This window comes from Synechococcus sp. GEYO (genome assembly GCF_900473955.1).
Classification (GTDB): domain Bacteria; phylum Cyanobacteriota; class Cyanobacteriia; order PCC-6307; family Cyanobiaceae; genus Synechococcus_C.
In genome coordinates, this window is sequence record NZ_UCNL01000004.1 from 55,518 (window position 1) to 110,121 (window position 54,604).

General features: G+C 58.4%; 60 protein-coding genes, 4 tRNA genes and 1 other RNA gene (2 of these 65 only partly in view). 33 read left to right on the forward strand and 32 right to left on the reverse strand.

The features are described 5' to 3' along the window. From DXY37_RS02580 to lepA, 3 genes are all read left to right on the forward strand, one after another. Positions 1-1,856, forward strand: the 3' portion of a protein-coding gene (locus tag DXY37_RS02580; RefSeq protein WP_115125228.1) for a sulfatase-like hydrolase/transferase. Its footprint begins 589 nt before the window's first position; 1,856 of the gene's 2,445 nt are visible here — the last part of the coding sequence; its start codon lies beyond the left edge, outside the window; its stop codon occupies positions 1,854-1,856. Beyond that, on the forward strand, positions 1,853-2,185 hold the full coding sequence (locus tag DXY37_RS02585) for a Nif11-like leader peptide family natural product precursor (RefSeq protein WP_170951752.1): 333 nt from the start codon (positions 1,853-1,855) through the stop codon (positions 2,183-2,185). Before DXY37_RS02580 ends, DXY37_RS02585 begins: the two co-directional genes overlap by 4 nt. A gap of 94 nt (positions 2,186-2,279) precedes the next feature. Continuing rightward, positions 2,280-4,094: a translation elongation factor 4 gene (lepA, locus tag DXY37_RS02590; RefSeq protein ID WP_115125230.1), complete on the forward strand. Its 1,815-nt coding sequence runs from the start codon at positions 2,280-2,282 to the stop codon at positions 4,092-4,094. Positions 4,095-4,412: 318 nt separating this feature from the next. On the opposite strand, the gene DXY37_RS13165 is transcribed toward lepA, so the two are convergent. Both DXY37_RS13165 and DXY37_RS02595 read right to left on the reverse strand, forming a co-directional pair. Then, a complete protein-coding gene (locus DXY37_RS13165) occupies positions 4,413-4,580 on the reverse strand; it encodes a hypothetical protein (protein ID WP_170951753.1) in 168 nt (55 codons plus the stop codon). Positions 4,581-4,607: 27 nt separating this feature from the next. Continuing rightward, on the reverse strand, positions 4,608-5,354 hold the full coding sequence (locus DXY37_RS02595) for a hypothetical protein (RefSeq protein WP_136975532.1): 747 nt from the start codon (positions 5,352-5,354) through the stop codon (positions 4,608-4,610). Positions 5,355-5,473: 119 nt separating this feature from the next. On the opposite strand from DXY37_RS02595, the gene DXY37_RS02600 reads away from it, so the two are divergent. Continuing rightward, a complete protein-coding gene (locus tag DXY37_RS02600) occupies positions 5,474-6,292 on the forward strand; it encodes an ABC transporter permease (protein ID WP_115125372.1) in 819 nt (272 codons plus the stop codon). 21 nt (positions 6,293-6,313) lie between these two features. Next, positions 6,314-6,574: a hypothetical protein gene (locus DXY37_RS02605; protein WP_115125232.1), complete on the forward strand. Its 261-nt coding sequence runs from the start codon at positions 6,314-6,316 to the stop codon at positions 6,572-6,574. Between the two features lie 27 nt (positions 6,575-6,601). Here the strand turns inward: DXY37_RS02605 and trmH are convergent, their stop codons facing one another. Then, positions 6,602-7,291, reverse strand: a complete 690-nt coding sequence (trmH, locus tag DXY37_RS02610) for a tRNA (guanosine(18)-2'-O)-methyltransferase TrmH (RefSeq protein ID WP_115125373.1) — start codon at positions 7,289-7,291, stop codon at positions 6,602-6,604. Positions 7,292-7,472: 181 nt separating this feature from the next. Here trmH and DXY37_RS02615 point away from each other — a divergent pair, with 181 nt between their 5' ends. Further along, positions 7,473-7,796 (forward strand): AIR synthase, encoded by a 324-nt coding sequence (locus DXY37_RS02615; RefSeq protein ID WP_115125233.1) that lies wholly within the window; start codon positions 7,473-7,475, stop codon positions 7,794-7,796. 77 nt (positions 7,797-7,873) lie between these two features. Here the strand turns inward: DXY37_RS02615 and DXY37_RS12995 are convergent, their stop codons facing one another. Both DXY37_RS12995 and DXY37_RS02620 read right to left on the reverse strand, forming a co-directional pair. Then, the gene (locus tag DXY37_RS12995) at positions 7,874-8,068 is read right to left on the reverse strand and encodes a hypothetical protein (protein WP_136975533.1); all 195 of its coding nucleotides are present in this window, start codon (positions 8,066-8,068) and stop codon (positions 7,874-7,876) included. A 68-nt stretch (positions 8,069-8,136) separates the two neighbouring features. Beyond that, positions 8,137-8,661, reverse strand: coding sequence for a hypothetical protein (locus DXY37_RS02620; RefSeq protein ID WP_136975534.1), 525 nt, complete (start codon positions 8,659-8,661; stop codon positions 8,137-8,139). Positions 8,662-8,825: 164 nt separating this feature from the next. Between DXY37_RS02620 and DXY37_RS02625 the strand changes: the two genes are divergently transcribed. Further along, the gene (locus tag DXY37_RS02625) at positions 8,826-9,218 is read left to right on the forward strand and encodes a glycine zipper 2TM domain-containing protein (protein ID WP_371637812.1); all 393 of its coding nucleotides are present in this window, start codon (positions 8,826-8,828) and stop codon (positions 9,216-9,218) included. Then, entirely contained in the window at positions 9,218-9,589 is a 372-nt protein-coding gene (locus DXY37_RS02630) for an MGMT family protein (RefSeq protein WP_115125235.1), read from the forward strand. Before DXY37_RS02625 ends, DXY37_RS02630 begins: the two co-directional genes overlap by 1 nt. Here the strand turns inward: DXY37_RS02630 and DXY37_RS02635 are convergent. Further along, a complete protein-coding gene (locus DXY37_RS02635; protein WP_115125236.1) occupies positions 9,568-10,347 on the reverse strand; it encodes a phycobilisome rod-core linker polypeptide in 780 nt (259 codons plus the stop codon). The two genes, DXY37_RS02630 and DXY37_RS02635, sit on opposite strands and share 22 nt — an antisense overlap. 304 nt (positions 10,348-10,651) lie before the next feature. On the opposite strand from DXY37_RS02635, the gene DXY37_RS02640 reads away from it, so the two are divergent. Then, the gene (locus DXY37_RS02640) at positions 10,652-11,995 is read left to right on the forward strand and encodes a 16S rRNA (cytosine(967)-C(5))-methyltransferase (protein WP_115125237.1); all 1,344 of its coding nucleotides are present in this window, start codon (positions 10,652-10,654) and stop codon (positions 11,993-11,995) included. Here DXY37_RS02640 and DXY37_RS02645 read toward each other — a convergent pair. The 3 genes from DXY37_RS02645 to DXY37_RS02655 are packed head-to-tail and all read right to left on the reverse strand — an operon-like array spanning position 11,973 to position 15,192. After that, positions 11,973-13,982, reverse strand: a complete 2,010-nt coding sequence (locus DXY37_RS02645; RefSeq protein WP_115125238.1) for a transglycosylase domain-containing protein — start codon at positions 13,980-13,982, stop codon at positions 11,973-11,975. The genes DXY37_RS02640 and DXY37_RS02645 overlap by 23 nt on opposite strands. Next, the gene (gene chlG, locus DXY37_RS02650) at positions 13,979-14,932 is read right to left on the reverse strand and encodes a chlorophyll synthase ChlG (RefSeq protein WP_115125239.1); all 954 of its coding nucleotides are present in this window, start codon (positions 14,930-14,932) and stop codon (positions 13,979-13,981) included. The genes DXY37_RS02645 and chlG overlap by 4 nt, the downstream gene beginning before the upstream one ends. A gap of 11 nt (positions 14,933-14,943) precedes the next feature. Next, the gene (locus tag DXY37_RS02655; RefSeq protein ID WP_244276816.1) at positions 14,944-15,192 is read right to left on the reverse strand and encodes a DUF2862 domain-containing protein; all 249 of its coding nucleotides are present in this window, start codon (positions 15,190-15,192) and stop codon (positions 14,944-14,946) included. A gap of 77 nt (positions 15,193-15,269) precedes the next feature. Between DXY37_RS02655 and hisF the strand changes: the two genes are divergently transcribed. The 8 genes from hisF to DXY37_RS02695 all read left to right on the forward strand — a co-directional run bounded on the left by hisF (position 15,270) and on the right by DXY37_RS02695 (position 21,485). After that, entirely contained in the window at positions 15,270-16,049 is a 780-nt protein-coding gene (hisF, locus tag DXY37_RS02660) for an imidazole glycerol phosphate synthase subunit HisF (RefSeq protein WP_115125241.1), read from the forward strand. A gap of 119 nt (positions 16,050-16,168) precedes the next feature. After that, positions 16,169-16,354, forward strand: a complete 186-nt coding sequence (locus tag DXY37_RS02665) for a hypothetical protein (protein WP_244276818.1) — start codon at positions 16,169-16,171, stop codon at positions 16,352-16,354. Next, complete coding sequence (gene ubiE / locus DXY37_RS02670) at positions 16,351-17,052, forward strand: bifunctional demethylmenaquinone methyltransferase/2-methoxy-6-polyprenyl-1,4-benzoquinol methylase UbiE (RefSeq protein WP_115125242.1); 702 nt, start codon at positions 16,351-16,353, stop codon at positions 17,050-17,052. The genes DXY37_RS02665 and ubiE overlap by 4 nt, the downstream gene beginning before the upstream one ends. Positions 17,053-17,137: 85 nt before the next feature. Continuing rightward, the gene (locus DXY37_RS02675; RefSeq protein WP_067094159.1) at positions 17,138-17,485 is read left to right on the forward strand and encodes a hypothetical protein; all 348 of its coding nucleotides are present in this window, start codon (positions 17,138-17,140) and stop codon (positions 17,483-17,485) included. 53 nt (positions 17,486-17,538) lie between these two features. Then, positions 17,539-18,447, forward strand: coding sequence for a glycine--tRNA ligase subunit alpha (gene glyQ, locus DXY37_RS02680; RefSeq protein ID WP_115125243.1), 909 nt, complete (start codon positions 17,539-17,541; stop codon positions 18,445-18,447). Between the two features lie 46 nt (positions 18,448-18,493). Next, positions 18,494-18,778 (forward strand): hypothetical protein, encoded by a 285-nt coding sequence (locus tag DXY37_RS02685; protein ID WP_115125244.1) that lies wholly within the window; start codon positions 18,494-18,496, stop codon positions 18,776-18,778. Positions 18,779-20,556: 1,778 nt separating this feature from the next. Then, on the forward strand, positions 20,557-20,970 hold the full coding sequence (locus DXY37_RS02690) for a ComEC/Rec2 family competence protein (protein ID WP_115125245.1): 414 nt from the start codon (positions 20,557-20,559) through the stop codon (positions 20,968-20,970). Positions 20,971-21,398: 428 nt separating this feature from the next. After that, positions 21,399-21,485: transfer RNA gene (locus tag DXY37_RS02695), tRNA-Ser, on the forward strand. A gap of 192 nt (positions 21,486-21,677) precedes the next feature. On the opposite strand, the gene DXY37_RS02700 is transcribed toward DXY37_RS02695, so the two are convergent. Then, a complete protein-coding gene (locus DXY37_RS02700) occupies positions 21,678-21,935 on the reverse strand; it encodes a hypothetical protein (protein WP_115125246.1) in 258 nt (85 codons plus the stop codon). Between the two features lie 194 nt (positions 21,936-22,129). Here DXY37_RS02700 and DXY37_RS02705 point away from each other — a divergent pair, with 194 nt between their 5' ends. Next, on the forward strand, positions 22,130-22,888 hold the full coding sequence (locus DXY37_RS02705) for a sugar transferase (protein WP_115125247.1): 759 nt from the start codon (positions 22,130-22,132) through the stop codon (positions 22,886-22,888). Here the strand turns inward: DXY37_RS02705 and cbiB are convergent. The 5 genes from cbiB to DXY37_RS02730 are packed head-to-tail and all read right to left on the reverse strand — an operon-like array spanning position 22,882 to position 27,478. Then, positions 22,882-23,886: an adenosylcobinamide-phosphate synthase CbiB gene (gene cbiB / locus DXY37_RS02710; RefSeq protein WP_115125248.1), complete on the reverse strand. Its 1,005-nt coding sequence runs from the start codon at positions 23,884-23,886 to the stop codon at positions 22,882-22,884. The genes DXY37_RS02705 and cbiB overlap by 7 nt on opposite strands. Before the next feature lie 28 nt (positions 23,887-23,914). Next, entirely contained in the window at positions 23,915-24,910 is a 996-nt protein-coding gene (ilvC, locus tag DXY37_RS02715) for a ketol-acid reductoisomerase (RefSeq protein ID WP_115125249.1), read from the reverse strand. Between the two features lie 56 nt (positions 24,911-24,966). Beyond that, positions 24,967-25,569 (reverse strand): ATP-dependent Clp protease proteolytic subunit, encoded by a 603-nt coding sequence (locus DXY37_RS02720; protein ID WP_067094172.1) that lies wholly within the window; start codon positions 25,567-25,569, stop codon positions 24,967-24,969. A gap of 53 nt (positions 25,570-25,622) precedes the next feature. Continuing rightward, on the reverse strand, positions 25,623-26,294 hold the full coding sequence (locus DXY37_RS02725) for an ATP-dependent Clp protease proteolytic subunit (RefSeq protein ID WP_115125250.1): 672 nt from the start codon (positions 26,292-26,294) through the stop codon (positions 25,623-25,625). Positions 26,295-26,323: 29 nt separating this feature from the next. Continuing rightward, positions 26,324-27,478 (reverse strand): PIN/TRAM domain-containing protein, encoded by a 1,155-nt coding sequence (locus tag DXY37_RS02730; protein ID WP_115125251.1) that lies wholly within the window; start codon positions 27,476-27,478, stop codon positions 26,324-26,326. A gap of 71 nt (positions 27,479-27,549) precedes the next feature. Between DXY37_RS02730 and hemW the strand changes: the two genes are divergently transcribed. Then, complete coding sequence (hemW, locus tag DXY37_RS02735) at positions 27,550-28,812, forward strand: radical SAM family heme chaperone HemW (protein ID WP_115125252.1); 1,263 nt, start codon at positions 27,550-27,552, stop codon at positions 28,810-28,812. Here hemW and panB read toward each other — a convergent pair. Then, positions 28,724-29,542: a 3-methyl-2-oxobutanoate hydroxymethyltransferase gene (panB, locus tag DXY37_RS02740; RefSeq protein ID WP_115125253.1), complete on the reverse strand. Its 819-nt coding sequence runs from the start codon at positions 29,540-29,542 to the stop codon at positions 28,724-28,726. The genes hemW and panB overlap by 89 nt on opposite strands. A 44-nt stretch (positions 29,543-29,586) precedes the next feature. On the opposite strand from panB, the gene ffs reads away from it, so the two are divergent. After that, positions 29,587-29,683: signal recognition particle sRNA small type (ffs, locus tag DXY37_RS02745), an RNA gene on the forward strand. 63 nt (positions 29,684-29,746) lie between these two features. On the opposite strand, the gene ftsZ is transcribed toward ffs, so the two are convergent. The 5 genes from ftsZ to miaB form a co-directional block, all read right to left on the reverse strand. Then, on the reverse strand, positions 29,747-30,907 hold the full coding sequence (gene ftsZ, locus DXY37_RS02750) for a cell division protein FtsZ (RefSeq protein WP_115125254.1): 1,161 nt from the start codon (positions 30,905-30,907) through the stop codon (positions 29,747-29,749). A gap of 72 nt (positions 30,908-30,979) precedes the next feature. Beyond that, positions 30,980-31,825, reverse strand: coding sequence for a cell division protein FtsQ/DivIB (locus DXY37_RS02755; RefSeq protein ID WP_115125255.1), 846 nt, complete (start codon positions 31,823-31,825; stop codon positions 30,980-30,982). Next, positions 31,825-32,235 carry a hypothetical protein gene (locus DXY37_RS02760; protein WP_115125256.1) on the reverse strand — a complete coding sequence of 137 codons (411 nt, stop codon included), beginning with the start codon at positions 32,233-32,235 and terminating at the stop codon, positions 31,825-31,827. The genes DXY37_RS02755 and DXY37_RS02760 overlap by 1 nt, the downstream gene beginning before the upstream one ends. 25 nt (positions 32,236-32,260) lie before the next feature. Beyond that, the gene (locus DXY37_RS02765; protein WP_115125257.1) at positions 32,261-33,322 is read right to left on the reverse strand and encodes a D-alanine--D-alanine ligase family protein; all 1,062 of its coding nucleotides are present in this window, start codon (positions 33,320-33,322) and stop codon (positions 32,261-32,263) included. A 40-nt stretch (positions 33,323-33,362) separates the two neighbouring features. Beyond that, positions 33,363-34,775 (reverse strand): tRNA (N6-isopentenyl adenosine(37)-C2)-methylthiotransferase MiaB, encoded by a 1,413-nt coding sequence (gene miaB / locus DXY37_RS02770; protein ID WP_371637815.1) that lies wholly within the window; start codon positions 34,773-34,775, stop codon positions 33,363-33,365. A gap of 79 nt (positions 34,776-34,854) precedes the next feature. On the opposite strand from miaB, the gene DXY37_RS02775 reads away from it, so the two are divergent. The 3 genes from DXY37_RS02775 (at position 34,855) to DXY37_RS02780 (ending at position 38,037) form a co-directional block, all read left to right on the forward strand. Next, positions 34,855-35,943, forward strand: a complete 1,089-nt coding sequence (locus DXY37_RS02775; protein WP_115125259.1) for a dipeptide epimerase — start codon at positions 34,855-34,857, stop codon at positions 35,941-35,943. Between the two features lie 627 nt (positions 35,944-36,570). Continuing rightward, the gene (locus DXY37_RS13000; RefSeq protein ID WP_136975535.1) at positions 36,571-36,771 is read left to right on the forward strand and encodes a hypothetical protein; all 201 of its coding nucleotides are present in this window, start codon (positions 36,571-36,573) and stop codon (positions 36,769-36,771) included. A gap of 195 nt (positions 36,772-36,966) precedes the next feature. Beyond that, positions 36,967-38,037, forward strand: a complete 1,071-nt coding sequence (locus DXY37_RS02780; RefSeq protein WP_115125260.1) for a DUF1611 domain-containing protein — start codon at positions 36,967-36,969, stop codon at positions 38,035-38,037. Between the two features lie 3 nt (positions 38,038-38,040). Here DXY37_RS02780 and DXY37_RS02785 read toward each other — a convergent pair. Next, a tRNA-His gene (locus tag DXY37_RS02785) sits at positions 38,041-38,113 on the reverse strand. Between the two features lie 45 nt (positions 38,114-38,158). On the opposite strand from DXY37_RS02785, the gene DXY37_RS02790 reads away from it, so the two are divergent. From DXY37_RS02790 to DXY37_RS02800, 3 genes are read left to right on the forward strand one after another with little or no spacing between them, the layout of a single operon-like run. Beyond that, the gene (locus DXY37_RS02790; protein ID WP_115125261.1) at positions 38,159-38,587 is read left to right on the forward strand and encodes a DUF4359 domain-containing protein; all 429 of its coding nucleotides are present in this window, start codon (positions 38,159-38,161) and stop codon (positions 38,585-38,587) included. Continuing rightward, a complete protein-coding gene (locus DXY37_RS02795; RefSeq protein WP_115125262.1) occupies positions 38,584-39,831 on the forward strand; it encodes an amidohydrolase family protein in 1,248 nt (415 codons plus the stop codon). Before DXY37_RS02790 ends, DXY37_RS02795 begins: the two co-directional genes overlap by 4 nt. An 18-nt stretch (positions 39,832-39,849) precedes the next feature. After that, positions 39,850-41,181 carry an FAD-binding oxidoreductase gene (locus DXY37_RS02800; RefSeq protein WP_115125263.1) on the forward strand — a complete coding sequence of 444 codons (1,332 nt, stop codon included), beginning with the start codon at positions 39,850-39,852 and terminating at the stop codon, positions 41,179-41,181. On the opposite strand, the gene DXY37_RS02805 is transcribed toward DXY37_RS02800, so the two are convergent. The 5 genes from DXY37_RS02805 to murA form a co-directional block, all read right to left on the reverse strand. Next, positions 41,171-41,698: a pentapeptide repeat-containing protein gene (locus tag DXY37_RS02805; protein WP_115125376.1), complete on the reverse strand. Its 528-nt coding sequence runs from the start codon at positions 41,696-41,698 to the stop codon at positions 41,171-41,173. The two genes, DXY37_RS02800 and DXY37_RS02805, sit on opposite strands and share 11 nt — an antisense overlap. A 23-nt stretch (positions 41,699-41,721) precedes the next feature. Beyond that, on the reverse strand, positions 41,722-42,891 hold the full coding sequence (locus tag DXY37_RS02810; protein WP_115125377.1) for a folylpolyglutamate synthase/dihydrofolate synthase family protein: 1,170 nt from the start codon (positions 42,889-42,891) through the stop codon (positions 41,722-41,724). Positions 42,892-42,957: 66 nt separating this feature from the next. Next, positions 42,958-44,178 (reverse strand): aspartate aminotransferase family protein, encoded by a 1,221-nt coding sequence (locus DXY37_RS02815; RefSeq protein ID WP_115125264.1) that lies wholly within the window; start codon positions 44,176-44,178, stop codon positions 42,958-42,960. A 106-nt stretch (positions 44,179-44,284) separates the two neighbouring features. Further along, positions 44,285-44,366, reverse strand: a tRNA-Leu gene (locus DXY37_RS02820). Positions 44,367-44,404: 38 nt separating this feature from the next. Next, positions 44,405-45,703, reverse strand: coding sequence for a UDP-N-acetylglucosamine 1-carboxyvinyltransferase (gene murA / locus DXY37_RS02825; protein ID WP_115125265.1), 1,299 nt, complete (start codon positions 45,701-45,703; stop codon positions 44,405-44,407). 144 nt (positions 45,704-45,847) lie between these two features. Between murA and DXY37_RS02830 the strand changes: the two genes are divergently transcribed. The 5 genes from DXY37_RS02830 (at position 45,848) to trpC (ending at position 49,816) form a co-directional block, all read left to right on the forward strand. Then, positions 45,848-45,931 (forward strand) — tRNA-Leu (locus DXY37_RS02830). A gap of 408 nt (positions 45,932-46,339) precedes the next feature. Next, positions 46,340-46,588, forward strand: a complete 249-nt coding sequence (locus DXY37_RS02835) for a hypothetical protein (RefSeq protein WP_067094226.1) — start codon at positions 46,340-46,342, stop codon at positions 46,586-46,588. A 1-nt stretch (position 46,589) separates the two neighbouring features. Then, the gene (locus tag DXY37_RS02840; protein WP_244276800.1) at positions 46,590-47,465 is read left to right on the forward strand and encodes an RNA methyltransferase; all 876 of its coding nucleotides are present in this window, start codon (positions 46,590-46,592) and stop codon (positions 47,463-47,465) included. After that, positions 47,462-48,910, forward strand: a complete 1,449-nt coding sequence (lpdA, locus tag DXY37_RS02845; RefSeq protein ID WP_115125266.1) for a dihydrolipoyl dehydrogenase — start codon at positions 47,462-47,464, stop codon at positions 48,908-48,910. The genes DXY37_RS02840 and lpdA overlap by 4 nt, the downstream gene beginning before the upstream one ends. Before the next feature lie 21 nt (positions 48,911-48,931). Further along, entirely contained in the window at positions 48,932-49,816 is an 885-nt protein-coding gene (gene trpC / locus DXY37_RS02850) for an indole-3-glycerol phosphate synthase TrpC (RefSeq protein ID WP_115125267.1), read from the forward strand. A 1-nt stretch (position 49,817) separates the two neighbouring features. Here the strand turns inward: trpC and sodX are convergent, their stop codons facing one another. From sodX to DXY37_RS02870, 4 genes are read right to left on the reverse strand one after another with little or no spacing between them, the layout of a single operon-like run. Beyond that, positions 49,818-50,195 carry a nickel-type superoxide dismutase maturation protease gene (gene sodX / locus DXY37_RS02855; protein ID WP_244276801.1) on the reverse strand — a complete coding sequence of 126 codons (378 nt, stop codon included), beginning with the start codon at positions 50,193-50,195 and terminating at the stop codon, positions 49,818-49,820. 26 nt (positions 50,196-50,221) lie between these two features. Continuing rightward, complete coding sequence (sodN, locus tag DXY37_RS02860) at positions 50,222-50,695, reverse strand: superoxide dismutase, Ni (RefSeq protein ID WP_115125268.1); 474 nt, start codon at positions 50,693-50,695, stop codon at positions 50,222-50,224. Positions 50,696-50,738: 43 nt separating this feature from the next. Next, a complete protein-coding gene (locus DXY37_RS02865) occupies positions 50,739-51,341 on the reverse strand; it encodes an FKBP-type peptidyl-prolyl cis-trans isomerase (protein WP_115125269.1) in 603 nt (200 codons plus the stop codon). A gap of 36 nt (positions 51,342-51,377) precedes the next feature. Continuing rightward, entirely contained in the window at positions 51,378-51,707 is a 330-nt protein-coding gene (locus DXY37_RS02870; protein WP_115125270.1) for a phasin family protein, read from the reverse strand. Between the two features lie 53 nt (positions 51,708-51,760). Here DXY37_RS02870 and DXY37_RS02875 point away from each other — a divergent pair, with 53 nt between their 5' ends. Next, positions 51,761-53,275, forward strand: a complete 1,515-nt coding sequence (locus DXY37_RS02875) for an apolipoprotein N-acyltransferase (RefSeq protein WP_115125380.1) — start codon at positions 51,761-51,763, stop codon at positions 53,273-53,275. On the opposite strand, the gene mnmA is transcribed toward DXY37_RS02875, so the two are convergent. Then, positions 53,199-54,368, reverse strand: coding sequence for a tRNA 2-thiouridine(34) synthase MnmA (gene mnmA, locus DXY37_RS02880; protein WP_115125271.1), 1,170 nt, complete (start codon positions 54,366-54,368; stop codon positions 53,199-53,201). The genes DXY37_RS02875 and mnmA overlap by 77 nt on opposite strands. On the opposite strand from mnmA, the gene DXY37_RS02885 reads away from it, so the two are divergent. Continuing rightward, positions 54,346-54,604 carry the 5' portion of an NAD(P)H-hydrate dehydratase gene (locus tag DXY37_RS02885; protein WP_371637818.1) on the forward strand. 1,376 nt of this gene lie beyond the right edge of the window, so only the first 259 of its 1,635 coding nucleotides appear in the window; its start codon is at positions 54,346-54,348; its stop codon lies beyond the right edge, outside the window. The two genes, mnmA and DXY37_RS02885, sit on opposite strands and share 23 nt — an antisense overlap.

The window sequence follows — 54,604 nt, forward strand, 5'->3', positions numbered from 1 at the left end:
CTGCACGTGCCACGTTTTTTACGGGTAAGTTCCCTGCTCAGCATGAGCTCGACCTGCTCCTCAGCGACATTGAGAATCCAATCCTCGATTCTCAGGTGCAGCTCAATCCCGATCTGCCCACGCTTGGCAATGTTCTGCTGGATCAGGGATATGACGTGTCGTTTTTCGGTAAGACCCACCTGAGCAAGACCATCACCCTCGAAGACGGCGAGGAGGTTTACCAGGACATGCTGCCTTATGAGTTCAGCGATTGGCAGGGGCCGGATGCTGGGCAGGATATGAACCCTGCCAATTCGGGTGGTGGTTATGCCGATAACGACTCCCGTTTTGTTGCTGAGGCCACCAGTTGGCTGAATCGGCGCGTTAGGTCGGGGAATGATCGCCCGTTTGCCATGGTCGTGTCTCTGGTGAATCCCCACGATGTGTTGTCGTATCCCAAATCCTGGGGAAAGGGCGATCCTGAGACGGAGTTCGGCTACAGCCGGGACATGATTAAAGGCAGCATCGACATCCTGCCGAAGACGGTGAATGAACCGATCGCATCACCCACGGCGGTTCAGCAGGGGCATGATTTAGCCGGCAATTACAAACCCCAGATTCAGCGCGAGTGGCTGGTTGCTCAGGCCAGCGCACAACCGCTGCCGACTGATGAGATGAAGCTCAACTATCTCAACTTCTACGGCAATCTCATGGAGACCGCCGATACCCAGATGGGCCAGGTGATCCTGGCGTTGCGTCGTCATGGGATGGTCGACGACACCATGTTTGTGAGCACCGCTGATCATGGAGAGATGGGCATGACCCATGGCGGCATGGTTCAGAAGATGTTTAACGCCTATGAAGAGTCGATCAGGGTGCCGATGATCTGGTCGAATCCCCAATACTTCAAGGGCGGCCAGACGTCCGATGCCCTGGTCTCGCTTGTCGACTTCCTGCCCACAGTGGCTGGGCTTTATGGTTCCAGTCGACAGCAGCTGGACAGTTACGACCTGCGCGGCGTTGACTATTCCTCGATCATTCGCAGAGCTGCGAAGGGTTCGCCATTCTCGATTGATGATCTCGATGTGCAGTCGTCGTTGCTGTACACCTACGATGACATTTATGCAGGAATGGATCCTGCTAATTCAATTCCAGAAGGTGCCTGGGATCATGGAATACTCCCAGGCCCCAACCGTCTTCAGGCACTACGCACGAAGGATTACAAATACGTTCGCTATTTCTCAGGTGATGACGTATACGAACCGGCGAATTGGCAGGGCGAGTTCTATGACCTCAGACCTAGCGGAGGCGACTATTACCCCAACATTGACCCAATCACCGGCCAGTTAAATCCGTTCAAGGCTGCTCCTCTGGAACTGCGCAATCTGGATCCCAAGGCGGAGGCTCTGAGAGTGATTCATGGACATGAGCCCTTGGCTACCGATGAGCAACGGCTGGCCTACGCGCAGATGTCGCAACTGCTGAATGACCAGATCGACAGTCGACTGACGTCATTGTTGCCTTTCCCGTCGAGCCAACCCACAGCGACCATCTATCGAGGCGGTTCCGCTGGAGATTCATCCGCTTATGACTACGGCGATCCGATTGTCAGGCTGATGCCGCAGGCGAATGGCACCAACGCCCTTGAGGTGGCCTTCAATACCCGGGCTGGCCAGAGCTACAACATCGTGACGCTTCAAACCCAAATCGAAGAAGGGGAGCTGATCATCAGCAGGGACGACGTTTTGGCTTCGAATATCACTGGCACTAACGGACCCACTTATCAGTACATCTCCGGTCTCTCGAGTGACCTGGAACTCTCGGACCTTGCTGTGGAATGGATCGGTGGCTTTGTGCCTCTTGGCTTGTGGGGATGACAGGAGCCGAGCAGCTCGCTGCCTTCCTTGCAAAGGTGCGCTCGGATGCCGAGCTGCAGCAGCAACTGGCGACATTTCACGTGGAGCTTTGGGGAGACGCTCATTTGCCTCTCGATATTGACCTGGATGCTGTGATCGCTCTGGCATCAGAGATCGGCTTTCACTTTGATCGAGCTGACGTGGTGGCCAGCCAGTGCAGCCACCTGGAGCGATTTGCCGCTTTTGAGATTGAAAACGCAATCGTGGCCCGCCGCTATTTGGCCAGGATCCAGTTGCAGGTGGATCGGGGCGGCAAGCCTGAAGAGCCGCTGAGCTATTACCGGCGCTAAGCATTCACTGGATCAGGCTGTCTTGCAGCTGATCGTTGCTCCCTAGGATTAGGCCAACGCTTTGATCAGCCCCAGACGGAAGACCGCCAACCGCATGACCGACGCCCCCGTCTCACGGATCCGCAATTTCTGCATCATTGCCCATATCGATCACGGCAAGTCGACGCTGGCCGACCGTTTGCTGCAGGACACGGGCACGGTGGCCAACCGGGATATGCAGGAGCAGTTCCTGGACAACATGGACCTGGAACGTGAGCGCGGCATCACGATCAAGCTGCAGGCGGCGCGGATGAATTACACCGCCGCCGATGGTGAGACTTACACCCTCAATCTGATCGACACACCAGGCCATGTGGACTTCTCCTATGAGGTGAGCCGCAGCCTGCAGGCCTGTGAGGGCGCTTTGTTGGTGGTGGATGCAAGCCAGGGCGTGGAGGCTCAGACGCTGGCCAACGTTTACCTGGCCCTGGAGAACGATCTGGAGATCATTCCGGTGCTGAACAAGATCGATCTGCCGGGTGCGGATCCTGATCGCATCAAGGAAGAAATCGAAGCGATCATCGGCTTGGACTGCAGCAATGCGATTCCTTGTTCGGCCAAGACCGGCCTTGGTGTGCCTGAGATTCTTCAGGAAGTGGTGGATAAGGTGCCGCCGCCGGCGGATGCGGTCGAGGAACCCACTAAGGCACTGATTTTTGATTCCTATTACGACCCCTATCGCGGGGTGATTGTGTATTTCCGGGTAATGAGCGGCCGGATCAACTGCAAGGACAAGGTCTTGCTGATGGAGAGCAAGAAGATCTATGAGCTCGATGAAGTGGGCGTGATGGCGCCTGACCAGCGCAAGGTGGATGAGCTGCATGCCGGCGAAGTTGGGTATCTGGCTGCATCGATCAAGGCGGTGGCCGATGCCCGTGTCGGCGACACGATCACATTGCTAAATGCACCGGCGGAGGAGCCACTGCCTGGTTATACCGAGGCCAAGCCGATGGTGTTCTGCGGGCTGTTCCCAACGGAGGCGGATCAGTACCCCGATCTGCGTGAAGCGCTCGACAAGTTGCAGCTCTCTGATGCGGCATTGAAGTTCGAACCTGAAACTAGTAGCGCCATGGGTTTTGGTTTCCGCTGCGGCTTCCTCGGTTTGCTGCATATGGAAATCGTGCAGGAGCGGCTGGAACGCGAATACGACCTTGATTTGATCGTCACAGCACCGTCGGTGATCTATCAGGTGAACATGATTGATGGCAGCGAAGAGATGGTGGACAACCCCGCCACACTTCCAGATCCGCAGAAACGTGAATCGATCGAAGAGCCCTACGTGCGCATGGAGATCTATGCACCCAACGACTACAACGGTGCGCTAATGGGCCTTTGTCAGGAGCGCCGCGGTGAGTACATCGATATGAAGTACATCACCACTGACCGGGTGACGTTGATCTATGAACTACCGCTAGCTGAAGTGGTGACTGACTTTTTCGATCAGATGAAGACACGCACCCAGGGCTATGCCTCGATGGAATATCACCTGATCGGTTACCGCAAAAACGAGCTGGTTCGCCTAGATGTGCTCATCAATGGCGAACGCGCTGACCCTCTAACCACGATTGTGCACCGCGATAAGGCCTACAACGTGGGTAAGGGTCTAGTGGAAAAGCTCAAGGAGCTGATTCCTCGTCAACAGTTCAAGATCCCCCTGCAGGCATCGATCGGTAGTCGCATTATTGCTTCCACCAGCATCAGCGCTATGCGCAAAGACGTGTTGGCCAAGTGCTACGGGGGTGATATCTCGCGCAAGAAGAAACTGTTGAAGAAACAAGCTAAAGGCAAGAAACGTATGAAGGCGATGGGCAAGGTGGATGTGCCTCAGGAGGCTTTCATGGCTGTGCTCAAGTTAAATCAATCACCTTGATTTGATAAGGAAGTATTTGCCAACTTAGTCACCACTTCAAGTCAGTTGTTGTCTCTTTATAGTTGGGATTCTTTCACTACTTTAACATCATCATAATTGTAATGGTCGCTTGCAAGCTGGGATAATTCTTCCATCCAGCTAGATTCCCTGCCAAGCGAAATAGTGTGAATGGTTAAAGGTGTGAGCCTTAACTTGTTGATCCTGCTAAGCACCTCTGCTGCGTCTTCAAAATCGTTGCACTTCGATCCTTCCGTATAGCCTGGATTGCTTTTGGGCTTGCCATCTGGAGGAATAAGAGCGTGTCAGCTTCGTGATCGTCTAATGCCGTTTTAAGGCCTCCCCGAGCAATTGCTGCATGCCGATTGTCTCTTCTTCGGTGTCTTGAAGGCGCTGAACTAGTTGTGCCTCAAGCTCCGGTGCCTTGCGGATCACGCGCTTCAGAGAGCCTGTCACCACGATCAGCGGCGCTTGCAATTTATGACTCACCGCGCTCACGCAATGAGTCTGCTGGCTCTAGGACTGGGCCAGTCGTTCAGTCAGGGCGTTGTAGGTGCGGGTGAGCTGGCTGAGTTTCTGTGGTCCCTTGGGCACTGTTAAGGCGGCAGTCTGCAAGCCTTCGGCAGTGAGCTCAACGCTGCGGCTGCTGAGCTCCTGCAACGGTTTGGTGTGCGCTCCACCAGCAAGCTGACCAGCAGCAACGAGGCGCTGAGGGAGCTGCCCCAGATCCAAATTCATCCAGGCCAGAAATTCGCTCTGGGCTGAGCCCAGGCAGGAGATCTCCGTGCTACTCCAGAGCAGATCACCCGACTGCAGACGACGTTCCAGCAGGGTGAGGTGCTCCCGCTCCTGCAGCACGATCAGATTCAACTGGCCTTGCTTCCGCAGTGGGTTTGCCGTGACGGCGGCTTTCAGTAGATCCGCCGGGATGGGGCGATGAGCTCTTCTGGGAGTGATCACATGTCCATCGGGCTGTTCTATCCAGAGGTTGGCGCGCATGCTGGAGTGATCCTGAAGTTCCTGCACGATCAAGGGCTCGCTTTGATCGACCTGACCGTCTTGGCTCTCCAGGCGATTAGCGAGTGATGCCGATGCGGCCAGCAGCTCAGCTTCACTCACGCGCAGCCGGCTGCGTTCGCTCAGCAACTGCCCTGTGCTGGTGGCACCGGTGAAGCCGAGCATCACCGCGGTAAAGGTGGCAAGTTGCAGATGGCCGAGCATGGTGCCCGTCAGGCGAGAGCGCCAGTGGCCGGAACGGTTCATGCTCCAATCCTGCTCTCGGTCGGGGAGTCGGGCAAGAATGCGCTTTATCAGCACTGCGCTCCTCTGTGAGTTTTGGCGCCTCGCCTATGGGCATTGCCCGTTCCAGCCTTTCGGCTCGCATGGCCCGCTGGGGCCTGGTGATCGTGGCGATTTATGGCCTAGTGGCTCTTGTTACACCTGTGTTGTTGGCGGCTGGCCTACTGCCGGATCCCAATGCTGGCTTGGACAATCCCATCTACGCGCCTCCCTCGATGGCCCATTGGTGCGGCACCGATCGTCTGGGACGTGACGTTTGCGTGCGCACATTGCAAGGCAGCGGTGTGGCACTGCAGGTGGTGCTCCTGGCCGTGACCTTCGCATTGGTGATCGGTGTGCCCCTGGGCATGGTGAGTGGCTATTTGGGGGGAAGCGTGGATCGAGTGCTCGTGCTTCTGATGGACACTCTTTACACCTTGCCTGTCTTGTTGCTGTCGGTGGTGCTGGCCTTCTTGCTGGGGCGGGGTGTTCCCAATGCGGCCGCAGCGTTATGCGTGGTTTATATCCCCCAGTACTTCAGGGTTGTGCGCAACCAGACAGCCCAGGTAAAAGCTGAGTTGTTCGTGGAGGCAGCGCGCACGCTCGGCGCCGGACCGGTCTGGATCCTGCGCCGTTACCTGCTGCGCAACGTGATCACCTCGGTGCCAGTGCTGCTCACGCTCAATGCCGCCGATGCGGTGCTGGTGCTCGGTGGCCTCGGATTTCTTGGCTTAGGTCTTCCCGAAACGGTGCCGGAATGGGGTAGTGATCTCAACCTCGCGCTTGCTGCTGTGCCCACTGGTGTGTGGTGGACGGCCCTGTATCCAGGCTTGGCGATGTTCGTGCTGGTGTTGGGTTTGTCATTTTTGGGTGAGGGTCTTGAAGCCTGGGTGAGCAGCACGGGGCGGGACGCGGCAAAATAGATAAACGGATTCGATCAGACCATGCCGTTCTGGGCCACGCTCGCTCTGCTGACGCTGATGTTGACGCTGTGGGTCTCGGGCCGTAGTAACCCCGATGACGTGATTGGTCTGCTGGAGCAGATGTTGGCGATCGCTCTTGGGCTTGTGGTTCTGTTTATCGGCCGCAGCCTGCCGCTGGAGCTGCTGGCTCTGGTGTTTGCCCTGCGACTGCCGGCAGCGCGTCGCAACCATCCTGTGATGGAGCGCAGACAAGGCAGCAAGGACGTGTTGATGCCGTTTTGAACCAGGTCATTGAGATCTGGATTTGATTCAGCAGCGCAGCTTGGCTGTCCGCGGAAGTTCTTCGAGAATCTCACCGTCTTCTGAGAGCGGCGGATAGCTGCGGCCCTGCTCACGGCACCAGCTCGCCACCTCCGGGTAGCACCACTCAAACAGCAATGTGTCGTATTGATTTGCAGGAATGCCTTCGCCTTGAAGGGGTGCGAGTCCAGCCGCCTGGCGTTGTCTGAGTGCCTCAAATAGCAGTGTGGCCGTGGCCACTGACACATTCAGCGACTGCACCATGCCACGCATCGGAATGAAGACTGCCTGATCCATCAACGCGGTGGCTTCTTCGGTCAGGCCCCACTTCTCCGCACCGAGAACAAAGGCGGTTGGGCCGGTGAAGTCGCAGTCGCGGTAGTCGCGCGCGTTCACGCCTAAATTCGTTCCATACAGCCGGAAACCTTGATCTTTGAGCTGATGCACGGCGCTGCTGATGTCGGCATGGTCATGCAGCGGCACCCAGCGTTGACTGCCCTGGGCAGTGCTGTTGAAGGTGCGGGGCCTGCCGCTGAAGCTGACGGCATGGGCTTCCAGAACCCCCACGGCATCACAGCTGCGGAGGATGGCCGAGAGGTTGTGCGGCTTTTCTACGTGCTCCACTAGAACGGTGAGATCCGCCATCCGGCAGTCCAGGACCTGCTTCAGACGCTGAAATCTGCGGGGAAGGATCGGCATCGCTGAGAGCGCTGCAGGCGCGAAGGCTTGCTGGCAGCCATGGGGGCATTGCTCAGATTTGCATGAAAGCCGCATTGGCCTTCTATTGACACCTCATTGCATTTGCTACGCAAGCCCATGTCATGGCCACCGGCTGAAGGCGGCTTCAGCTGGTAGCACTGATCAGAGCCATGGATCTGGGATGGGCACGATCTTGACGTCGAATGCGGCTTTGGAGCTCATGCGTCAATCCGCAGTTGCCGGCATCCCCGGTGAAATGCATGCCGAAGTGGTGTCTGGAGGCTGCTCGGATTACGCGATTGTGTTCAAGGCAGGCCGCAATTCAGGCGAGCCAATCTCCAGAGAATCTGGAGTAACGCTCTACTCCAAGGCGGAGCAAGTACGATTGTTTTCTGGAGTGGTGATCGACTATCAGGAGTCACTATCCGGCGGCGGATTTTTTCTGTCGGGTAAGACGATTGATGTGTCGTCGTGTGGAAATTGCTTCTCGTTTAGGGACGAATAAAATCGTTACCAGTGTTTGAAATCTTGTTGTGCGGGCTCAAACCTGATTTGCCTGATTTGGTCGTCTCAACGACATATTTACCCGCAGCAACTGCTTTGCTGCAGCGGAGTGACAGTGACGCCGCTCACGACTTGCGGATCCATCAAGACGCGCACTTTGATGCCGCCATCTGGGTCATCAGAGAGCTCAATGCCAAGGCCCAAAAGTTCTTTGCCAGCGTCGTTTTTGTAGTTAATCAACTCGACGCGTTGGATATCGCTTGATTCGGGCATTGCTAAATGCTTGTGTTGTTGTCAACCATTATGCCTGTGTGATGCTGAAATGATTTCGACTGATGCAATCAGAGCTGTGTATCAGTACTCCCGTCGGTATCGCAAAGGTTGTGGGCTGCGCAGGCGTAGCGCTGCCTAAAGCTATTCATCATGGCCTGTTCTCCAAATCGCAACGCCTTGTTTTGAACCTCCCGCCAGACAGGTCTGTTATTAAGGTAAGACTCCAGATGCTGACTTGCTTCCGAGTCGCTGCCGAGGGGTGGCAGTCTTTCGCCCATGGCGACTCGAGCTACCAGATTCCACTCCTGTGGGATGCCTTCGTTGTTCATAACAGGTATGGCTTCAAGCTTGCAGGATTCGTTGCTGCGAAAGCTGTGTTCAGCGCCATGGCCTCTTGCACGCAGCCAGAGTTCGCTCTCCTGATTACGAACTTGCAGGTAACGCAGCTCAGCGGCTCGGAGGCCATAGGTGGCCATCAACTGGAACGCGAATCCATAGCGGCGACCCATCGTTGATTGCGGCAAGGCAGCAAGCAGCTCCAGGATCTCCGAATCCCGCAAGGCATAGATGCTGGGTTTGGGTTGGTTGCTCAATGCTCCTGTTCTCGTTGCCTGGCGCAAGCTGATGGCGTGGATTGGATTGCTGTTTGGAGCATGTGGCTGAGCCCAGTCATATCTGGATGCAGGGTCGCCGATATTCAGTCACCTCTTCAGAGGTGGGCCTCAACAGGATGGCTCTATCCATGCATGAAGTCACCATGAATCAGCCTGTTCCGGTGAGACTCACGATGCTGCTGACGCTGGCTGCCCTGTTGCCAATCACGGCAACTCCTTTGTTGGCGTATGAGTGCCGCGGTGATCACGGTCGTCGCTACGACGGTCGTGACGACTACGGCTATCGCGCTAACGGCAGTCGACGTGCATATAACAACAGCCGTGAGTATCTGTATCGACCGAATGGCTTGGCTCGGCGCGCTTCATGGGATGAACACAACGCAGATACCAATAGTTGCTTTGAGGGCAGCGTGATTGGCGGTCTGCTTGGGGCCGGACTCGGTGCTGCCCTGTCGCGTGGCAATGGTCGTTGGTTCGGTGTGCCGGTCGGGGGGGCTGCTGGTGCTCTGATTGGTTGTCAGGTCGATGGCGGTTGATGACGGCTCCACAGCGCAGCACGTTTGATCAGCGGGTGAGCGTTGTGGTTGCCTTCATTCCTGAGGGCCGCCTGTCCACGTATGGACAGGTCGCAGATTGGATTGGTGCCTATGGCTGTGCACGCCAGGTGGGTTGGGCTCTGCGCCGTTTATGTCTGCCGTCGCGCATTCCCTGGCAGCGTGTGGTGAATGCTCAGGGTCGTATCTCGATGAGCCTGAGTCGAGAGGGATCCGACTGGATGCAGCGGGAGCTTCTGATCGCTGAGGGGATTCCTGTGGATCAAGAAGGCCGTTTGCCCCTCAAAAGGTTCCTTTGGTCACCTGATGAAGGGCAGCTCGCCGAGATGGGTCAGTTGCTCAGGGCGCTGTAGGCCACGGTGACCACCAAACGCGTGACTTCGATCACGCCTGCGATCACGAACACCGTCGCAATACGGGTGGCCCAGCGTGGTGGCTGATTGCCTCTCCAGCTGTTGGAGATCCGCATCAACTGGAGCTTGGCAGAGGCAGGAAACGCGATTCTGCTGGCGCGCCCAGTAGCCAGTTGATTGCCCAGTCTTGAGCCTGTTCCGATGGCTTTGTCGCTGTAGGCGTAACCCAGAGAGACTGCGGCAGTGCGGTTGAAAGCCGACTGGGCTGATCCAGGTTGGTTTTGCCAGGAGCGCACGAATGGAACGCCATGCTCTCCGAAAGCTTGGCTGTATTCCTCTGAATCAATCAGAGAGTCCACCAGCGCATCGTGTCCTGCTGCAGCCTGAATCTGAATGGATTCGGACACTTCGCTTTGGTCATGAGGCGGCCTGCCCAGCAGATGTTTGAAATCCAGTTCGATGGTTCGCTGGGGAGAGCAAGAATCGTAAAAGTTTTTGCGATAGAAGTCCGACTTGGCGAGACCTCGGATGAACTCCTGCACGCTGATCCGTCCATCGCGCAATTCAGCCTCAAGGGAGATTGAGCGCTCACAATCCATGACATGTGCATTGCCATAAACATGTTTGTAGGCCTCTTGAATCGCCGTATCGATATCTGCTGCTTCTGCAGAGCCTGAAAACCCGGACCGCAGTTTTACGGGTTGCTTGGTTGCACGTTCACCGCCGAATTGTGTCGCGACAGAGGTGGACGAAAGCATGGCAATTTTTGGACGTGACCTTGGTATCAAAGAGAGTCTTGAGCCGAACTAAGATTTGATCGGGTGATTCTTATGCTTTCGCAAATAAACAAGATCTTTTTTCAAACTGATCGACGTTTTTAGTTAAATTATTTTTCTTTTTTTAAGCAATTTTCAATATCTCTGCTAACTCTTGTCTGTCTTGAGGGCCTGTGGAGTTTTCTTTGAAGCCTGTTGCCTCAGGCTGACTCCTGCCCTGTTGCTGGCGCATGACCCCAGGGTCTGGAGGTTGCTGGCCGATGATTGAAGTCAGCGAAGCCCATCTATGGCTCAACCTGCTGAACCGTCTTCCCGAGATGCTCTGCTCTCTCGACGTGTTGCCTGGGATGTTCTTGAGGCGGTTGCAGCCGGGGCTTACGCGGACGTCGCTCTAGAGCGGGCTCTGCGCCGCCGGCCTCTGAATGCTCTCGATCGCGGATTTGTCACGGAGCTGTCCTATGGGGCGATTCGCTGGCGGCAGTGGCTGGATGGCTGGCTGGATCGCTTGGGCAAGGTGCCTGCCCGCAAGCAGCCACCACGTTTACGTTGGCTGCTTCACATCGGTCTTTACCAGTTGCTGCGGATGGAGCGAATTCCTGCCTCGGCTGCCGTAAACACCACCGTGGAACTGGCCAAGCAGGGCAAGTTGGCGCGTTTGGCACCGGTGGTGAATGGACTGTTGCGTTCAGCCTTGCGATCCCGTGAGGCTGGCGAAGCATTGGCTCTGCCTGCGGAGCCGGCGGCTGCTCTGGCTCAGGAGCAGTCGCTGCCGTTGTGGCTCAGCCGTGGACTGTTTCAGTGGTGCGGCCCAGAACAGGCGGAGCGCGTTGCCAGAGCTTTCAATCAGGTTCCACCCCTCGATCTGCGCGTGAATCGCCTGCGTTCAACGCCCGATCGTGTGGAAGCCCTGTTCGCCCAACGCGGCATTGCAACAGCTGCGATTGACGGTTGCCCGGATGGACTTCAGGTGCTGGAGCCATCTGGTGATCTGCGCCAGTGGCCTGGTTTCAGCGAAGGCTATTGGTGCGTCCAGGATCGTGCGGCTCAGTGGGTGGTTCCGTTGCTGGATCCATTCCCTGGTCAGCGCGTGCTGGACGCTTGTGCTGCCCCAGGTGGCAAAGCCACTCATTTGGCCGAGTTGATGGGTGATGAGGGAGAGATCTGGGCTGTGGACCGTTCACCCGGTCGCTTGCAGCGGGTGGCCGCCAATGCGGCACGGCTGGGCTGCAGCAGTATTCAGGCACTGGCGTCCGATGCGTCGCAGCTCGCCCAGGAGCGACCGGAGTGGAGGGGGCGATTTGACCGGATTCTTGTGGATGCACCCTGTTCAGGTCTAGGCACGTTGGCGCGCCATCCCGATGCTCGCTGGAGAGTCAATGAGGAGTCGGTGGCTGACTTGCTGAAGCTGCAGATCGAGCTCCTGGATGGTCTTCGATCGTTGCTGGCACCGGGTGGACGTCTGGTTTACGCGACCTGCACGATCCATCCCTCAGAAAACACTGAACAGATCCACAGCTGGCTGCAGGACCATCCTGATCTCGTGCTCAACTTAGAGCAGCAGCGCTGGCCTGATCCCAGTGGGGGCGACGGCTTTTATGCCGCAGTGGTCACTGCACCGGTAGCGGCATGAAGTTTTCATCCACAGGTGGCCCCCCGGGTGGAGCGATGTAACGACTTGGGGGTGTGGCTGGCTTGTCGGTTGTCGGTTCTTCGCCACTGCTGAACGGCTGGTCCCCATCTTCATCGGTGGATGTGGCGCCCGTTGTGGTGCGGCTTTGTTTTTGCGGACCTGTGAAGGGGCGTTTGAGGACTGGTTTGGGAGGGAAGTTCTGAACGTTGTAGCTGCCCTTTACTTGGGTCATGAATTGCTTCCAGGCCCAGGCTGCCTCGCCGCTGCCGCTGTTGGTTTCGGCGTTGTTGTCGTGGCCGAACCAGACCGCCGTGGTGAGCTGTGGGATTGAGCCAATAAACCACAGGTCCCTGGCTCCTTCGGAGGTGCCGGTTTTGCCAGCCACAGGGCGATCATCAAGCCGGGCTGCAGCACCCGTTCCTCCTGTCACCACCCGTTGCAGCATCCAGTTCATGGCATCGGCCACCTCGCTGTCGAGGGCCCGACGGCCTTTCTCGCCATCGATGCGCCTGCTCCAGAGAACGTTGCCTTCTGGGCCGCGTATTTCTTCTAAGGCCATGGGTTTGAAGTACACCCCACGATTGGCTACGGCGGCATAGGCGGTAGTCATCTCGAGCACGGTCTGCTCATAGGCACCGATGGCCATCGGGTAGTACTTGCCAAGAGGGCGCTCGTTGCCAATGCCCAGTTTGTTGGCGGTGCCGATGATCGCGTCGAAGCCGACTTTGTCCTGAAGCTGCACTGCCACCGTATTTAGCGAATTCTTGAGGGCGTCAGCCAGTGAGATGTTGCCGAAGTATTTGTTTTTGAAATTCTTGGGGCAGTAGCCCGACCAGCAGCGAGGAGCATCCACAAAGATGTCTTCCGGTTTAACTCCCGAACTGAGGGCGGCGGCATAAGGAAACAACTTGAAGGTGGATCCCGGCGAGCGCAGGCCCTGGGTTGCTCTGTTGAATTGACTGCTGCTGAAGTTCTTGCCACCCACCATCACTCGCACCAGGCCCGTTCCTGGTTCCATCGACACGATCACCCCTTCGGTGTTGAACGGGGCAAACTTCCTCACCACTTGCTGGGCTTTCTTCTGCCAGTCGAGATTGAGGCTGGTGCGGATCTTCAGGCCTCCAACTTCAATCTGTTCAGGGGTCAGCAGCTGCGGCAATTGCTGGGCCACCCAGCTGGTGAAGTAAGGCGCTGAGCTGTTGAAATATTTGGGAATGGCTGGTTTGAGATCGAGCGGGCTGATGCGAGCCTGCTCGGCTTCGCTGGCGGTGATGAATCCAGCCTGTTGCATCCGATTCAGCACGATGCTGCGTCGCTCCAAGGCCAGGTCAGGGTTCACCAGCGGTGAATACACCGATGGAGCAGGGGGAAGGCCGGCAATCAGTGCGGCTTCCTGCAGGTTGAGTTGATTTGGTGTTTTGGAGAAATAAACCCAGGCGGCATCTGATAGCCCATAGGCGCTGGCGCCGAGATACACATAGTTCAGGTACTGCTCAAGAATCTGCTCTTTGCTGAGCTGGCGTTCGAGTTTGTAGGCCAGGGCTGCTTCTTTGAGCTTGCGCGTGATCGTGCGGTCCTGACTGAGGAAAACCGTTCGTGCCAGTTGCTGGGTGATCGTGCTGGCCCCTTCTCGCACGGCTCCCTGTCGCACGTTGCGCACCAGAGCCCGGCCGATTCCCCAGATATCAACACCGTTGTGCTCGTAGAAGCGTCGATCTTCCGCAGCGATGAACGCCTGCTTCACCAGCAAAGGCATCTCCCCGGGTTTGATTTTTTCGCGGGTCGCAGGTCCCAGCTTCTGGATCACGGCACCATCACTGGCGAGCAGGGTGATCGTGCCGGGTCGATTGAATCGGCTGATGCCGCGTGCATCGGGGAGCGTGGCGTCGAAAGCACGGACAACTGCGGATTGCGCCAGAGCCACACCACTGCCGATCACAATGGCTGAACCCCCGATCAGAATCCAATGACGACGGGTGCGGATCACATGCCTTGGGTCAGGGGGCTGTGACCAATCGCTAAGGCGGTGACTAGCATTCCCAGTACTAGAAAGGGTTGCGCGCTCGCCTGATATTTCACGTCATAGGCCACGGGATCGCGCAGCAGCCAGATGTCCTGGAAGGTGATCTGGGGCACGATCAGCAGCACAAGAAGAACAGCAGCAAAATGCTGACCGATCGCGATCAACACCGCAACCATCAGCAGCTGAAACAGATCAATCATCCCAGCGCTGATCCAGCTTGCGGGGCCAATTCCGAATGCAACCGGAAGTGACTGAAGCCCCAGAGCACGATCCCCTTCCACACTTTTGAAGTCGTTCACCACGGCGATCCCCAACCCTGCAAGGCTGTAGGCCAGGGTGAGCAGAGCGGTCGCCCAAGTGAGTTGACCGAAGAGTGCCTGGCCTGCCCACCAGGGAAGAGCGATGTAACTGGCGCCCAGGGCGTAGTTACCAAGCCAGCCGTTTTGTTTGAGCTTGAGGGGAGGAGCGGAATAGATGTAGCTGACGAAAGACCCGCCGACAGCAAGCAGGAAGAGCACTGGGATTTCATGGTTTGCCCATTGGTCGAGACCCCAGGACACAGCCAGTCCGCTCAACAGCAACACCAAGATCTGCAGCCTTACCTGCCCCAGTGAGATCGCGCCGGATGGAATCGGCCGGTAGGGCTCATTGATCGCGTCGATTTCGCGGTCGTAGTAGTCGTTGATGGTTTGGGTGTAACCCGCCAGCAGGGGGCCACTCATCACCATGCAGGCGATGGCAGCGAGCACGTGATCAAGATGCCATTCGTAGTTCCCACTCGCCGCAGCGCCGCAGACAACGCCCCAAATCAAGGGGATCCAGGTGACCGGCTTCATCAGCTGCAGACGCAGCTTCCAGATATTGGTGGTGCCACTGGCACCCTTCATGCCGAGAAGCTGTCGGGCGTCACTCACGGAATAAAGCCTCAGGCAGCGACGATCTCGTCTTCAAAGAACCAGGAGCTGGATCCATCACTCAGCTCCACGACCACTCCTATGCCTTTGCCATCGACCGTGCGGAATTCAGTGACGGTGCCGAAGGCATCACTTTTTAAGAGGTCAACCATGCCCTGGGGAATGCGATCACGAACCCGGGTGATGCGAACTTTGCTCCCAACCTCAATGGACTCGAGTTGCGGTGTTGGAAGAGGTTCTGAGCCAGTTAATCGTTTGATCAGATTGAGAACATTTCCCAGCATGACCTGCAAGGCTTGGAAAGACGTTGCACATTAACAGCCGTGTATCGAATGCCATGGTCGCCCTGCGCTTGATCCCCTGTCTTGATGTCGCCAAAGGGCGCGTGGTGAAGGGGGTGAATTTCGTCGGACTTCGTGATGCGGGAGATCCTGTCGAGCTGGCCTGCCGTTATAGCCAGGCAGGTGCTGACGAACTGGTGTTTCTGGATATCGCGGCCAGTCATGAGGGCCGAGCCACCCTGGTGGAGATGGTCCGCAGAACATCGGAGCAGGTCACTATTCCCTTCACCGTTGGCGGTGGCATTGCTTCGGCAGAGGGCATTACCGAGCTCCTTCGGGCTGGAGCTGACAAGGTCAGCCTCAATTCCTCAGCAGTGCGAAGGCCGGAGCTCGTTAAGGAAGGAGCGGACCGCTTCGGTTGTCAATGCATCGTGGTGGCGATTGATGCTCGCCGGCGGGAGGCAGGCGGCTGGGATGTGTATGTGAAGGGTGGTCGTGAGAACACTGGCCTGGATGTGATCGCCTGGGCACGCCGAGTGGCTGAACTCGGAGCCGGTGAAATCCTGCTCACCTCCATGGATGGTGATGGCACTCAGGCGGGATATGACCTCGAGCTCACGCGGGCGGTTGCACAAGCCGTACCTGTTCCTGTCATTGCTTCGGGCGGCGCTGGTTGTCTTGATCACATTGCTGCGGCTCTCGACGAAGGCCCGGATGGCGGACAGGCATCCGCTGCACTGTTGGCATCCCTGCTTCATGACGGAATCCTCACCGTTGAGGCGATCAAGGCCGATTTGCTCAGCCGAGGCCTGATGATTCGGCCCCTTGAGGCTTGACTTCTCTTAATGTGTAAAGAACTGTTCTGCGCGGTTGGATTCCCTTAGTGCATCTCCTGCTTTCCACGATTGAGGCACTGACGGTTTCTTCAGTTCACCCACTAATCCCAACGAGTTGGGTGTTGCCTCTAGGCATTCTGCTGGTGTTCGTGGTGGTCGCCCTTGTGGGCTGGGCACTTCAGTTGATGCAATCCGCCATTGATCAGGGCGAGTTTTCGCTCATGTTGGCTGGCTGCATGGTGTGCTCAGCCGCCGTCGGACTCGCCACTGTGATGGTCATGACTCTTAGTGGCCTGCCGCTTTGAAACCCGGCGATGCTGAAGCCGTTGAACAGTTGTTCAACGATGCTGCGCCCAGTTATGACAAGTTCAACGATTGGCTCAGTCTTGGGCTGCATCGCCAATGGAAGCGAGAGATGGTGTTGCAGCTCTCACCAAAGCCGGGGGAGCAATGGTTGGATCTTTGTTGCGGAACGGGTGATTTAGCCATCTCTTTGGCACGCCGTTTGCGACCTGGAGGGAGCGTGGTTGGTGTGGATGCGGCCGCTGCACCTCTGGAGATTGCGGCCCAACGATCGGCGCGCGAACCCTGGCTGCCGGTGCAATGGCAACAGGGTGATGCTCTGAACTTGGAGATGCCTGATGCCTGTGCAGATGGGGTGTTGATGGCCTACGGATTACGAAATCTTGCTGACCCAGCGGCAGGTCTTAGGGAGCTTCGGCGCGTGCTGCGTGATGGAGGCAGGGCCGGTCTGCTGGATTTCAACCGACTGCCCTCAGGCACTGCTGCGGCTCTGTTCCAACGCACTTACCTGCGCAGAGTGGTGGTTCCCATTGCGGCTCGGGCCGGTCTTGCCGAGCACTACGCCTATTTAGAGGAGAGCCTCAAGTGTTTTCCCGATGGAGCCGCTCAGCAGCAGATGGCTCTCGATACCGGTTTTCGCGAAGCGTGCCATCGCCCAGTGGCAGCAGGCCTGATGGGCCTTCTCACAGTTTGGGCCTGATCCGTTCATCTTCCGACGTGCCTCGCTTGCGACAAGTGAGACCGATGAACTATGAAGGAATGATTAAGAAGCGGGGAAGAAACGCATGGCCTTTCCATTGCCGTCTCTGCTGTCCTCCATTGAGGATTTGCTTGATGAAGTCCAGTGGCTGGACGGGATGATCCTGGTCACCGATTCACAGAAGGCCACCTTCGTTTCGTTCTCTCAGGTAGATCCGGTTCTGCGCCGTCTTCGCTCTCGCCCCAGGGGGGCGGAGGTGGCCGAAAAGCTGTGCATGTCGCTACTGGAAACCCACGGCAAAGGAGCCAGCAAACCCGTTCTGGTCTTCCAGGGTGATGGCAGTTTCTGGCTGGGCACCATGGGCCCGGGGCGCAGTCATCCCCATCGCCATCACGCGATCGCCCATTTGCGTCGCTGCCTTTCTCTGAGCTGAGCTGCCCAGGCGGCTCTGACGCGAGAATGCATCGGATTGGCTCCAGCGTACGGATGCATTTTCAGGACATCATCAGCACTCTTAACCGGTTCTGGTCCGAGCAGGGGTGTCTGCTGTTGCAGCCCTACGACACGGAAAAGGGCGCAGGAACCATGAGTCCGCACACGGTTTTGCGAGCGATCGGACCGGAGCCCTGGGCCGTGGCTTATCCCGAGCCTTGTCGTCGCCCGACCGATGGTCGCTATGGCGACAATCCCAATCGAGCACAGCATTATTTCCAGTACCAGGTGCTGATCAAGCCTTCGCCGGATGGTATCCAGGAGATCTATCTCGCCTCGTTGGAAGCGATGGGGATTCGTGCTGCTGATCACGACATCCGCTTCGTGGAAGACAACTGGGAGTCGCCAACACTGGGTGCCTGGGGTGTGGGCTGGGAGGTGTGGCTCGATGGCATGGAGGTGACTCAGTTCACCTATTTCCAGCAGTGCGGCGGCATCGATTGCAAGCCGGTATCGATTGAGATCACCTACGGGCTTGAGCGTTTGGCGATGTACCTGCAGGACGTGGAAAGCATCTGGGATCTGAGCTGGAATGCTGAGCGCAGTTATGGCGACATCTGGCTTCCTTTTGAGAAAGGACAGTGTCATTTCAACTTCGAGGCATCCAACCCTGAGCGCCTCAAGCAGTTGTTCGCGATCTATGAAGCGGAAGCTGCTGATCTCATTGACAACAATTTGCCTGCGCCTGCTTTGGACTTCGTGCTCAAGTGCAGCCACACCTTCAATCTGCTGGAAGCCCGTGGGGTGATCTCGGTGACGGAGCGCACGGCCACAATCGGCCGCATCCGCAACCTGGCGCGCAAGGTTGCGGAGGCCTGGCTAGCTGAGCGGGAGGCGCTGGGATTCCCGTTGCTGAAGCAACCCGCCGCCGCTGCCACTCCTGCCGCCGCATCAGCCGTCTGATCGTGGGGGAGTGGGGGAACCCTCGCAACAACTTCGATCGTGCTGAATGAAGCCGGTGCTCAGTGCCGGGTTGTTGCTGTTCATGGCCTGCGTGGGGGCGGCCTGTGTTCGCTCCCCAGCGCAGTGGCTGAGCCTGGTGGCGCTTCTGGTTTGCGGACTGCTTGCCTGGGGGCGAACCTTGCGGCGACCTAAAAAGGCCATGGCGGCTCTCGCTTTGATGCTCTGTCTGGTCAGTGCTCGCTGCGGCACTGGGGCCATGCCCCAGCCTCAGTCAGGCGGTCCCAGCCTGTTCATTTTTGAAAAAGGACTCTCGTTTGATTCTTTGGCTTAACGCCAATGAGCTGGAGGATCTATTACTGCGTGAACGGGCCACATTTGCTGCAAAGCACCTGGGCATCTCCCAGTCAGTTTTATTGCGTCATTCGCTGATCTATGCACTGGATCATGTTTCGGCCTTTCAATGGAGAGTCAGGTGAATCAGTCCTTGAGCTGTACTCCAGAAGTCGAAGCAATGATTACTGATGAGCAGGCTGAACGCTATTCCCGTCTAGTGAAATATCAGGCTGAATACTGGGAGACAGGAGACGGTTTCGGCGGCCGATATTTTCGAGACTACAAAAACAATCTCTGATGGCTGCAGCACTACATGAGTTCTGCTGTGAAGTCCTAGGGACGGAGCTATATCTCGCGAAGCCCCTGCCCCCGGAGTGGCTGGCGTAGTCAAGCAAAGGACAGCCATTGTTTGCCTTCAGTTTTTGCAGTGCTATGAAGCAGTAAAGGCTTACTCTTATGCGAGGCAAACGACGTTGCTTGAAATCAATTCTATTCAAACAATTATGGCTGCCAAATGCATGGAAGACGCTTGGTTTTACCTGGCTCTGGCTAGCCTGGTGCTTTTTTCCTGGAATGACTATTCTTCTACATCTCATGGAGCCTGGGCAACATATAGCCAAGCTCGTTCAGGGCGGATGTGTATTGCTCTTCTATGGAGCGGCAAGGAGCATTATTGAGTCGTTCAATAGACGAAATGACCACATTAGCCCTAGAAAGATAATGGCTGTAGTTTTAGTCGCTTTGTTGCCTTTATCGATTGGTTTTCTTGGGACTATAAGCATTGTCCAAGGAGGGTTTGGCTTGCCTGCTCATGACACACCTGAGTACCGACTGAATGTAATTAAATAGACAAATGGCTTAACTTCCGACCGAAGATAGCCATTGGAACACTAGCGATATCAATTGAGATGAGGCTTTAGGCCAAAGATTGTTGTCGCAGGTTTTGGTAATTGTTTAGGCGTTTCATTGATGTTGGTGAGCTCTATTGATGAGTTATTGAAGTGAAGTGCAATTGAGGAAAAGTTCATTCCGTATTGATTGGCGATCGCTGGATTCAAGTGAGAGACGGCCGGGAATGAAACCCGCTCAATTCTATCAAGTCATCGACAATGTAGGCTTAAACTTGCTCTTGCTAAAAGGAGTCCAGCTCCGACGCTGAATTGAACTACTCCGCATCTAGAGTTTTATTCTTTTCGCTCATCCATCTCAATAGAGCAGAATAAAAACCTCGGACTTCATTTCCGTGTGAGAATTGAAAACCTGCTCTTGTCCAATCACCCTTGCTTGAAACGTAGATAATTTCGTTTATGAATCTCTGATGATTATGAAATTGTGGTTCACTCCAAGAGATGCTTCTGACTTGATTAGGCAAAATTCCTTTTACGCGTTCAAACCCAGAAGGACCACGATCACTAGATTTGCGACTGCTCGAAACCACTAATCTTCCGTTCACAAATGCTATTTTGCATTCTTTTAGGGTGTCTGAAAGCGGCCCCCCACATTGACCGCGAAATACATTCAAACTCTGTGAGAAGTTCGCTCGTCCTTTCATGTCGGCAATTCCCAGGTCGCTTGCCAAAGCGGGTGAAGGCAGTAAGAAAGCCAAAGCCAAAAGAATTATTCTCATGCGGTTATAAAAAGCTGGGGGATCTACTTTAAGCGGAAGTCAGTAAACAAGTTGCTGCATTTGTCGAAGTAAAAAACTATTAGGGGTTAGTGAAAAACAACGCAACGGAGACCAAAGGCTCTTTAGTCGAACCCAGGAATTAGGACCCTCTGGATTCCACCAAGACCCCGTCTCGTTTCTGGACGGGGCCGTACCCCCAGCCATTGCACCGACTGGCTTCGGCGCTCTGGATTCTCCTTACAGCTCACTTCTGGACCCTGCCGCTGCAATGGCATCATTTCGGAGCAGCGCCGCTCTATGCATTACTCAGCAACTTGCTTGTTGCTCCGTTGCTGGCTCCGCTCACCCTGGCCGCCATGGCTCTGGCTGTGAGGGTGCTGTTGCTGCCAACTGCTCTGAGCGCTGCTCTGCGGCCTTGGTTGATCTGGCCTCTGCATCCTCTGTTGTTGCTGGGTCTGCTGCCTTGGCAGTTGCCTGCTCAGCAGCGCTGGCACGGCCTGTCGCTGTTGTGGCTTCTGTTGGCGGTGTACCTGCAGGTTCGGGTTCAGCTCGGGATGACTTGATTCGTGTGGAGCGGTGGGGACGCCAGTGGTTGGTGCTGCGCCATCGAGGGCGGGCGGCCATGTTGAGCAGCCATGGTGATGACCTCAGTTGCCGAATCGCAACACGTCTGGGTCATGGGCTCGGTCGTTAGCAACTCGACTGGATAGCGGTTCTTGATCCCGTGGCAACGGATCAAGAACCGTCTTGGAAGGCATTGGCGTACACGCTTCAAGTGGAATAGAGAGGACGGTTCCGCCTAACGCCAGGACAGCGTCTCCTGAGCGATGGACTGAGTGTTGGCGTCGCTGACCAGCGGGGCCGCATGTTGATTGTCCGCTGTGGAACTCGAGTTCAACGACTGCGTCGCAGCAATCTTCGCCCTCAATCGGGCAGAAACTCAGGGAGTAAGAGGGCCGCCTACTAAAGTGAGAGTGCGCTTTAAGCGCTTGGAGAGGTGGCAGAGCCCGGTTGAATGCGCACGACTCGAAATCGTGTAGGGGTAACACCCTCGTGGGTTCGAATCCCACCCTCTCCGTTTTTAGATCATCCCCGAAAAGGGATTTGATGTTCAGGTCGAACGATGTTGTCGGGCTGACTTTGAGTCGCCCGGACTCTGCCTTTTGATTGTTTTGGGCTGAAGCCCATGGCTTGTTGACTGACGTAATCAGTGCTCAATCGAGAATGGATCCACGGCTCAACAATCAAGCTGTAGCGATCGAGATTGCATTTATGAGTGAAACAGCAGCACCAGTCCGTTGCTGACCTGATGAAACTCCCGTTCCTCTCGACTCAGATCCAGGCCGACTTCCAGTCCTTCGGTGACGGCTTGATCGAAAGGTGGAGTACTGGGGGGTAAGTCTCCCTGCCAAAGCGCTGCAATCCCAACGGCAGTGGCATGCCAGTGGAAGTGAGTGGTTTCTCCGATGGAGGCTTCCTGGAGAGCCTCTTCGAGAAGGCCGTTGAGAGCAGTGCTGGTGGATGCCATTCACCAAGCTTCGGGACTGGGGCGTAGCTCGGCAATCGCCTGAGAGACTTCTTGATCAATCTGTCGCGTGCTGAGACACGTTTGGATCTAGGGGGCAGGCGCGCTAAGTTCTGTGCCGTTGCGGTTACTGGCCTGTCGATGCTGACGAATGCAGGGTCGTGCGGTTGATTGGTGTGAGACGAGAGGGACAACGTTTGGCGAGTGCTCCCCGTCGTGCAGTGCTATCTGCATCGCCCTCCAAACTGCGACGTCGTGCATCGCGCCGCCACTTGGAGTTGGTTGCTGCACCGCCTTCGAGCCTCCCCGCTTTGACGCTTGTTGGTCGCCAGAGCAGGCTTGGACGCTCGCTCAAGCGCAGTGGTGATGTTGTGTTCTCAGCGGCTGTGCTTGGGCTGGGCTCTCCACTGTTTTTGCTTCTGGCCGTTCTGGTGAAACTCAGTTCACCGGGGCCTGTGTTCTATGTGCAGAATCGGGTCGGGCGCGGCTATCGACCGTTTGGATGCATCAAATTCCGCACGATGCGGCCGGATGCTGATGTCGTTCTGGCTCAGGTGTTGGAACGTTCACCTGAGATGCGCGCTGAATTCGAACGGGATTTCAAGCTGAAAAATGATCCTCGGATCACACCGATCGGGCGTTTTCTTCGTCGCTCAAGCCTTGATGAGCTGCCTCAGTTCTTGAATGTTCTGCGCGGCGAGATGAGCGTGGTCGGCCCACGGCCGATCGTGAACAAGGAGATCAGTCGTTACGGCGACTACATGGATGAAGTCCTGGCTGTCAGGCCTGGTTTGACTGGCCTCTGGCAGGTGAGCGGCAGAAATAATCTCAGTTATGACAAGCGGGTCAGGCTTGATCTTGCTTATGCCCGCGGTCGTTCGTTGTTGCTCGATCTCGCCATCATCCTGCGCACTTTCGGCGTGTTGCTGCTGCCGATGGATCGTGGTGCTTATTGAACGCATGCCTGCAGGCTCCAGCTCAACAAGGCCGCGATCAGGATCCAAAGCAGCTCAAGTCGTCCTGTCAGCGCCAGGATTTTGTTGATCCCTTGCGGGTCAGCTTTGGGGTGATCGGCTCCAAGCAGTGGTTTGTCCACCCAGCGGTCTCCATAACGGTTCCTGCCGCCGAGTTGCACGCCCGCACAGTGCGCATAGATCGCTTCTGAGCGTCCTGCATTCGGGGAAGCATCGTGCTGGCCATCAGATTCAGCCGATCTAACCAGCGCTGGCCATTGGCGCCAGGGCCTGCTGACCAGCGGCAGGCTCAACATCACCAAGCGGCAGGGCAGCCAGGTCAGCAGGTCATCGAGTCGTGCGCCTGCCGTGCCCAGCCAGCGCAGCTTTCCTCTGCGGTAACCCAGCATGGAATCCAGAGTGCTGGCCGCCTTGAATCCCCAGGCAAGGGCCAGTGGACCTGGCGCGTCGGTCAATCCAAGGCTCCAGAGAGCTGCACCCACCAACATCCAAAACAGTGGTGCGAACAGCCCGTCCACGGCATTCTCACTGGCGGTTTCGGCGGTGGCGCGCAGGATATCGTCTCCACTGAGTGAGGTCGTATCGCGGCCCACGATCCAGCTGAGTTGTTGTCGTGCCGCTGATAGATCTCCTCCCTCTTCACAGGGAAGGGCTGCGATCACATTCAGCACGCTTTGTTCAAGACTTTTGGCTGCCAGAGAACTGGCAAGGCCAGCGACCAGTGCCAGTACTGCGACGTTCCGGAGTACGCCGTGCGTTTGTAGGGCACTACGTTCGATCAGCCACCCGATGCTGGCGCTGCCAAGGGTGAGAACAAGCGTGATGGCCAGTCCACCCAGACGCAGCCACTGGGAGTGCTCACCGCTCCAATGCTCAATGCTGCGCCTCAGTATGGTGATACAACGCCCCATCCACACCACAGGATGAGGCAACCACAGAGGATCGCCGATTAGCCGATCGAGACCGGCCGCGGCGATCACCAGGAGAAAGGGCTGAATGATGGCCTGTTCAGGAGGCCTTCAGCCAGCTGAACATCGAACGCAGCCCTTTGCCCACTTCCTCGATCTTGTGGTCACCGTCGCGCTTGCGGATCTTGTTCATCTCGGGCTTGCCGGCTTCGCACTCAGCTACGAAGTTCTTGGCGAAGGTGCCGTCCTGGATGTCGGAGAGAATTCGCTTCATCTCCGCTTTGGTGTCGGCGGTGATCAGGCGGGGGCCACTCACGTAATCGCCGTACTCGGCAGTGTTGGAGATCGAGTCGCGCATGGCTGAAAGACCACCCTTCACCATCAGATCCACGATCAGCTTCACTTCGTGCAGGCACTCGAAGTAGGCCAGCTCAGGCTGGTAACCCGCTTCGACAAGGGTCTCGAAGCCGGCTTTCACCAGTTCGGACAGGCCGCCACAGAGCACTGCTTGTTCCCCGAACAGGTCGGTTTCGGTTTCTTCTTTGAAGTTGGTCTCCAGGATGCCGGCGCGGGTGCCGCCGATTCCTTTGGCGTAGGCCATGGCCAGCCCACGGGCGTTGCCGGAGGCGTCTTTCTCAATCGCGAAAAGTGCAGGAACGCCCTGACCGTTTTGATATTCCCAACGCACGGTGTGACCTGGGCCCTTGGGGGCGATCATCACCACATCCACATCGGCGGGAGGCTGGATCAAGCCGAAACGAATATTGAAACCGTGAGCAAAGCTAAGAACCTTGCCGGCACTCAGATTTTGCGCGATTTCCTTGTCATAGACCTCTTTTTGGAACTCATCAGGCAGCAGCACCATGATCCAGTCCGCCTTGGCGGCAGCATCCGAGACGCTCAGAACTTCCAGGCCGTCGGCCTTGGCTTTGTCAGCGGAGCGGCTTCCTTCGTACAGGCCCACCACCACGTTCACACCGCTGTCCTTAAGGTTCAGGGCGTGGGCATGGCCCTGAGAGCCGTAGCCGATTATGGCAACTGTCTTGCCGCTGAGCAGCGAGAGATCGGCATCGGAGTCGTAAAAAAGCTGAGCCATCCGGACGATGAACGTGGAGCTTGGTAACGACCGAGCTTACGCAAGTGCCGGGTCGATCAGGCCTCGTTGGGGTGGGCAATCACTCGGTCGATCAATCCATAGTTCTTGGCCTCCTCGCTGCTGAGGAAGTAATCGCGGTCGGTGTCTTTCTCGATTTTCTCGAAGCTCTGGCCACTCATGTCAGCCATCGAGCGGTTGAGCATCTCCTTCATGCGCAGAATCTCGCGCGCTTCAATTTCGATGTCACTGGCCTGTCTTTGGGCAGTTCCGCCAAGAGGCTGGTGAATCATGATCCGGCTGTGGGGAAGGGCCAATCGCTTGCCCTTGGTGCCCGCCGCCAGCAGGAAGGCTCCCATCGATGCCGCAAGACCCACGCAGATGGTGACCACGTCGCTTTTGACGTATTGCATGGTGTCGTAAATCGCCAGCCCTGCCGTGACCGATCCACCCGGGGAGTTTATGTACAGGTAGATCGGCTTGCTGCTGTCCTCGGAGTCGAGGTAGAGCATCTGGGCAACGAGACTGTTGGCGACTGCATCATTGACCTCGGAACCGAGGAAGAGGATTCTCTCAACTCCTAATCGGGTATAGATATCCACCCAGCGCTCCATCTGGCTGCCAGGGAGGCGGTAGGGGACGCTGGGAGTTCCGATCGGCATGAGTCCTGGTGGGGTGAAGAGAAAGCAGTGAAACGTGAGGGAGGAGGCCTGGATCAGCCGGTCGGAACGGGAGCTGGAAGCTCCTTGCGACTGGAGAGCACGCGATCAATTAGCCCGTAATCCTTGGCCTGGTCTGGAGTTAGGTAACTCATGCGATCGGAATCCTTTGAGAGTTCCTCCACGCTGCGGCCGGTGTTTGTCGACAGGATTTCAAGCATCGCTCGCTTGTTGTGCAGCACTTCCTTGGCACGTATCTGAATGTCCGTTGCTTGGCCTTGGGCTCCGCTGCGGGGTTGATGAAGCACTATTGAGGCGTGGGGCAGGGCAGCGCGGTGTCCCTTAGTTCCGGCAGACAAAATCACAGCTGCTGTCCCCATCGCCTGTCCGATGCAGATGGTGTGGACCGGGGGTTTCACGTAGCGGAGGGTGTCGCAGATCGCGAAAGCTTCCGTTTCAAAGCCGATGGCATCACCGGTGTACCAGCTGGTACCAGTTGAATTGATATAAAAATAAATCGGCTTTTCAGCGTTATCAAATTCCAGGAAAAGAAGCTGAGCAATGATCAGTTCAGTGACATCGAGTCCGACTTGACGTTTGGTGTCGTCATCGGAAAAGAGCGGTAGCCCCAAATAGACAATGCGCTCCTTGAGCAGCAATGAAGGAAGATCCGGGGGCGGGGTCCGCATCACCGACGAATCGCCGTAATAAGGGGCTGATGTGGTCATCCGCGTCGGGCTGCCGTGGTCGGTGGAGCCTAGCGGGACTCTTGGGTTGGACGCTCATTGCGTCGGTTTTTGCGGGGCGGTTTTGCTCCAGGAATGCTTTTGCTGGTGGCGGTTGTTTCGCCTTCTTTGTCGAGCCGACCGAACACCATCCGGCCGCTTGGATTTTGTAAGGCTCCCGTGATCACCACGGCCCGTCGTTCACCAATTGCAGCTTGTGCGTTTTCAATCACCACCATCGTGCCGTCTTCCAAGTAGGCCACGCCCTGGTGTTCCTCCTTGCCTTCGCGGACGATCTTCAGGTTGAGTTCATCTCCGGGTTGCACTTCAGGGCGCAGAGCGATCACCAGTTCGCTGAGGTTCATCACCTTGAGCTCCTTCACCCGCGCCACCTGAGCCAGGTTGAAGTCCGCCGTCACCAGCGTGCCGCCGGTGTCTTCCGTGAGCTGCAGCAGGCGATCATCGGTCCCTGCCCCGTCGTAGCGGGTCGTGTTTATCACTAGACGTTTGTCGTAGGTCTCGCGCAGCGCATTGAGCAGCTTCAGACCGCGTCGACCCTTGCCGCGTTTCTCGATGTTGTTGGAATCGGCGAGTTGCTGCATTTCGTTGATCACCGTCTGGGCCACGATCACCTTCCCCTCCAGCAGTCCGCACCCGATCATTCCCTGAATACGGCCGTCAATGATCACGCTGGTATCGAGGATTTTGGCTGTGGCCGGTGTGAGCACACCATCCGCCACCAGTAGGGCCTCCGTGGAGGTTGGGTTGAACAGCCTCAGCAACGTGCGTCCATGCACCTCGGCGAGGTTGTAGCCCAGCACGCCGAAAAATACGTTGCTGAGAATCGCTGCAAGGGGTTTCACCAGAGAGCTGGCGCCGGCAAGAGGTAGCAACAGAACCGGTGCCAGCAGCAGGTTGGCCACCAGCAGGCCAAGGATCAGTCCAACAGCCCGGCTCACCAGGAGATCGGTGGGCATGGTGCGCACCTGATTCATGAGTCGCTGCCGCAGCCGTCGGAACACCACCCCAGCCACCAGGCCGATGACCGCACCGCCGGCGCTCAGGCCCAAACGGACCTGCTGGGCGTTGGTGTCATCCAGCAATTCCTGCGGGAGCAGATGCACGCCCATCCAGCCGGTGGCCGTCCCGGAGATCAGGAACAGGATGATGATGAGCGCTTCGACCATGAGGTTGGGTTCTCACTGCCCAGTCCACTTGCAGGCAGCATGCACCATTCTCACTCTCCTGGCTCGGGCTGATGACCGCACCCGCGCCCCGCAGCGCTTACATCCATATCCCGTTTTGCCATCGGCGCTGCTTCTACTGCGATTTCGCGGTGGTGCCGCTGGGAGACAAGGCGGATGCCCAAGGTGGGCCTGGGAGTCGCTCAATCGAGACCTATCTCGGCCAGCTGCTGCAGGAAATCGAGTGTTCTCCAATGGGGCCGCCTTTGGCCACCGTCTACATCGGAGGAGGCACACCCTCGCTGCTGACCCCTGAACAGGTGGGGCGTGTGCTCAATGCCCTGAGGGCTCGTTTCGGCTTGCAGAGCGGATCTGAGATCACCCTGGAAATGGACCCCGCCAGCTTTGAGCGGATGGATCTCGAGGCTTTGCTGCTCTCCGGTGTGAATCGGGTGAGTTTGGGTGGTCAGAGTTTTGACGACCAGGTTTTGGAAGCCCTCGGTCGCCGTCATCGCCGCTCGGATCTCCTGGAAGCCTGTGAATGGCTCCATGGAGCCGTTGAAAATGGTGCCCTGCGGAGCTGGAGCCTTGATCTGATTCGCAATTTGCCTGATCAGAGCGACGACGCCTGGGCCGTTCAGCTGGAGCGTGCAGTTGCGATGGGTGCTCCCCATCTCTCCATTTATGACCTCAGCGTCGAACCTGGCACGGTGTTCTCAAAGCTGGAGCAACGCGGTGAGCTGGAGTTGCCCAATGAGGACGGCGCTGCCGATCGGATTGCCGCCACCAGTGATCGCCTGGCTAGGGCTGGCTACTGCCGCTACGAAATCTCCAATTTCTCCAGGCCAGGCCATGCCTCTAGGCATAACCGTGTGTACTGGAGCGGAGCCGGTTGGTGGGCTTTTGGTTTGGGCGCCACCAGTGCTCCCTGGGGTGAGCGCTTCGCGAGGCCGCGCACCCGTGAGGCCTATGGACAATGGCTCGACCAGCAGCAGAGGGACGGTCCGCATTCGTCTTTGCTGAAGGGGTTGGCCCTGCCGATGAGCCTGGAGGACCGTCTGCTCGTGGGGCTCAGGCGACATGAAGGCGTTGACCTGCTGGAACAAGCCCTGAGTTGCGGCTGGTCATTGCAAGCTTGCAGCCGCTGGCTGCCTCGACTGGAGGATCGCTGGGCAGGATTTCTCACAACAGATCTGCTTCGCAGGCGCGGCGCTCGCTGGCAGCTCACCGATCCTCTGGGGATGGCTGTCAGCAATGCGGTTTTGGTGGAGCTGGTGGAGTGGTGGGAGGAGCTGAGTGCTGACGCTGATCCTCCAACCAGCTGCTCAAAGCCTTGACCCCAAGGCCTCGACCATCCATCCGAGCTTGGCTGAAAGGTGGTTGTGAGCGGGTGAGCCCAAGCAGGTCGGCGGTCACGCTCACCTGCCCATCACAGTCATCCCCTGCTCCGATGCCGATCACCGGGATGGCCAGACGCCGCCTCGCCTGGCTTGCGAGTTCGGAGGGAACGTGCTCGAGCACCATCGCAAAACACCCCACCGACTCCAGTTCCGAAGCTTGCTGTAAGAGGCGTTCCTGGCTGCGTGGATCCCTGGCCTGACGGCGGTAGCCAAGGCTGTGGACCGCTTGAGGCAACAACCCCAGGTGCCCCATGACAGGGATTCCCGTGCGAACTAAGCGTTCAATGACCGCCAACACCTCGGGTTCGGCGCCCTCAAGCTTCACTCCCGCTGCATCGGATTGTTTGATCAGGCTTCCTGCTGCGGCCACCGCGCGATCCAAGCCGCACTGGTAGCTAAGGAAGGGAAGGTCGGTGATCACCAGCGGTTGTTGGGCCAACGGCTTGCTCAAACCGCGGCAGACCGCCTGTGTGTGCAGCAGCATCTGCTCCAGCGTGACGGGAAGGGTTGTGCTGTGACCGAGGCTGACCATGGCGAGTGAATCCCCCACCAGCACCACATCAGCGCCGGCGTCCTCCACGAGGGAGGCGCTCAGAGCATCCCAGGCGGTGAGCATGGTGATCGGTTGGCCGGTCTGCTTGAACCGGATCAGGTCAGAGGCGCGCAACCGCTTTCTCGAATCAGCGGACTTCCATTGCTAACATCACAGGTGACTCGGACCTATGCGGTTCAGACGCCCAAACTTGGTCAGAACCGGAAGGCAGCAGCCACACGGGATGCTCTGAACAGGCGTGGACTCCGGGTCACCACATTGCAATAGCCGACTCCGAACAACCAGAGTCGGGCAACATTCAGTGCAATGCACTCTGAGTCAGTTGTTCTGGCCGCCATCCTGGCGTTGCTGACGCTGTCTCAGGAATTCAGGTATGCGAGCACCTGAATCCTGAGATTCAGCGGGACTGAAAGCAGACGTGGCAGCGCGCGGAACACTTCTCTCAGAGCGATAGGGCTGACCATTCTCAAACCCTGTGGCGATGACAGTCACGTGAATCTCTCCTTCGAGACGTTCATCCACCACGGCTCCGACAATGATGTTGGCTTCGGGATCCACCACGTCGTAAATGACTTCGGAGGCGCTCGTCATGTCCTCGAGGGTCATATCGCGGCCACCGCTGATGTTGATCACACAACCCTTGGAACCATCGATGCGGGCAGCTTCAAGCAGAGGGCTGTTGATCGCGGTCTGGGCGGCTTCGATCGCACGCGATCGGCCAGATCCGACGCCAATGCCAAGCAGGGCAGTGCCGGCTTCCGTCATCACCGAGCGCACATCAGCGAAGTCAACATTCACCAGGCCTGGACAGGTGATGATGTCGGTGATGCCCTTCACACCCATGCGCAGAACATCATCTGCGCTGCGGAAGGCTTCCTGAAGAGGGGCACTGCCAATCGCATCGCGTAGACGGTCGTTGGGAATCACAATCAGCGTGTCCACATGCTCGGCCAGCCGGGCGATGCCCTCATCGGCCTGGCGCATGCGACGACGGCCCTCAAAGCCGAAGGGCTTGGTGACGATGCCAACCGTGAGGGCGCCACTTTCCTTGGCAACTTCAGCGACCACGGGTGCCGCACCGGTTCCCGTGCCACCACCCATGCCGGCTGCAATGAAGACAAGATCAGCACCTTGAAGTGCCTGCTGCAGGTCAGCGCGGGATTCTTCAGCTGCTTTCTGACCAATACTGGGGTTACCGCCAGCTCCGAGGCCACGTGTCAGCGTCTGTCCGAGCTGAACGCGATGTTCTGACGATGATTGGAGCAGGGCCTGTGCATCGGTGTTCAGAACTCTGTAAGCAACCCCTTCGAGGTCGCTTTGAATCATGCGGTTCACGGCGTTGCTGCCACCGCCACCAACGCCGATGACTTCAATTCGGGCGGATTGAGAGGGAAGGATTCCTGCTGAATCAGGAGAAGGGGACATCTGACCGCTCACCATCTCCATCGCCGTCGTCGAACCATTGAGGTGCGTGTGCATTATGTCCCTGCGAGCCACGATCGCCGAATTCAAATAACACTCGTTGTGGTTTCAGCACGCTGCAACCTCTGGTCAGGGTTTGCTCGTTTTCTGTTTCGGATCCGCTTTCAACTGCAATTCGGGTTTGGAAGGGTCTGAAAGATCGATGCCGCTGCTGGCTTTGCCTCGCAGGGTTTCGGGAAGACTTTTTGACAGCAGGGCGATGGTGCTGAGCTGTTGATCCAGCAGACGTTCATTGGAGCCCAGTCGCACCAGACCCAGCGTTTGCGTGCGCAGGCTGAGGTCACCATCTGGGGCGATATGGATCACCGTCAACGGACTGCCCAGCTGATCTCGTTTGTCCAGCACCGTCGCAATCATCGAACGCCGGCTGGGAATCCACCCCTCCACTCGCACCGCACTGGCGGGGGCTTCCCCTTGGCGCGCAACCGTGAGTGGCATCCAATGACCTTCACCGTCGACCATGCCCTGTTCCTTGCCGCGGGCCCCCATGCGGCTGGCCGCCGCGATTGGACGACGATCCTTGAGCTCGATCTCCAGTCCGGGTGGGACAAGACGGCGCTGCACCGACACGGACTGCACCGGGAGTTCGGCCAGCAATCTGCGCTCGAGACGTCCTGGTTCCAAGGTGATTAAGGGCCTTGGGAAGCGCAGTCCGGCCGCTTTGACCACCGCATCACTGCCGAGGCGATCGCTGCCTCGGACTGTGAGCTGCTGCTGCGAGCGCAAGCTCCAGCCGGTGCTCAGCAGAACCCAGATCAGTCCGCTTGAGACTCCGCCAAACAGAAAGATGCGCCAGCTCTGAATCAACTGCTCCTGGCGTTTTTCCTGGCGCAGCCTGCGCCGGCGTTCTACACCTGGAGGAAGGGGAGCGCTGCTGTTGCTGCTGTCCTGTTTGTTGGCTTTGGAGCGCGCCATCACAGGTCGCAACGAGCCTTCGCCATCAACTGATTCATCCAGCGGCGGGCCCGTTCCGCATCCGAGAAGGGCACGTCCATCTGTTGGCCTTCACCGATCAGCCTCAGGCGGCAGCGACCCTGAGACTCATGGGCCAGCGGTGCATCACCAGAGGAGAGCGACATCAACTCCACCAATTCCAGTGTCTTGATTACAAAGCGACCTTCATCCTTGAAGCTGCCTGCATGGAAACTGCTCCAGCACAGCTCACCGTTCTTCAGCCGTGCTGCGCCGCAGCCATCGAGTTTGGCCAGCTCGGATGATTCGCTCCAGACGCGAAATAGATTCTGGCGTCGTCGCTCCAGCCAGCCCAAGGACGCCAGCAGCACAAACACCAGCAGCAGCGGGAACCAGAGCAAACCGTGCATCATCGCGGCAGCAGCAGAGGCAGAGGGCTCATTCTTGCGCTGTAGCCACCAGCTCCGCCACTAGCTGTGGCAAAGGAATACCGGAGGCTTCCCAGAGAGTGGGATACATGCTCTGAGAGGTGAAGCCCGGCAGTGTGTTGATCTCATTTAGCCAGATCTGCCCATTCGCTTCGTCGTAGAAGACGTCCACACGAGCCTGTCCATAGGCGTGAACGGCCCGGCAGGCAGCAACGGCCATGGCCTGAATCCGCTGGCTGACGGCATCGGGTAGGGGTGCCGGGATCAGCGTTTGACTGCGTCCTTCGGTGTATTTGGTCTCGTAGTCGTACCAATCGGCGTCGAACCGCACTTCACCCACAACGGAAGCCTTCAGATGCGCACGCCCCAGGACGGCACATTCCAGCTCCCGAGCCGTGACGCCCTGTTCCACCACCAAACGTGGATCGAGTTTCGCTGCCAGTCGCAGGCCTGCTAGGAGTTCATCGCGATTGCGCACCTTGCTGATGCCCACGGATGAGCCGAGGTTGGCGGGCTTCACGAAGCAGGGATAGCCGAGCTCCTTCTCCAGCCTGATCAGCAGGCGTTCCAGCTGCTCTGGATTGTTGAGGTCAGCCGCGTTGACTCCGATGTGAGGAACCTGGCAGAGGCCGGCGTCTGCAAAGGCTGCTTTCATAGCCAGCTTGTCCATGCCCACGGCGGATCCCAGTACGCCTGAACCCACGAAGGGTTGTTGCATCAGCGTGAACAGACCTTGAACCGTGCCGTCTTCTCCGTTGGGTCCGTGCAAAACCGGATACCAGACATCGATTTGATCGGGATCCACCGGCAACTGGCGCAGTCCACATGCTGGCAGTGGCTGAGGCAGCTGGTCATCGGTCAGTGCTGCTCCTCTCTCCAGCACGCGTTTGGCGATGGTGTCCGGCCACCAGCGCCCCTCACGGTCGATGTAGAGGGGGGTCACCTGGAACCTCTCCCGATTGCTGGGGTCGGCCAGGGCTTTGATCACCGTTGAGGCGGACCGGATTGAAACGTCGTGTTCCCCGGAAGCACCTCCGAACACCACGCCAACGCGGAGAGGAGAAGTCGGCATGGGGGGAAGTATCTGTAAGAAGGTCTGCGCCGCAAACGTATCAGCCGTGCACGGGAGTGCCACTGAGAGAGAACGAACGCACCGCATTGATCCGAACCTGAACCAGGTCGCCCGGCTGATAGTTCCTGCCATCGGCGCCCACTGCAGTGAAAAACGTCAGGCGGTTCGTGCGCGTTCGTCCCATCAGCTGCGTGGGGTCCTTGGGATTGATGCCCTCTGCAAGCACCTCTTCGACCTGGCCGGCGTAGCGAGCATTGCGCTCCTTGGCGCAGCGCTCCACCAGAGCATTGATCTCCTGAAGACGTGCCACTTTCACGTCCTCGGGGAGCTGGTTCTCCCAGTTCGCAGCTGGGGTGTTGGGCCGTGGTGAATAGGCGGCCGTGTTCACCAGGTCAAAGCAGATCTCCTCGATCAGCTGCAGGGTTCGTCTGAACTGGGCGTCGGTTTCGCCGGGGAACGCAACTATCACATCGGCGCTGAGAGAGGCCTCAGGCATGCGCTTACGGATGTGGTCGATGATCTTGCGGTAACGCTCGATGGTGTATCCGCGCGCCATGGCCTGCAGCACGTCGTTGTCTCCGCTCTGGAAGGGGATATGGAAGTGTTCGCAGAGCTTGGGCAGATCGGCGCAGGCATCAATCAAACGCCTGGTGAAGTAACGGGGATGGCTGGTGGCGAAACGGATCCGTTCAATTCCCTCAACGTCATGAACGTGATAAAGCAGGTCGGTGAGTGTGTTCTTGCGCCGTCCTTCGGCAGTAATGCCAGGGAGATCGCGGCCATAAGCATCAATGTTTTGGCCCAGCAGGGTGATTTCCCGGTACCCCTGCGCGGCTAGACCTTCCATTTCCAGCCTGATCGCATTCGGTAGGCGCGACTGTTCCTTGCCACGCACGGAGGGCACAACGCAGTAGGTGCAGCGTTCGTTGCAGCCATAGATCACGTTGACCCAGCCGCAGATGCTGCTGTCGCGGCGCGCGGTGGTGATGTCTTCAAGAATGTGGTGCTCTTCAGTCGCCACCACCTGCTGACCGCTGTCAACTTGCTGCAACAGGGTTTCCAGCCTATTGGCGTGTTGAGGGCCCATCACCAGATCCAGTTCGGGCACGCGCCGCAGCAGTGATTCACCTTCCTGTTGGGCAACGCAGCCCGCGACCACAAGTTTGAGATGGGGGTTGATGCGTTTCCGGCGTGCTTGGCGCCCGAGGTAGCTGTAGACCTTTTGCTCCGCGTTGTCGCGGATTGTGCAGGTGTTGTAGAGCACCAGATCGGCATCGAGCTCGGCCGTGGCCTCCCGATACCCCATCGACTCCAGGATGCCGGCCATTCTCTCGGAATCAGCCTTGTTCATCTGGCAGCCGAAGGTGGTGATCCAGTAACTGCCCCGCTCCAGGACTGGCACTTGAGCGGTTGAGGGAGAGGCGGTAACGGTCAAGGCGGAGGGCCGTCCGATGGACCGCCGACGAGGGAACCTTCCTTCAGTGTGGTTCACAAACGTCCTGTGTCACTTTGAAGTTCAGTGGGCACGTTGCATGGGCTGGTCTCTGTGTCGGTTTCCGCTCACCAAGGCGGTTCCTCTGGCGATTAGCCGAGGCACCACATCAGCAGTGGAACGGCTTGAACTGTGCCTTAGCCATGACGGGATCACCGGTCGGGGTGAAACCGGTGGTTTAGACACCGGTCACCGCTCCTATGGATTGGACGGCATCGAGGCTGAACTCCAGGGTGCGCTGCCCGCTCTCAAAAGGCTTGATCCTGTCGATCGCAGTGTTGTAGATCCGCTGCTGAGCAGCCTCTCCCCACCTGCGCGTTGTGCTGTGGATCTGGTGCTCTTGGATTGGTGGGGTCAATACTTGCAGCAACCGATCTGGCGATTGTTCGGCCTGGATGGACGCTGCGCTGTGGCCACCAGCGTCACCCTGGGCCTGGCTTCGGTGGAGGGTGTGCAGCAGCGGCTCCATCGCTGGTGGACGCAACTGCCCGCCACCCGTATCAAGCTCAAGCTGGGCAGTCCTGACGGCCTCGACCATGACAAGGCACTGCTGCGAGCGGTGGCGTCGATGCTTCAAACCCGCCGAGAGCAGACCGGCGAGGCCCATGAGCTTCAGGTCGATGCCAATGGTGGTTGGACCGTGCAGCAAGCCAGGGAGATGCAAGCAGAGCTCGTGGCTGCTGATGTAGTTCTGCTGGAGCAGCCTGTCGCTGCAAGCCTTGATCCTCAGGAGGATTTGCAGGGTTTTGCGGCGTTGCGAGAGCACTGCAGCATGCCGCTTGTTGCCGACGAAAGCTGCTGGGATCTGAAGGATCTGCTGCGCTTGGCCCCTCATGTGGATGGGGTCAATCTCAAATTGCTCAAAACCGGTGGATTAACGGAGGCCTTGTTGATAGCCAGAGTCGCTGAGAGATTGAACCTGGATCTGATGGTGGGCTGTTATTCAGACAGCACACTGCTCAATGGAGCGGCATGCCAGCTGTTGCCATTGATCCGCTGGCCAGACCTCGACAGTCATCTGAATCTTGTGGACGATCCTTATCTCGGGCTTCCGCTTGACCAAGACAAACTATCTCCCCCGATTTCTGCTGGGTTGGGAATCAGCAGCACAGCGATGGGTTCAGGCTGATTGGCTGGCCTCTTGTTCTGCCAGCTCACGTAAGTAACGACGTCTCTGGGGCGACTCGTAGCCAGTGATTTGATAGGCCTTGGCAGGTTTGCCAGACCTTCTCCACTCCCGAAGGGGAGCGATCTCTCTTCGATTCATTTGAGTTCGACTTATCGGTTCTCGCGCAGTGGACCCTTCTGGGCTCTTCGGCGTTTAAACATTATTGCATGGTTTTCAAAATCATGCATCGAAGACTGTTCTGCGCAGCCTGATGGACCGCCGATTTAGCTAGAGCTTTTCTGGAAATTGTGGAGCATTTTTTAGCTCAACGTCGGCCCACAATCAGCTGTTCTGTCTCTTTGATCTGCATGCGCAGTGCCATGAAGGTTGGTCCATGCATGCTGTTCCTGTGATCGTCTGCAGCATCGTCGCTTCGCTTTTCAGTCGAGGTTCAATTACCGTAATCTCAAATGGATCGCCACGATTAAATCGTGTACTTCCGAAAGCACTGGCTGATTCACTCGTGAAGTGTGCTTCAGGCTTCAAAAAGCTGTTCAGAAGCCAGCGAAATGCAGCAGTGTCTCCAATGTGGCCAGGCCTAGCAGGAATGTGGCGCCGAAAAAACTTGCCTCTTTCAGTCCTTTGGACATGAGTCGTGCCCCCGGAAAAACGCAGCCTTCTGAAGAGAACATTAATCAGCACTGCTGCTCGAGATTGAGCAAAACACAAAAATATTTTTTGCTTATCAATGACAATCAAGTTTCTACAGTGTTCTGTGTCATTGGTCTCCAATGGCCTGCTTTTGCGGCTGCCAGCGACACAAAAAATCGTGACTTTTCATTGAGTTGATGATTTTTTGTTGCGTGGTCGCGTTGTGCGTCATGTCAGTGATCGGTGTTCCTTGCCGTTGATTCACGCTTCAGGGTCGGTCCTCGCTTGTTGGGCGCGCATGCTGGTGGGCGTTGCTAGATCCATGGTCACTGCTGTGGCCGCGATCGCTTGAGTTTTGAATCCATCACTCAGTGCCCTTCAGGCTTTGCTGCCATGCCTCTGGTGCTGATGCAGCACGGGGGGTTGGCGTCGCTCACTGGCAAGACCGGATTGGCGATGCTGCGCCATCGACCTGGTCCGATCGTGGCTGTGATTGATCCTGAGCATGCTGGAGAGAGGCTGGACCTTGTCACAGGCATTGCTAGGCCAGTGCCTGTGGTGCGCGATCTGGCGGAAGCGCTCCCCTACGGACCAACGGTTGCTGTTGTCGGTCTGGCGCCATCAGGAGGGGGTTTGCCCGACGCCATGCGGACCGATGTGTTGGCGGCACTCGATGCTGGTCTGTCTATCGCCAGTGGTCTGCACAGCTATCTGAACGATGACCAGGAGCTGCAAACAGCGTTGCAACCCGGTCGCTGGATCTGGGACCTGCGCCGTGAGCCCGCCGGACTCGGCGTGGGCAAAGCTCGCGCTGCGACGCTCCCCTGCCAGCGCATTTTAGCCGTGGGAACGGATATGGCTGTCGGCAAGATGAGCGCCTGTTTGGCTGTGCACGAGGCCGCCACTCGGGCAGGAGTTCCCTCCGCTTTCGTGGGGACCGGTCAGGCAGGGATCCTGATCAGTGGCCAGGGGGTCCCTCTGGATGCGGTTCGGGTTGATTTCGCTGCCGGTGCTGTGGAAGCCGCTGTGCTGTCAGCGGCGAAAATTCTGCCGCCCAAGGGTCTGCTGCTCGTGGAGGGTCAGGGATCGCTCTGCCATCCCGGTTCCACGGCCACCCTGCCCTTGCTGAGGGGAAGTCAGCCAACGGCGCTGATGATGGTCCATCGCGCTCAGCAGTCCACGATTGATCGGCTGCCGGACATCCCACTGCCTTCTCTGGAGGAGCTGGTGGCGATCTGTGAATCGCTGGCAGCCATCGCTCGCCCTATCGGCAGCCCTGCCGCTCCCAGGGTGCGGGCACTGGCACTGAACACAGCCCGGCTGGATGATCAGCAGGCGTTGAAGGTTGTCGAGCAGGTGGGCGAACGTCTCGGGATTGTTTGCAGGGATCCCATCCGGCATGGAGCCGATGATCTGCTTCAGGCATTGATGAGCCCTGAAACAGAACACCTGGTCAAAGGTTGAAAGGGCGAGCGAGGGGATTCGAACCCCCGAATAGCGGCGCCACAAGCCGCTGCCTTAACCACTTGGCGACGCCCGCCGCGTCAGTAAGAATCTATCAATTCGCCCTGCAGTGACACCCCCCATGTCTTCGCCTCGTTGGCGCTGGCCTTCAGTAACGGTGGCTGCAGCTTTGCTGGTGGTGGCAGGAAGCTGTGCTGCTCTGTTCGTGACCAATCCCACCAGGGACGATTACCAGGACTTTGCCGGGGAAACATTGGTGAATCTGGCCACCAAGGAGGTCTGTGAGCGTCAGACCTTGCCGATGGTGCTGCAGCTTTGGATCAGTGATTGTCCGCGCTTAATCGCCGATCAAGAGCCGGCGCTGGCCTTGCTGGCCGACCAGTTCACCCGTCGCTGGAACCTCGGGCTGGCCAGTGTGTATGTCACGACTGTGGGTGGTCAGAACCTCTTGCCCGCCTTGCGATTGCCGCGCTACTCAGTGACCAGCCTTGGACTTGCAGGCCAGTTTTGGGTGCTCAACGCTCATTCGGATGCCGGCAAGCTCGAATGAGCACAGCAGGGGTTTCGTTGGCATCCGGTGAGTTGAGAGCACGGTGTCCGCGCTCTTTACTCGATCTGGGCTCTGATCCGTCGCCAACGGCTGATGTGGATGGGTTGATTCCCGTGGTCCTGTCCTGGTCTGGCAGCAGGATCCAGTCGGTGAAAGCCACATCGGAGGCCACGGGTCTGTTGCTACCCCGATTGGTAGAACCCCATGCCCATCTGGATAAGGCATTCTCCTGGAACGAGTATCCCAATCCAGCTGGGACTTATTCAGGCGCCTTGGCGGCCAACTTCAGGGAACACGAGACCCGCTCGGCCGAGCGGGTTCAGCAGCGTGCGGAACGTGCTTTGCAACTGGCTTGGGACCATGGCCTGAGGGCCGTGCGCAGTCACATCGACAGCCTCGGGCCTGGTGCGAACTGCAGCTGGGAGGTGTTGTCGGCTATGCGAGCTCGGTGGCGTGAGCGCATCGAGCTGCAACTTGTTGCGCTGGTGCCGGTGGAGCACTGGTCGACGCCCGAGGGTGAACACTTGGCGGCTGAGGTGGCCCAGGCCCAGGGCGTGATCGGCGGTGTTCTTGCTCCTCCATGTCGAGGTCGAGCGACGCGCCGGGCCCTGCGCCGACTGCTGGAGCTTGCCGATCAACATGGCTGCCCTGTGGATCTGCATATCGATGAAGCGGCCTCCCATCCGGCGGCTGGGGTGCGACAGCTGCTGCGTGTGCTTGAGAGCATGAGCCTGTCTGTTCCTGTCACTTGCAGCCATGCCAGCAGCCTGTCGCTGCTGTCAGCCGGTTCATTGCAGCGGTTAGCTACCCGTATGGCCCGTCAGAACCTGCAGGTGGTGGCGTTGCCGCTCACCAATGGCTGGTTGCTGGGTCATCGAGACAATGAGACGCCTTTGCGCCGGCCGTTGGCACCGATTCGGCAGCTGCAGCGCGCAGGTGTTTCCGTCGCCGTGGGTGGTGACAACGTTCAAGATCCCTGGTTCCCAGGAGGGCGGCTCGATCCTCTGGCCCTGATCGCCATGTGTCTCCCCCTGGCCCAACTCGCCCCCTGGGATGACCATGGGATGAAGCCGTTCGGCACCGATGCGGCTCGGCTGATGGGCCTTGCCTGGGACGGGTGCCTGCGGGCCGGAGCACCGGCGGATCTGATTCATCTGCCCGAGGCTGGCTGGCCTGAGTTGCTGGCGATGGCTTGTCCACGCCGGGTTCTTGCCGGTGGACATTGGGTGCAGGATTGGTCGTAACGCCTTTCAGACCGACCAATGCTTCCTGATGCCCTGCGAACTGAGCTGGCAGCAGTCCCTGGCCTCAGGTTGTTATCGCAGCCGGAGGAACTGGAACGGTTGTCTCGTGATGCCTACGACTACTCGCCGGTGCTGTCGCAGCGGTTGGCTCACTGCCGAGCAGAGCTTGTAGTGAGGCCGGACAGCGTGGAGGCGGTTGTTCGCGTGGCCGCAGCCTGCCGGCGTCATGCCGTGCCTCTGACCCTGCGTGGATCAGGCACGGGCAATTACGGCCAGTCCGTGCCGTTGGAATCTGGGGTGGTGATGGTGATGACCCAGCTGAGGGCCGTGCGCTCCATTGATCAGGTCAGCGGCGTTGCCGAGGTTGAGTGCGGATGCCTGCTGAAAGATCTCAATCGGGAGCTGGCCGGTTTTGGACGGCAGTTGCGTCTGATGCCAAGCACCTGGCGCAGCGCCACGATCGGTGGATTCATTGCCGGTGGTTCTGGTGGAATCGGCTCCGTGCGCTGGGGGTTTCTTCGCGATCCGGGGCACCTACTCGGACTGGAAGTGGTGACCATGGAGCAGGAGCCGCGGGTCCTTCAGCTCGAGGCCAGCGATGCCGAGGCGTTGAACCATGCCTACGGCACCAATGGCATCATCACGGCACTGCGGCTGGCCACGGCACTGCGTGTTGATTGGCAGGAAGTGGTTGTGGATTGTCCGGACTGGGCGACGGCAGTGGAGCTGGCAAGACGTTGCAGTTCAGCAGCGATTGACCTGCATCTCTGCACCGTTCTGGAGGCAGCAGTGGTTGAGTTGCTGCCGAAGTGGGATCTGCCTCAGCGCCTTTCTGATCGCTTATTGCTGCTGGTAGCTCCCGATGCGGTGAGCACGGTTCAGCGGCTGGCGGCAGATATGGGGGCTGTTCTGACCCATCTCGGGGCGGAGTCCGACCGCCAAGGCAATGGTCTGAGAGAGCTGAGCTGGAACCACACGACGCTGCATCTGCGCCAGCGCGATCCTGACTGGACCTACCTGCAGATGCTGCTGCCCCAACCGGAGATCGACTGTTTGAGCACACTCAAGCAGGCCTGGGGTGATGATCTGCTCTGGCATCTGGAGGCTGTCAGGCAGCAGGGCGTTCAGCGGCTCGCATCACTTCCACTGGTGCGCTGGCGCGGCGTTGAAGCACTGGAGCGATTGATGCAGGAGTGTCGAGATCTCGGCGCACTGATCTTCAATCCGCATGTGCTCACCGTGGAAGGTGGTGGCCTTGGTGTGGTGGATGGGGATCAGGTGGCCACCAAGCACCGTTACGACCCCGCCGGACTGCTCAATCCGGGAAAACTTGGCGGGTTCAGCAGTTGAGGCTGTCGCGGGTGGAGACACCAGTGCTGGAATTGACGCCTTCAGCAACTTGGCAGAGCCGGCGCTGATCATCCCGGTCCAGCAGCGCGTCGCTGAAGTCAGCTCCCTCCACATCGGCTCCTGCAAAACTGCTGCCGGCAGCGATCACACCGATCAGCAGAGCATCGCGCAGATCCGTTCGCGTGAAGTCGGCCCGGTCCATCAGCGAATCGCTGAGATCGGCTCCATGAAAATCAGCCTCTGCAAAAGCTCCCTGCGTGAAGATCGCCCCATGCAGGTTGGCGCCGCTGAAATCAGCTCCGCGTCCCACGGCGCCTGCGAAGGAGGTGTTGGTGAGTTGCTGGTCGTGAAAGTCAGCATCGCTCTGATTGGTGAGTGTGTAATCCACCCGGTCTTGAAACAGAGCCCTGTCCTGAAGTCCCACCCCAGCAGAGGTATCGAGGGCCAGAACAGTCAGCGGCGTCAGCCAGGTCATCACCAGGGTGAGTGCGGCAAGCAGCTTCAGCAGCGATTTCATGGTTCCAGCGAGTGGCTTGACGTTCACTCTGCCTCCAATGTGCCGTTTTCCATTAAGTGGCCTATCAGATAGAGAGATCCGGCGATCACCGGGGCGGATCCGGGCCAGCCCTGATCAAGCAGCTGATTGAGTGCCTCCAGAGCAGTCTCAGCTGACTTCAGTTGATGGGCCTGCAGCGGCAGCGCTGGCTTCAGTTGCTCCAATCTCCAGCTGCGATGCCCAGGCACCGGCACAATCCAGGCCTCATCAAGAGGGCCGAGCAGCTGTTGAAGCATCTCCGGTGCCTGTTTCTGCGCCTGGATCGCCAGGATCCAGATCTGCCGGCTGCCTGCGGATGACCAACTGCAACGTTCTCGTGCCAGCTGGATGGCGGCGGGTGGATTGTGGGCTCCGTCCACCCGCAGCCTCAAGCCCCTCCAGCGCATCCACTGCAAGCGCCCGGGCCAGCGTGCCGCTGCAAAGCCTTCACGAATGGCTCGGCTTGAGATCACCTCATTGCGTGTGCTCATCCACTGCAGTGCAGCTGCCGCAACAGCCCCATTGCGTTTCTGCAAGGCCCCTGAAAGACCCAGGTTCCAGCTTTCATCCAGTGCATCGACCCACTGCAGGGTGCCTTTGACCTCGTTGACTCGTTGCTCGAGCACCGCAGATACCTCGGGTTCTTGGCTTGCACTGATCACGTGGGCACCCTCACCAATGGCCGCGGCTTTCTCTGCTGCAATGGCATGAAGGCTGGGGCCCAGATGCTCGCGATGGTCCATGCCGATCGACGCTACAGCGATCAGAGGCCGCCAACTGTGGGCTGTGGTGGCATCCAGTCGGCCTCCCAGTCCTGCTTCCAGAACGAGCCAGTCGGGCCTCTGGGCTTCGAAGTGAATCAGCGCGCTGCAGATCAGTTGCTCGAATGGAGTGAGGCGGCATTGTTCGGTCAGTGGTTGCAACTGCTCGAGCGTCTGTCGCAAGGCCGTGATCGAGATCAACTGGTTGTTGATGCGGATGCGTTCACACCAACTCACCAGATGGGGCGATGTGGTGAGGCCTGAGCACAAACCGGCCGCCATCAAGCCGTAGTGGATTAGGCAGGCGATGGACCCCTTGCCGTTGGTGCCGACGACTTGAACGGCAGGAATCGACCGAGCCGGTTGATGTAGATGCTCCAGGGCGATGGTCATCCTGTCCAGCGACAGGTCCATGCCACGCACATCAAAGCGCGGCAGCAGATCACTCAGTTCATGGGGGGGATTTCCCTGTGGCGTCACTCAGCTCACACGGTTCAGGGCGCGTTCCAGGCGTGTGAGGAGGACCTGGATCTCTCGGGCATTGATCACCAGAGCGGGCACCATGCGCACCACCTGAGCACCGGCGGGCACCACCAGCAACTGTTCCTCGAGAGCTGCTTTCACCACGTCCGCCGCAGTGATCCCGCAGTCTTCCTTGAAGACCAGGCCCTGAAGCAGCCCCCAACCACGCGATCCCTCCAAATAATTGGGGAAATGGTCCACGAGCCTGTTGAGTCCCTCACGCAGCTGGGCGCCCCGCTCGCGCACATTGCGCAGCAGATTGCGCCTTTCGATTTCGCTGGCCACCGTCAGACAGGCCTGGCAAGCGAAAGGGTTACCGCCGAAGGTGCTGGCGTGGTCGCCCGGTTCAAACAGATCGGCGTTGTGGCGCACCATCAGCGCGCCGACGGCATGTCCGCCTCCTAGGCCTTTGGCCAGGGTGAGGGCATCGGGACGAACACCGAGCTGCTCATAACCCCAGAGCGTGCCGGTTCGGCCCATCCCCACCTGCACTTCATCGAAGATCAGCAGGATGTTGCGTTGATCGCAGTGCTCACGGATCGCCTGCATCACCTCGGGATCACCTGGATTTACGCCTCCTTCGCCCTGAAGAGGCTCGATCAGCACCGCGGCCACGCTTGGACCGTTCTGTTCCAGGCGCTCGAGCAGCTGTTCGAAATCCGCGAGATCGTTATATCGGAAGAATTCGAAGCCTTCCACCATGGGTTCAAAACCTTGGTGGTATCTGGGTTGTCCCGTGGCGCTGACCGCGGCTAGCGTGCGTCCATGAAAGCTGGCCGCAGCAGTGACGATCACCGGTCGTTCAATGCCTCGGCGCAGATGACCGTGTTTCCGGGCCAGTTTGATTGCCGCTTCGTTGGCCTCAGCCCCTGAATTGCAGAAAAAAACACTGTCTGCGCAGCTGTTATTCACCAGCCACTTGGCCAGCGCTTCCTGCTCTGGAATTCGGTAGAGATTGGAAACGTGCTGCAGCTTGCGCAGCTGCCCGGTGAGAGCCTTGCGCATCGCTCTGTTGCTGTGCCCCAGAGTGCAGGTGGCAATGCCGGCAACGGCATCGAGGTGGCGACGGCTTTTGTCATCCCAGACCCAACAACCTTTGCCGCGCTGGAGGGAGAGCGCGAAGCGGTTATAGGTGCCCATCACCGCATCGGAAGGGGGCACTGGCGCTGGCTCCACCATGGATCTTCAGGGTTGTTGCCCGGAGGACATCAATTACTCATTCTCTCGCAGAGTCCTGCCGCGTTACCAGTGATCAGATCAATCCTGTCGGAACCTTGAGGATCAATAGGAGCGGTCGGACTTGAACCGACAAACCCGAAGGCGGCGCATTTTGAGTGCGCTGCGTCTACCAATTCCGCCACGCTCCCACTTCTCAACTTTAGGCGATGCAGTTCAGAGCAGCGTCTTAGGAACAGTGACGTTCCAACTTCGCCCCGCTGGCCGTGAGTTTCGCTTCGATGCCGGCGTAGCCCCGGTCGAGGTGGTTCAGGCCACTCACTTGCGTTTTGCCCTTGGCCACCAGGCCTGCAAGCACCATGGCGGCTGATGCGCGCAGATCGGTTCCATTCACAGGAGCTCCACTGAGGGAGGGAACCCCTTCGATGATAGCGGCGTTGCCTTGAACACGGATGGCTGCACCCATGCGCTGCAGCTCCGCTACATGCTGCATGCGGTTCTCGTAGATCTTTTCAGTGATCACGCTGGTGCCTTGGGCTGTCGCCAGCAAGGCCATGAATGGTGCCTGCAGATCGGTTGGGAAACCTGGGAAAGGCTGGGTGGTGATGTCAATGCCTTTGATGGTGCCTGGGGTGATGACGATGCCATCGCCATCGAACTCCAGAACGCAACCACAGTCGCGCAATTTCTGAAGCACGGAGTTGAGGTGATCAGGAACAACTGGGGCGATGCGCAGCGTTGAGCGCGTGATTGCGGCAGCCAGCAGGAAGGTGCCTGCTTCGATCCTGTCGGGAATCACCGTGTAGTCGCAACCGTGCAGCCGCTCCACACCTTCAACGGTGATGGATGGACCGCCGGCTCCGCTGATGCGAGCTCCCATGGCATTCAGCAGGTTGGCGAGGTCTTGAACCTCAGGCTCCTGCGCTGCGTTCTCAATCACGCTGGTGCCTTTTGCCAGGCTTGCAGCCATAAGGATCGTTTCCGTGGCGCCGACGCTCGGGCAGTCGAGAACAATCGAGGCCCCTTTCAGACGTTTGCTATCGCCAGGAACCGTGGCCGAAACCACGCCATGTTCAACAGTCACCACGGCCCCAAGTGCTTTCAGTCCGCGGATGTGCTCCACTACAGGGCGTGCACCAATGCGACAGCCACCAGGTAGAGGAACCTTGGCGTGGCCCATGCGAGCGAGGATTGAACCGATTGCGAAGAAGCTGGCTCTAAGCCCGTTGACGAGTTCGTAGGGAGGTTCTGCGCTGGTGAGGTCGGAAGCCTGAAGATGGATGGTTTCACTGCTGCGCCGGACCTTCACTCCCATCGAAACAAGGATGCTCTCCATGCCATCGATGTCGGTCAGAGGAGGCACGTTGCTGAGGGTCAGCGTGTCTTCCGTCAGCAGGGCAGCTGTCATCAGCACCAGGGCGGAATTCTTGGCGCCGCTCACACGAAGCTCTCCTTGCAGTCTGTTGCCGCCTTGGATCTCAAGATGGGGCTTGAGAATGTCTTGAGACGCGGGCGCCGCGGCTGTCATCCCTGTTATTTCCTGCCGAATTCTTATCTTGACGGCTATGCCTGAGACCGTCTAGACGGCCGGCCCCCAAACTGTCTTGACGTTCGAAGCAACGGCTGAGTGCCGATGTCGTATGTTTCACGGGTCGCTTTGCGACACACGCCAGCGGATGTGGCGGAATTGGTAGACGCGCTAGTTTCAGGTACTAGTGGCAGCAATGTCGTGGGAGTTCAAGTCTCCCCATCCGCATTGATTGAATCGAACTCTCGATGAGACCTTCGTCGGGTCTTGAGTTCGGCCTCAATTTTGACAGCACCTTTTCTGTCACTGATTGATTATTAAGGATGTTTTTGAGTGATTTCAGTGTCGCTAGTTGGCTCTATGCATGAGGGCTGAATGGGACGCGTTGAATTACACCCCGTATCGTCTTCGGGCGAGCAAACGCAGCCTCGAAGGCGTTTGATCGCACTGCTTCAGGGAGGCCTCTGAACCTGAGACTCTGCACTTACGGGATCACCCGCAATTGACCCCTCTTCTCGGATTGAGCTCAGGTGCTGATTGAAGGCTCAGATCACTGCGCTGACAGCCGCACTGCGGCAAGAGTTCAACCTTCCCCATCCGAACTATCTTGTTCTCAGAAGGCTTCAACCACCGCCCATGATTGTTCTGAAGATCTCCAACTCATCAGAGGTTGTGGCGTCCAAAGTTGGCAAGTTTCTGGAAGCGCTGACTCCTGACAAGGTTGATCAGGCCGCTGTTGAAGACCAGGTCATCAAGAAGCTGGTGGAAAACCTCTCAGCTGAGGGGATTAAGGGTGAGATTGCCTCCGTCAACGGCGTTGATCTCGAGGGCAGCGAACTGAGTCTTCACGATGGGCTGAAGGTGCGGAAGCACGCCAGCTTTTGAGGTGAATCAGCTTCCGGGTTCCGGCGTCGATCTGATCACCAGCCGTCGCAATCCTCTTGTTCGGCGTCTTCGCTCTCTGGCGACATCCTCAGGGCGTCAGCAGGACGGACATCTTCTGCTCGAAGGCACGCATCAACTGCAAGAGCTGCTGTCTTTGCCGCGTCGGCCGACCATGCCGATCAAGGTGATGGCGACGCCAGCCTGGCTTGACTCTCATGCGGATCTGATCGATCTCTCGGCGGTTGACATCGATCTGCAGCCGATGGCTGATGAAGCACTCAGAGCAGCTCTCTCCACGGTCAACCCCGATGGGGTGGCCTGTCTCTGGCCGATCGACCAGCTGCCGGAGTCTGCTGACGCCCCATTGTTTGTGTTGGCCCTTGATCGTGTGCAGGATCCCGGCAACGTCGGCACCTTGCTGCGCACCGCCCTGGCTGCAGATATTGAGGAGGTCTGGCTTGCTGCAGGTGCTGACCCCCTGGCTCCGAAAGTGGTGCGCTCAGCCGTTGGAGCAGTGCTGCGACTACCGCTCAGGCGCTTGGGTCCCACAGATGCGGTTGGTGTTGAGCAGTTGACTGACAAGCTCAGCGCAGCCCGTGATCGTGGTCTTCAGGTGGTGGCGGCGCTGGTGCCTGAGTCAGGAGCTGGGATACCGGTGATTCCTTACTGGCAGCTGGACTGGTGCCGTCCCACCGTGTTGGTGCTCGGTAATGAGGCAGCAGGTCTTCATCCAGCCCTGCAGGCCTGCTGCAGCCATGGGGTCACGCTTCCCCACAGCAGTCAGGTTGAGTCTCTCAATGTCGCCTCAGCAGCCGTTCCTCTCCTTTTGGAACGCCGACGGGCGACAATGACGGCCTCCATGCAGCTGTCCGGGTGAGCGACGCCAGTTTCGACTTCGATGTGATCGTGATCGGTGCCGGTTATGGCGGTTTCGATGCGGCCAAACATGCCGCTGATCACGGACTGAAGGTGGCGATCATCGAGTCTCGCGATATGGGCGGGACCTGCGTGAATCGCGGCTGTGTTCCGTCTAAAGCCTTGTTGGCAGCCTCCGGCCGGGTGCGAGAGCTTGCCGATGCCAAGCATCTCTCCAGCTTTGGTATCCATGCGGCACCCGTTCGCTTTGAGCGCCAAAAGATCGCTGATCACGCCAATGAACTGGTGGCCACGATCCGCAGCAACCTCACCAAGACGCTTGAGAGGGCTGGTGTCACGATCATCCGTGGTCAGGGACGCCTGGATGCTCCACAGCGGGTGGGAGTCCGTGAAATCAGCGGTGTCGACAGGATTCTCTCGGCTCGTGATGTGATCCTCGCCACCGGTTCTGATCCCTTTGTCCCGCCTGGTATCGAGACGGATGGACGCAGTGTGTTTACCAGTGATGAGGCCGTGAACCTGGAATGGCTTCCACGCTGGATCGCCATCATCGGCAGTGGATACATCGGCCTGGAATTCGCCGATGTTTACACCGCGCTCGGATGTGAGGTGACCATGATTGAGGCCCTGGATCGGGTGATGCCCACCTTCGATCCAGATATCGCCAAGCTTGCTGCGCGCAAGCTGATCGACGGTCGTGACATTGATGCCCGTTCAGGCGTTCTGGCCCAGTCGATCAAGCCCGGTTCCCCCGCAGTGATCGAACTGGTTGATATGCAGACCCGTGAACCCGTTGAGACTCTGGAGGTTGATGCGGTGCTGGTGGCCACGGGCAGGGTGCCCAGCAGCAAAGGTCTCAACCTTGAGGCTTTGGGTGTTGAAACCAACCGCGGATTTGTGCCCATCGACGACGGCATGCGAGTGCTGTCTGGCGGTCAGCCCGTACCCCACCTCTGGGCTGTCGGCGATGTGACCGGCAAGCTGATGCTGGCCCATACCGCTGCTGCTCAGGGCACGGTGGCTGTCGACAATATCCTCGGTCACACCCGTGAGATCGACTACCGCAGTATTCCTGCAGCCACGTTCACGCACCCTGAAATCAGCTCAGTGGGGCTGAGCGAAGCCGATGCCAAGCAGCAGTCTGCTGATCAGGGGTTCGAGCTCGGCGTGGTTCGCAGCTATTTCAAGGCCAATTCCAAGGCTCTGGCTGAACTGGAGAGTGATGGCCTGATGAAATTGCTTTTTAACAAGGTCACTGGTGAGGTGCTTGGTGCCCACATCTATGGACTGCATGCCGCTGACCTGATTCAGGAGGTCTCCAATGCGGTGGCCCGTCGTCAGAGTGTGCGTCAGCTGGCCACCGAAGTGCATACTCATCCGACCCTCAGCGAAGTGGTTGAAGTGGCCTATAAGCAGGCTGCCGCTTCTCTCACCGCCGCTGCCTGATCACCTCCCACGTTTGCCGCTATGGAGTTTCGTCGCCGTCCACCCAATCCCAAGGTTCAGGTGGCTCATCTCGAATATGCCATCCCTCATGAGGAGAGTGAGCCCCGCAACATCCTCGAAAAGATCGTCTGGGAGAAAGACAAGGAAATTGAAGTCGCACGTCAGCGCATGCCCTTGGCGCAGCTGAAAGCACGTGTTGCTGAACTCCCCAAGGCAAGAGATTTTCTGGCCACGTTGCGATCGGCACCTGTTCTGCCAGCTGTGATCGCTGAGGTTAAAAAGGCCAGTCCCAGTAAGGGTGTGATCCGTGAGGATTTCGATCCCGTTGCGATCGCACGTTCTTATGTGGCCGGTGGTGCCAGCTGCCTGTCCGTGTTGACGGACAAGACCTTTTTCCAGGGTGGTTTCGATGTGCTGGTCGCCGTGCGCGAGGCCGTGGATGTGCCTTTGCTCTGCAAAGACTTCATCCTCAGTCCACATCAGCTCTATCAGGCGCGTGCTGCCGGTGCTGATGCAGCACTGTTAATCGCTGGAATTCTTTCGGATCAGGATCTGTCTTATCTGCGCAAAGTAGCCGCGGCGATCGGACTCACGGTGCTGGTGGAAGTGCATGACGCGCAAGAACTGCAGCGGGTTCTGGCTCTTGGCGGTTTCCCATTGATTGGAGTCAACAACAGGGATCTCACCAGTTTTGAGACCGACATCTCCAACACAGAGCAACTGGCCGAACAGTTTGCAGACGAACTCAAAGCCCAGGGCGCGCTGCTGGTGAGTGAGTCGGGTCTGTTCGCCCGAGCTGATCTCGATCGCGTTCAGGCCGCAGGTGCTGCTGCGGTGTTGGTGGGTGAAGCCTTGATGCGTCAGCAGGATGTGGAGCAGGGTCTGCGCACATTGATATCCGGCTGAGTCAGGTCCCTTCGCTGGACCGACCTGTCGGTGGGATCACAGCAGTCACTTCACCGATCACTTGCTCCAAGGCCACCTGCCCAAATTGGCGGCTGTCTGTGCTGGCTGTTGGGTTATCGCCTCTGAGCTCTAGCCAGCCATCGTTCGACTGCCAGACGCGCTTTGTGATCACCAGATTGAGGTCGCTTGGGTGATGGCAGACCACCACCGTTCCAGGTGATGGCGATTTGCCGTCATGGGGCCGCAGCTTCACCAGCAGCCGTTGCTTGGGTTGAAGAGCGGGGAGCATCGAGTCTCCCTCCACCTGGAACAGCCTGCGTCGCCCCAAAAAAAACAGCAGCAGATCTTTCAGACCAGCTGCTGGAAGTGGAGCGTTCACAGTGGTTCACCCAGTAGGTGATGCACTCAGGATGCGGTGACCCAGGCGTCGTTGCGGCCTTTGGACTGCCAGAACATGCCATGGATTTTTTCAACGGCTGCCATCAGCTCCTCTGCCTTGCCCTGATCGATGTTGACCTTGCAGGCGCTGCAGAGTTTTGCTGCTTTCCAGAAGGTGTCGTGCAGGTCGGGGAACGTGGCGAGGTGATCGGGCTTGAAGTAGTCCGTCCAGAGGATCATCAGCTCTTTCTTGGCCTTGGTTGCTTCCTCTTCCTTGATCGCCACGTAGCGCGAAAACGTGTTGTTGTAGTGCGCGAGAGCTGCCGCGTCACCTGCTGCAGGCGCTTCGATGGCCTTGAGCTTCTTGGTCATTGAGAGAACAGCTTCCGCTGCAACCCGTGCTGAAGCAGGGTCGTAGACCCCACAAGGACCATCGCAGTGGGCTTGTGCTGCTTCAGCAGGTAGTGCGCGAAAGATGGCTGAGAGTGCCGAGCGGAACATGTGGGTTGATGGTCAACTGCCGTCCGCTCAGCCTAACTGTCGCTCAAGACTTGATGTCGAGCAGCTCGACATCAAAAATCAGCGTTGCGTTCGGCGGAATGACGCCTCCGGCCCCGCGGGTGCCGTAACCGAGCTCAGGTGGGATCACCAGCTTGCGCTTGCCGCCCACTTTCATGCCCTGGACACCTTCATCCCAACCTTTAATCACCTGGCCGCGTCCCAGGGGGAACGTGAAGGGCTTACCACGGTCATAGCTGGCATCGAATTGTTTGCCGTTCTCCAGCGTTCCTCGGTAGTGCACCACAACGGTCTGACCGGCGACGGCTTCAGGGCCGCTGCCGACCTCGATGTCGGTGATGCGCAGGCCGCTGGCCAGGATCTGGGTTTTATCGGCGCTCATGGGGCCTCCGAGTGCCGAGGCGTCGGCTTGGTTGGAATCGGGGGCCATGGCGAAAAGAGTGGGATTGGTCTCATCGGGATCCAGTTCCATCGGACTGGATGCGCTGTTCAGACCAGCGGTCTGAACGATGGCAGGTTGCGCTGCCGGAGCTGCTGCGATCACGGTGGAAGGAGCCACGATCTGACTGACGAGAGCCACGATCAGGCAGGCCACGCAGACAGCAGAACTGATCAGAATGTCGCGCACTGGAGGTCCGTTCGTTCCTGCTGATTCTGGCAGGGCTCACTCCTGTCGATCGCGTTGGCGCAGCTGTTGCTCGAGTCGGTCGATACGACCGCGCAATTCATCGAGCTCCTTCTGGCTGGCGAGACCGAGATCTTGGAGCAAGTTGTCGCGGTTGCGTTCGAGGTTGCGCCCCATCTGCTGCTCCAGTTCCGGTGTTTCACCGCGCAGAGCCTTCAGCACGTCATCCACAAGTGCGGAGGCATGAGTTGCATCGAGGCGTCCACTGCTCACCCATTCCTGGGTCACGTAACGGAGACGGTCAGCCACCAGGGTGGTAGTTCCGAGACCTCGGAGCAGCAGCAGCTGAAGAGGGTTGGCGGTCTCCATCGAGAATCGCAGTCAGTCTGAATTCAGGATGACGGCATCCAATGGTGCTGACCATGGGCAATGACCGATCACTGTCCTTGCTCCGGGGACTGAGCGGAGGAGTTCTGGCAGGACTCGGCCTGTGTTTTTCAGGCCCGTGGTGGATGGTCCCTGCCCTGGCGTTGCTGTGGTCGGTCGTTCGATCACCTCTTGCTGCGGCGCTCTGGGCTGCAGTGGCGATTGCCATCAGCCATCGCTGGTTGATTGCCTTGCATCCGTTGACCTGGCTGGGAGTGCCGGCACCCCTGAGTCTCCCCCTTGCCCTGCTGGTCTGGTTGGCCTGTGTTCTGTCTGCAGCACTGCTTGTGGCGGGATGGAGTCTGTTGGCGCGCTGGCTGCCTGGTCGCAGCGGCTTGCTGCAGGCCTTGATTTTGTCCCTGGTCTGGGGCCTGAGCGAGACGCTTCTCGCCAGGGGACCGCTCTTTTGGATTGGTGTTGGTGGCAGCGTTCTTCCAGCTGATCGCTGGCTTGCAGGTCTGGCCGGTTGGTTCGGTGCCGGAGGACTGGCCGTTGTTCAGCTGCTGCTGGGCTGGTGGCTCTGGCACTTGTGGTGCGGGGTTCGCGTTGAAGCAGAGCAGCGCTGGCGGCTTCTGCGCTGGGGTGTTCTTGGCCTGGTGGTTGCCCATGGTCTTGGTGCCGTGGCCATCACGGGAGTTGCTCAGGGCACGAAGGACGACGAGGTGTTGCCGATGGCCCTGTGGCAAACGGCGATTCCCACCCGTGAGAAGTTCAGCGTTCGTCGACAGACAGAGCTGCCCTGGCGATTGCGTGAGGCCATGGAGAGCGCCGACCGAGACGGGGCCCAACTGCTGCTCGCTCCTGAGGGCACGCTCCCCGTGAAGTTTGGGCTGGAACAGGGTGGCGGAATTCCCCTGATCAGTGGTGGCTTCCGTTTCGTGGCGGGCCAGCAGCGCAGCTCGCTCCTGCTGATGACATCAGAGACAACAGGGCCGTCCAGCAGCATCGATAAGCATCGCCTGGTGCCGCTGGGGGAATGGGCTCCCTCCTTGCCCGGTCTTGCCGGCTTGTCGGCAGTTGGAGGCCTGCAGTCCGGTGAGCCCTCCAGGCTCTGGCGCTGGGGCGGCCCACCCGCGGCGGTGGCCATCTGTTACGAGATCAGCAATGGAACCGCTCTGGCCGAGGCGGTGGCGAATGGCGCGCAATGGATCCTGGCAGCAGCCAATCTCGACCCTTATCCACTGCTCTTGCAGCGGCAGTTCCTGGCACTGGCACAACTGCGTAGCCTGGAGACCGCCCGGCCACTCGTTTCGGTTGCCAATACAGGCCCCACGGCTCTGATTGCCGATCGCGGACTCGTTGAGGCAAAACTGCCCGCCATGCTCCCGGGGCTGCTGCCGGTTCGGGTGGAATCAGTGCAAGGCATGACCCTGTATGCGGTCTGGCGTGAGTGGCCGCTCTGGCTGATGGTCCTGGTCGCGTTCGGTGCTCTGCTTAAGACGAGGTCTGGATCAGGCCCCCTCCCAGCACGGACTCGCCTTCGTAGAACACCGCCGCCTGGCCAGGAGTGATCGAGAACTGAGGCTCGTCGAATCTCAGTCGGCAACGATGGGGACGTTGTCCAGCGATGTCGGCATCTGTGGCCTCAATGCAGGTGAGATCGGCCATCACCGGGCCGCTGCGGTAACGAACCTGCACTTCCACTCTGCGGCTGAAGCCTGCAGCCGGCGGTGCGATCGAGACCCAATTAATGGCTCCCACCTCACAACAGGCTCGACCTGCCTCAGCTCGGGGTGCCACCACCACACGATTCATCGCCGCATCCAGGCGCACGACATGCAGAGGTTCGCTCCATGCCACACCCAGTCCCTTGCGCTGGCCAATGGTGAAGTGCTCGATGCCATCGTGATGGCCCACAATCGTGCCGTCCTGAAGCACGATTTCTCCCTGTCGCGGTGGCAGATAGGCGTCGAGGAACGCACGCATGGAGCCGTGATGATCCGCAAGGCAGAGGTCCTGACTCTCCGGCTTCTCCGCAGTGCGCAGTCCATGGCGGCCCGCTTCCAGTCGGGTATCGGGTTTGGTGAGTTCGCCCAGTGGAAACACCACCCGGGAGAGCACATCCTGGTTGAGGTCGTAGAGGAAGTAGCTCTGATCCTTGCGGGTGTCCAGACCCCTTAAAAGTTTCCAGCGTCCTGTGGACTCATCCAGGCGTATGCGCGCGTAATGGCCGGTGGCAACCCGTTCAAGTCCCCGTTCCTGCCGTGCCCAGTCGAGCATCGGGCCGAATTTCACCGACCGGTTACAGCGCGAACAGGGCAAGGGTGTGATTCCAGCCTGATAGCCCTCGATCAAACCTTCCACAATTTCGCGCGCGAAGTTTTCGCGCGAATCGACGATGTGATGGGGGACGCCCAGTTGCTCGCAGATTCCTGCCGCATCCACAAGGCCTTCGGCGCAACAGGCGCCTTTGCCGCTCATCAGCCAGAGCGTGAGCCCTTCAACCTCCCAGCCTGCCTCCACCATCAAGGCAGCGGTGAGAGAGCTGTCGACTCCACCAGATAGGCCCACCGCCACGCGGTGCTCACCTGGCCAGGTCTGCAGACGCTCCAGGGCCTGGGCACCGGCTGACGTGGCGGCAATGCTGGGCGTCGTTGCCGACATGGATGGGCGGGCATCAACGGGATTCTCTTTCCATAGTGAGGTGCCATGGGCCCCGGTAGTGATCTGGCCACCCGCTGATGCCGACCATCTCTTGGTCTCCGCTGATCAGATGCTCACTCTGGAGCGGCAGTGGCTGGCCAGCGGTCTGCCGGTTGCGGCTCTGATGGAAACGGTGGGCCAGCGCATGGCTGACTGGTTTCTGGCGCGTCGGCCATTACTGGATTCCGGCGTGCTGG

Bases quoted from the DNA above. Each gene is read 5' to 3' on its own strand.
- DXY37_RS02585 (WP_170951752.1), top strand. From the start codon at position 1,853: ATGACAGGAGCCGAGCAGCTCGCTGCCTTCCTTGCAAAGGTGCGCTCG.
- lepA (WP_115125230.1), top strand. From the start codon at position 2,280: ATGACCGACGCCCCCGTCTCACGGATCCGCAATTTCTGCATCATTGCC.
- DXY37_RS02595 (WP_136975532.1), bottom strand. From the start codon at position 5,354: ATGAACCGTTCCGGCCACTGGCGCTCTCGCCTGACGGGCACCATGCTC.
- DXY37_RS02600 (WP_115125372.1), top strand. From the start codon at position 5,474: ATGGCCCGCTGGGGCCTGGTGATCGTGGCGATTTATGGCCTAGTGGCT.
- DXY37_RS02605 (WP_115125232.1), top strand. From the start codon at position 6,314: ATGCCGTTCTGGGCCACGCTCGCTCTGCTGACGCTGATGTTGACGCTG.
- trmH (WP_115125373.1), bottom strand. From the start codon at position 7,291: ATGCCGATCCTTCCCCGCAGATTTCAGCGTCTGAAGCAGGTCCTGGAC.
- DXY37_RS02615 (WP_115125233.1), top strand. From the start codon at position 7,473: ATGGGCACGATCTTGACGTCGAATGCGGCTTTGGAGCTCATGCGTCAA.
- DXY37_RS12995 (WP_136975533.1), bottom strand. From the start codon at position 8,068: ATGCCCGAATCAAGCGATATCCAACGCGTCGAGTTGATTAACTACAAA.
- DXY37_RS02625 (WP_371637812.1), top strand. From the start codon at position 8,826: ATGAATCAGCCTGTTCCGGTGAGACTCACGATGCTGCTGACGCTGGCT.
- DXY37_RS02630 (WP_115125235.1), top strand. From the start codon at position 9,218: ATGACGGCTCCACAGCGCAGCACGTTTGATCAGCGGGTGAGCGTTGTG.
- DXY37_RS02635 (WP_115125236.1), bottom strand. From the start codon at position 10,347: ATGCTTTCGTCCACCTCTGTCGCGACACAATTCGGCGGTGAACGTGCA.
- DXY37_RS02640 (WP_115125237.1), top strand. From the start codon at position 10,652: ATGGCTCAACCTGCTGAACCGTCTTCCCGAGATGCTCTGCTCTCTCGA.
- hisF (WP_115125241.1), top strand. From the start codon at position 15,270: ATGGTCGCCCTGCGCTTGATCCCCTGTCTTGATGTCGCCAAAGGGCGC.
- DXY37_RS02675 (WP_067094159.1), top strand. From the start codon at position 17,138: ATGGCCTTTCCATTGCCGTCTCTGCTGTCCTCCATTGAGGATTTGCTT.
- glyQ (WP_115125243.1), top strand. From the start codon at position 17,539: ATGCATTTTCAGGACATCATCAGCACTCTTAACCGGTTCTGGTCCGAG.
- DXY37_RS02685 (WP_115125244.1), top strand. From the start codon at position 18,494: ATGAAGCCGGTGCTCAGTGCCGGGTTGTTGCTGTTCATGGCCTGCGTG.
- DXY37_RS02700 (WP_115125246.1), bottom strand. From the start codon at position 21,935: ATGGCATCCACCAGCACTGCTCTCAACGGCCTTCTCGAAGAGGCTCTC.
- ilvC (WP_115125249.1), bottom strand. From the start codon at position 24,910: ATGGCTCAGCTTTTTTACGACTCCGATGCCGATCTCTCGCTGCTCAGC.
- DXY37_RS02720 (WP_067094172.1), bottom strand. From the start codon at position 25,569: ATGCCGATCGGAACTCCCAGCGTCCCCTACCGCCTCCCTGGCAGCCAG.
- DXY37_RS02725 (WP_115125250.1), bottom strand. From the start codon at position 26,294: ATGACCACATCAGCCCCTTATTACGGCGATTCGTCGGTGATGCGGACC.
- DXY37_RS02730 (WP_115125251.1), bottom strand. From the start codon at position 27,478: ATGGTCGAAGCGCTCATCATCATCCTGTTCCTGATCTCCGGGACGGCC.
- hemW (WP_115125252.1), top strand. From the start codon at position 27,550: ATGACCGCACCCGCGCCCCGCAGCGCTTACATCCATATCCCGTTTTGC.
- ftsZ (WP_115125254.1), bottom strand. From the start codon at position 30,907: ATGCACACGCACCTCAATGGTTCGACGACGGCGATGGAGATGGTGAGC.
- DXY37_RS02755 (WP_115125255.1), bottom strand. From the start codon at position 31,825: ATGGCGCGCTCCAAAGCCAACAAACAGGACAGCAGCAACAGCAGCGCT.
- DXY37_RS02760 (WP_115125256.1), bottom strand. From the start codon at position 32,235: ATGATGCACGGTTTGCTCTGGTTCCCGCTGCTGCTGGTGTTTGTGCTG.
- DXY37_RS02765 (WP_115125257.1), bottom strand. From the start codon at position 33,322: ATGCCGACTTCTCCTCTCCGCGTTGGCGTGGTGTTCGGAGGTGCTTCC.
- DXY37_RS02775 (WP_115125259.1), top strand. From the start codon at position 34,855: ATGGGCTGGTCTCTGTGTCGGTTTCCGCTCACCAAGGCGGTTCCTCTG.
- DXY37_RS13000 (WP_136975535.1), top strand. From the start codon at position 36,571: ATGAGTCGTGCCCCCGGAAAAACGCAGCCTTCTGAAGAGAACATTAAT.
- DXY37_RS02780 (WP_115125260.1), top strand. From the start codon at position 36,967: ATGCCTCTGGTGCTGATGCAGCACGGGGGGTTGGCGTCGCTCACTGGC.
- DXY37_RS02790 (WP_115125261.1), top strand. From the start codon at position 38,159: ATGTCTTCGCCTCGTTGGCGCTGGCCTTCAGTAACGGTGGCTGCAGCT.
- DXY37_RS02795 (WP_115125262.1), top strand. From the start codon at position 38,584: ATGAGCACAGCAGGGGTTTCGTTGGCATCCGGTGAGTTGAGAGCACGG.
- DXY37_RS02800 (WP_115125263.1), top strand. From the start codon at position 39,850: ATGCTTCCTGATGCCCTGCGAACTGAGCTGGCAGCAGTCCCTGGCCTC.
- DXY37_RS02805 (WP_115125376.1), bottom strand. From the start codon at position 41,698: ATGAAATCGCTGCTGAAGCTGCTTGCCGCACTCACCCTGGTGATGACC.
- DXY37_RS02810 (WP_115125377.1), bottom strand. From the start codon at position 42,891: ATGGACCTGTCGCTGGACAGGATGACCATCGCCCTGGAGCATCTACAT.
- DXY37_RS02815 (WP_115125264.1), bottom strand. From the start codon at position 44,178: ATGGTGGAGCCAGCGCCAGTGCCCCCTTCCGATGCGGTGATGGGCACC.
- murA (WP_115125265.1), bottom strand. From the start codon at position 45,703: ATGACAGCCGCGGCGCCCGCGTCTCAAGACATTCTCAAGCCCCATCTT.
- DXY37_RS02835 (WP_067094226.1), top strand. From the start codon at position 46,340: ATGATTGTTCTGAAGATCTCCAACTCATCAGAGGTTGTGGCGTCCAAA.
- trpC (WP_115125267.1), top strand. From the start codon at position 48,932: ATGGAGTTTCGTCGCCGTCCACCCAATCCCAAGGTTCAGGTGGCTCAT.
- sodN (WP_115125268.1), bottom strand. From the start codon at position 50,695: ATGTTCCGCTCGGCACTCTCAGCCATCTTTCGCGCACTACCTGCTGAA.
- DXY37_RS02870 (WP_115125270.1), bottom strand. From the start codon at position 51,707: ATGGAGACCGCCAACCCTCTTCAGCTGCTGCTGCTCCGAGGTCTCGGA.
- DXY37_RS02875 (WP_115125380.1), top strand. From the start codon at position 51,761: ATGGGCAATGACCGATCACTGTCCTTGCTCCGGGGACTGAGCGGAGGA.
- mnmA (WP_115125271.1), bottom strand. From the start codon at position 54,368: ATGTCGGCAACGACGCCCAGCATTGCCGCCACGTCAGCCGGTGCCCAG.